Source organism: Proteus sp. CA142267 (genome assembly GCF_003336825.1).
Taxonomy (GTDB): Bacteria; Pseudomonadota; Gammaproteobacteria; order Enterobacterales; family Enterobacteriaceae; genus Proteus; species Proteus terrae.
In genome coordinates, this window is sequence record NZ_QPMG01000005.1 from 57,672 (window position 1) to 115,342 (window position 57,671).

General features: G+C 39.0%; 41 protein-coding genes and 1 riboswitch (2 of these 42 cut by a window edge). Of the genes, 17 read left to right on the forward strand and 24 right to left on the reverse strand.

What is annotated here, in order from left to right; genetic code table 11:
- The 4 genes in view from recD to recC are tightly spaced (at most 15 nt apart) and all read right to left on the reverse strand, a layout consistent with a single transcriptional unit that may run on beyond the window.
- Positions 1-1,029, reverse strand: partial view of an exodeoxyribonuclease V subunit alpha gene (gene recD / locus C0T34_RS10350; protein WP_098941992.1) — the 5' portion only. It extends 882 nt beyond the left edge of the window; 1,029 of the gene's 1,911 nt are visible here — the first part of the coding sequence; its start codon is at positions 1,027-1,029; its stop codon lies off the left edge, out of view.
- A 2-nt stretch (positions 1,030-1,031) separates the two neighbouring features.
- Positions 1,032-4,643 (reverse strand): exodeoxyribonuclease V subunit beta, encoded by a 3,612-nt coding sequence (gene recB, locus C0T34_RS10355; RefSeq protein ID WP_109850127.1) that lies wholly within the window; start codon positions 4,641-4,643, stop codon positions 1,032-1,034.
- The gene (ptrA, locus tag C0T34_RS10360; protein WP_109850128.1) at positions 4,640-7,528 is read right to left on the reverse strand and encodes a pitrilysin; all 2,889 of its coding nucleotides are present in this window, start codon (positions 7,526-7,528) and stop codon (positions 4,640-4,642) included. The genes recB and ptrA overlap by 4 nt, the downstream gene beginning before the upstream one ends.
- Before the next feature lie 15 nt (positions 7,529-7,543).
- Positions 7,544-10,927: an exodeoxyribonuclease V subunit gamma gene (gene recC, locus C0T34_RS10365; protein WP_109850129.1), complete on the reverse strand. Its 3,384-nt coding sequence runs from the start codon at positions 10,925-10,927 to the stop codon at positions 7,544-7,546.
- Here recC and C0T34_RS18135 point away from each other — a divergent pair.
- The gene (locus tag C0T34_RS18135) at positions 10,894-11,061 is read left to right on the forward strand and encodes a hypothetical protein (RefSeq protein ID WP_162556824.1); all 168 of its coding nucleotides are present in this window, start codon (positions 10,894-10,896) and stop codon (positions 11,059-11,061) included. The genes recC and C0T34_RS18135 overlap by 34 nt on opposite strands.
- 210 nt (positions 11,062-11,271) lie before the next feature.
- Here C0T34_RS18135 and C0T34_RS10375 read toward each other — a convergent pair whose 3' ends face one another.
- From C0T34_RS10375 to rppH, 7 genes are all read right to left on the reverse strand, one after another.
- On the reverse strand, positions 11,272-11,733 hold the full coding sequence (locus C0T34_RS10375; protein WP_098941987.1) for a DUF2509 family protein: 462 nt from the start codon (positions 11,731-11,733) through the stop codon (positions 11,272-11,274).
- A complete protein-coding gene (locus C0T34_RS10380) occupies positions 11,730-12,374 on the reverse strand; it encodes a prepilin peptidase-dependent protein (RefSeq protein WP_109850131.1) in 645 nt (214 codons plus the stop codon). The genes C0T34_RS10375 and C0T34_RS10380 overlap by 4 nt, the downstream gene beginning before the upstream one ends.
- Positions 12,368-12,877: a potassium:proton antiporter gene (locus C0T34_RS10385; protein ID WP_226892354.1), complete on the reverse strand. Its 510-nt coding sequence runs from the start codon at positions 12,875-12,877 to the stop codon at positions 12,368-12,370. The genes C0T34_RS10380 and C0T34_RS10385 overlap by 7 nt, the downstream gene beginning before the upstream one ends.
- Before the next feature lie 240 nt (positions 12,878-13,117).
- On the reverse strand, positions 13,118-13,969 hold the full coding sequence (locus C0T34_RS10390) for a thymidylate synthase (RefSeq protein WP_098941985.1): 852 nt from the start codon (positions 13,967-13,969) through the stop codon (positions 13,118-13,120).
- Between the two features lie 45 nt (positions 13,970-14,014).
- Positions 14,015-14,905 (reverse strand): prolipoprotein diacylglyceryl transferase, encoded by an 891-nt coding sequence (gene lgt / locus C0T34_RS10395; RefSeq protein WP_098941984.1) that lies wholly within the window; start codon positions 14,903-14,905, stop codon positions 14,015-14,017.
- A gap of 79 nt (positions 14,906-14,984) precedes the next feature.
- Positions 14,985-17,231: a phosphoenolpyruvate--protein phosphotransferase gene (gene ptsP / locus C0T34_RS10400; RefSeq protein ID WP_098941983.1), complete on the reverse strand. Its 2,247-nt coding sequence runs from the start codon at positions 17,229-17,231 to the stop codon at positions 14,985-14,987.
- A gap of 8 nt (positions 17,232-17,239) precedes the next feature.
- The gene (gene rppH / locus C0T34_RS10405) at positions 17,240-17,770 is read right to left on the reverse strand and encodes an RNA pyrophosphohydrolase (RefSeq protein ID WP_098941982.1); all 531 of its coding nucleotides are present in this window, start codon (positions 17,768-17,770) and stop codon (positions 17,240-17,242) included.
- A gap of 112 nt (positions 17,771-17,882) precedes the next feature.
- Positions 17,883-17,980, forward strand: a riboswitch (TPP riboswitch).
- A 64-nt stretch (positions 17,981-18,044) separates the two neighbouring features.
- Here rppH and thiB point away from each other — a divergent pair.
- The 6 genes from thiB to rluA all read left to right on the forward strand — a co-directional run bounded on the left by thiB (position 18,045) and on the right by rluA (position 27,573).
- Entirely contained in the window at positions 18,045-19,058 is a 1,014-nt protein-coding gene (gene thiB / locus C0T34_RS10410) for a thiamine ABC transporter substrate binding subunit (RefSeq protein ID WP_109850132.1), read from the forward strand.
- Positions 19,058-20,638, forward strand: coding sequence for a thiamine/thiamine pyrophosphate ABC transporter permease ThiP (gene thiP, locus C0T34_RS10415; RefSeq protein WP_098941980.1), 1,581 nt, complete (start codon positions 19,058-19,060; stop codon positions 20,636-20,638). The genes thiB and thiP overlap by 1 nt, the downstream gene beginning before the upstream one ends.
- Positions 20,631-21,332 carry a thiamine ABC transporter ATP-binding protein ThiQ gene (gene thiQ / locus C0T34_RS10420; protein WP_098941979.1) on the forward strand — a complete coding sequence of 234 codons (702 nt, stop codon included), beginning with the start codon at positions 20,631-20,633 and terminating at the stop codon, positions 21,330-21,332. Before thiP ends, thiQ begins: the two co-directional genes overlap by 8 nt.
- An 88-nt stretch (positions 21,333-21,420) precedes the next feature.
- Positions 21,421-23,775 carry a DNA polymerase II gene (locus C0T34_RS10425; RefSeq protein WP_109850133.1) on the forward strand — a complete coding sequence of 785 codons (2,355 nt, stop codon included), beginning with the start codon at positions 21,421-21,423 and terminating at the stop codon, positions 23,773-23,775.
- 185 nt (positions 23,776-23,960) lie between these two features.
- Positions 23,961-26,864, forward strand: coding sequence for an RNA polymerase-associated protein RapA (gene rapA / locus C0T34_RS10430; RefSeq protein WP_098941977.1), 2,904 nt, complete (start codon positions 23,961-23,963; stop codon positions 26,862-26,864).
- Between the two features lie 55 nt (positions 26,865-26,919).
- A complete protein-coding gene (gene rluA, locus C0T34_RS10435) occupies positions 26,920-27,573 on the forward strand; it encodes a bifunctional tRNA pseudouridine(32) synthase/23S rRNA pseudouridine(746) synthase RluA (protein WP_072064290.1) in 654 nt (217 codons plus the stop codon).
- 243 nt (positions 27,574-27,816) lie between these two features.
- On the opposite strand, the gene djlA is transcribed toward rluA, so the two are convergent.
- Positions 27,817-28,617, reverse strand: a complete 801-nt coding sequence (djlA, locus tag C0T34_RS10440; RefSeq protein WP_075671772.1) for a co-chaperone DjlA — start codon at positions 28,615-28,617, stop codon at positions 27,817-27,819.
- A gap of 430 nt (positions 28,618-29,047) precedes the next feature.
- On the opposite strand from djlA, the gene lptD reads away from it, so the two are divergent.
- Genes lptD through apaH form a run of 6 tightly spaced genes read left to right on the forward strand, consistent with a single transcriptional unit; the run spans position 29,048 to position 35,828 of the window.
- Entirely contained in the window at positions 29,048-31,414 is a 2,367-nt protein-coding gene (gene lptD, locus C0T34_RS10445; RefSeq protein ID WP_098941976.1) for an LPS assembly protein LptD, read from the forward strand.
- A gap of 50 nt (positions 31,415-31,464) precedes the next feature.
- A complete protein-coding gene (gene surA, locus C0T34_RS10450) occupies positions 31,465-32,802 on the forward strand; it encodes a peptidylprolyl isomerase SurA (RefSeq protein ID WP_109850134.1) in 1,338 nt (445 codons plus the stop codon).
- Complete coding sequence (gene pdxA / locus C0T34_RS10455; protein ID WP_109850135.1) at positions 32,792-33,790, forward strand: 4-hydroxythreonine-4-phosphate dehydrogenase PdxA; 999 nt, start codon at positions 32,792-32,794, stop codon at positions 33,788-33,790. Before surA ends, pdxA begins: the two co-directional genes overlap by 11 nt.
- Positions 33,783-34,601 (forward strand): 16S rRNA (adenine(1518)-N(6)/adenine(1519)-N(6))-dimethyltransferase RsmA, encoded by an 819-nt coding sequence (rsmA, locus tag C0T34_RS10460; RefSeq protein WP_098941974.1) that lies wholly within the window; start codon positions 33,783-33,785, stop codon positions 34,599-34,601. The genes pdxA and rsmA overlap by 8 nt, the downstream gene beginning before the upstream one ends.
- Positions 34,602-34,626: 25 nt before the next feature.
- Positions 34,627-35,004 (forward strand): Co2+/Mg2+ efflux protein ApaG, encoded by a 378-nt coding sequence (gene apaG, locus C0T34_RS10465; RefSeq protein WP_098941973.1) that lies wholly within the window; start codon positions 34,627-34,629, stop codon positions 35,002-35,004.
- Positions 35,005-35,006: 2 nt separating this feature from the next.
- Positions 35,007-35,828 carry a bis(5'-nucleosyl)-tetraphosphatase (symmetrical) ApaH gene (gene apaH, locus C0T34_RS10470; RefSeq protein ID WP_098941972.1) on the forward strand — a complete coding sequence of 274 codons (822 nt, stop codon included), beginning with the start codon at positions 35,007-35,009 and terminating at the stop codon, positions 35,826-35,828.
- 440 nt (positions 35,829-36,268) lie between these two features.
- On the opposite strand, the gene folA is transcribed toward apaH, so the two are convergent.
- Positions 36,269-36,754, reverse strand: a complete 486-nt coding sequence (gene folA, locus C0T34_RS10475) for a type 3 dihydrofolate reductase (RefSeq protein ID WP_098941971.1) — start codon at positions 36,752-36,754, stop codon at positions 36,269-36,271.
- Positions 36,755-36,929: 175 nt separating this feature from the next.
- On the opposite strand from folA, the gene C0T34_RS10480 reads away from it, so the two are divergent.
- Positions 36,930-37,544 (forward strand): LysE family translocator, encoded by a 615-nt coding sequence (locus C0T34_RS10480; protein ID WP_109850136.1) that lies wholly within the window; start codon positions 36,930-36,932, stop codon positions 37,542-37,544.
- 35 nt (positions 37,545-37,579) lie between these two features.
- On the opposite strand, the gene C0T34_RS10485 is transcribed toward C0T34_RS10480, so the two are convergent.
- The 9 genes from C0T34_RS10485 to nudF all read right to left on the reverse strand — a co-directional run bounded on the left by C0T34_RS10485 (position 37,580) and on the right by nudF (position 52,216).
- The gene (locus C0T34_RS10485; protein ID WP_109850137.1) at positions 37,580-38,656 is read right to left on the reverse strand and encodes a hypothetical protein; all 1,077 of its coding nucleotides are present in this window, start codon (positions 38,654-38,656) and stop codon (positions 37,580-37,582) included.
- A gap of 112 nt (positions 38,657-38,768) precedes the next feature.
- Positions 38,769-41,993: an autotransporter Pta gene (gene pta / locus C0T34_RS10490; RefSeq protein ID WP_109850138.1), complete on the reverse strand. Its 3,225-nt coding sequence runs from the start codon at positions 41,991-41,993 to the stop codon at positions 38,769-38,771.
- 458 nt (positions 41,994-42,451) lie between these two features.
- Positions 42,452-43,873, reverse strand: coding sequence for a cell division protein FtsP (ftsP, locus tag C0T34_RS10495; protein WP_098941967.1), 1,422 nt, complete (start codon positions 43,871-43,873; stop codon positions 42,452-42,454).
- A gap of 238 nt (positions 43,874-44,111) precedes the next feature.
- Positions 44,112-44,861 carry a 1-acylglycerol-3-phosphate O-acyltransferase gene (locus C0T34_RS10500; protein WP_098941966.1) on the reverse strand — a complete coding sequence of 250 codons (750 nt, stop codon included), beginning with the start codon at positions 44,859-44,861 and terminating at the stop codon, positions 44,112-44,114.
- A 64-nt stretch (positions 44,862-44,925) separates the two neighbouring features.
- Positions 44,926-47,883, reverse strand: coding sequence for a DNA topoisomerase IV subunit A (gene parC / locus C0T34_RS10505; protein ID WP_109850139.1), 2,958 nt, complete (start codon positions 47,881-47,883; stop codon positions 44,926-44,928).
- A 32-nt stretch (positions 47,884-47,915) separates the two neighbouring features.
- The gene (gene parE, locus C0T34_RS10510; protein ID WP_109850140.1) at positions 47,916-49,811 is read right to left on the reverse strand and encodes a DNA topoisomerase IV subunit B; all 1,896 of its coding nucleotides are present in this window, start codon (positions 49,809-49,811) and stop codon (positions 47,916-47,918) included.
- Between the two features lie 124 nt (positions 49,812-49,935).
- Positions 49,936-50,511, reverse strand: a complete 576-nt coding sequence (gene yqiA, locus C0T34_RS10515; protein WP_109850141.1) for an esterase YqiA — start codon at positions 50,509-50,511, stop codon at positions 49,936-49,938.
- Between the two features lie 3 nt (positions 50,512-50,514).
- The gene (gene cpdA / locus C0T34_RS10520) at positions 50,515-51,354 is read right to left on the reverse strand and encodes a 3',5'-cyclic-AMP phosphodiesterase (protein WP_109850142.1); all 840 of its coding nucleotides are present in this window, start codon (positions 51,352-51,354) and stop codon (positions 50,515-50,517) included.
- Positions 51,355-51,580: 226 nt separating this feature from the next.
- Positions 51,581-52,216, reverse strand: a complete 636-nt coding sequence (nudF, locus tag C0T34_RS10525) for an ADP-ribose diphosphatase (RefSeq protein WP_075672910.1) — start codon at positions 52,214-52,216, stop codon at positions 51,581-51,583.
- Positions 52,217-52,429: 213 nt separating this feature from the next.
- Between nudF and tolC the strand changes: the two genes are divergently transcribed.
- The 3 genes from tolC (at position 52,430) to C0T34_RS10540 (ending at position 56,052) form a co-directional block, all read left to right on the forward strand.
- On the forward strand, positions 52,430-53,821 hold the full coding sequence (gene tolC / locus C0T34_RS10530) for an outer membrane channel protein TolC (protein ID WP_109850143.1): 1,392 nt from the start codon (positions 52,430-52,432) through the stop codon (positions 53,819-53,821).
- 330 nt (positions 53,822-54,151) lie between these two features.
- Positions 54,152-54,880, forward strand: coding sequence for a DUF1190 family protein (locus C0T34_RS10535; RefSeq protein WP_072070058.1), 729 nt, complete (start codon positions 54,152-54,154; stop codon positions 54,878-54,880).
- 8 nt (positions 54,881-54,888) lie between these two features.
- Positions 54,889-56,052: a glutathionylspermidine synthase family protein gene (locus C0T34_RS10540; RefSeq protein WP_109850144.1), complete on the forward strand. Its 1,164-nt coding sequence runs from the start codon at positions 54,889-54,891 to the stop codon at positions 56,050-56,052.
- 156 nt (positions 56,053-56,208) lie between these two features.
- On the opposite strand, the gene ygiD is transcribed toward C0T34_RS10540, so the two are convergent.
- A complete protein-coding gene (gene ygiD / locus C0T34_RS10545) occupies positions 56,209-56,994 on the reverse strand; it encodes a 4,5-DOPA dioxygenase extradiol (protein ID WP_109850145.1) in 786 nt (261 codons plus the stop codon).
- Between the two features lie 174 nt (positions 56,995-57,168).
- Positions 57,169-57,671, reverse strand: partial view of a 3,4-dihydroxy-2-butanone-4-phosphate synthase gene (ribB, locus tag C0T34_RS10550; protein WP_072070063.1) — the 3' portion only. The gene runs 151 nt beyond the window's last position; only the last 503 of its 654 coding nucleotides appear in the window; its start codon lies beyond the right edge, outside the window — the gene reads right to left on this strand; it ends in the stop codon at positions 57,169-57,171.

Sequence of the window (57,671 nt, forward strand, 5' to 3'; positions counted from 1 at the left end):
TTGGGTTAAGAGATTAATCTGATCAAATCTCTTTTGACTAAAACCATCCTCAGAAAAACGGCAAATATCACCTAATACAGCGCCAGCCTCAACAGAAGCAAGCTGGTCTTTATCACCTAAGAAAATAACGTGACATTTTGGTGGAAGTGCATCAATCAATCGCGCCATCATAGGTAAATCAACCATTGATGCTTCATCAACAACTAAAATATCAAGCTGTAATGGATTATCTTTATGGTAACGCACTTGCTGGCTTTCAGGCTGAGCGCCTAATAAACGATGAATAGTTTGTGCCTGCTTCGGCATCCACTTATCTTCTTCTTCACTTAAATGAAGTTGTGCCAAAGCATTACCTAAAGATTCAGTTAATCTCGCTGCAGCTTTACCTGTAGGAGCCGCTAATTGAATAATCGGCTTTTCATTCGATGTGAGCATCACAAAAGCCGCTAAAATTTTAGCAACTGTTGTGGTTTTCCCTGTTCCTGGGCCTCCAGAAATAATAGAGATAGGGCTTGTGATAGCAACACTCGCAGCCACTTTTTGCCAATTTGTTTCTTGGCTTTCTTTTGTTGTTGGAAAAAGTTGGTTGAGTACCTTGATTAATTCATTTTCATTAATATCAACAACGGTGTGCTCTTGCCTAAAAAACTGAGCAACTTTCTCTTCATAGCTCCACATTCTTTGTAGATAAAGAAGTTCATTATCTAAAATAATGGGGGAAGGAGAATCATCGCTACTTTGATTAACACAATAACAATGTGTCAATTCTTCTACTATTTTTTTAGCAGAAGGCTTACCCATTTTTTGCCAAATTTCTTGTGCAAACTCTTTTTGTCTACCATCAAACAGTTGATCTTTTTGAATAATACTCAATGGTAAACAAACATGACCCGCTCCAGTTTGAGCACTCAAATAAGCAAATACAAACAGTAAAATAGGGTTTTCATCTTCCACCAGCATTTGTGCAAATCGAAGATCTAAAGGCCGTAATAAGTTTTGTGTAATCGCTTGTTCTAATAGTTTGATCATTTTTATTTCTCACTGACTACATCGAGTTTGCTACTTTTACCTGCAAATAGTGAATCTAGCGCCAAAACAAAAGCTTCATCGGGTAAATAGGCATAAACTCCATTTCCGGGATGTGCTTTGTCTATACCACGTAAGAAGAGGTAATAAATCCCACCAAAGTGGTTTTGGTAATCATAATCAGGGATGCGCTGTTGTAAAAAACGATGTAACGCTAAGGTATAGAGTTGATATTGCAAGTCGTAGCGATGATCCATCATTGCATTCATCATCGCTTCTTGTGTGTAATCCTCACTCGATTCACCTAACCAGTTCGATTTATAATCCACAACATAGTATTTACCTTCCCAAGAAAAGACTAAGTCAATAAAGCCTTTAAGCATTCCTTCTACTTGTTGAAATTGCAAAGCCGGACAACATTTTGATAGAGGATCAAACTGGCTAATTAATTGAGTCAATTGGGCTGATGATATCTCTTTCTCAATAGGTAAATAGAATTGTAATTCATCAAGTTGTTGTGATTTGGGGATATCAGCAAGACACAATCCTTGAGGATTAAGAGGTGTATGAAACAGCGTTTCCATCCATAAAACTAAAAGAGGAGCCCACTTTTCATCAAAACCTTGGGCAGTCAATTGTCCTTGCATCCACAGTTCATCAACAGGTTGTGAAAAATCTAATACTTCCAACAAACTGTGTAAGAACGTTCCTGCTACTGCACCACGAGGGAAATGATGAATCGAATTTTCATCAACCTCTCCTTGTTGCTTCTCACCTTTAGCATCTGTATCAAGCCTTGGTGCGATAGATTGTACCAAAGCCTCAATATCACCTAAGTCAAAATGATAACTACGATTTGAATGTTGATAGGTTAACCCTGAATAGCTCGTTATACGCCAGTTATCCTGGATCTGGCGTTTAAATATTGCGGCCTCAAGTTTTGTTTCAGCCATTAATTGAGGCTGATAACGATGTGCAGACATATTATCAAGCGTTGTTACACTGATATTATCATCTAATAAAGCATGAATTGATTGATGCAATAATTCACTATTACCCTCTTCGCCTTGCTGCAATAAATACCCTAAAGCATTTTTATGCAAATCGGTAAGTCCTGACTTACGTTTAGTTCCCTTAACAAGAGGAGCAACACCAACATAACAGCAGAATTTTGATCGTGTTAATGCTACATAAAGTAAGCGTAAATCTTCAGCTAAGCGTTCTTCATCCGCTAAGCGCAAACTTTCAGGTCGACTAAAAATATCTAATTTTGCGTAAAACTTATCTCTATCATGATAAAGCGCCCCTTTCTGCTCTTGATAATTACAAGCAAAAGGTAAGCAAACGATAGGATATTCAAGGCCTTTAGATTTATGGATAGTACAAATTCGCACAAGGTTTCGGTCACTTTCCAAGCGCATTTGTTGGCTTTCAGACTGCGCATCGGGATGAGAAATTTGTTGTGCTAACCAACGAATAAGAGCGTGTTCACTATCAAGTTGTAATGATGTTTCTTGTAATAATTCACCAATATGCATGATATCTGTAAGCCGACGCTCACCATCAATACTTGCGAGTAAATTTTCTGCAATTTGATTATCCATCATGATTTTACGCAACATGGGTAAAACGCCACGCTTTTGCCATAGTACATAATAATCAGCAAATTTCTCTACGTAGCTATTCCAGCGTTCCTCACTGCAGTTCAGATCATCAATTTGCTTTGCGCTGAAACCAAATAATTGGCTGGCTAAAGATGCTCTTAAAACACGTTCTTTCTCTGGTGTTACCACTGCTTGTAATAACCAAAGTAGATCTTTAGCTTCATTGGTTTCAAATACACTTTCACGATTGGATAAAAACACTGATTGTATTGAAAGCAAATTCAGTGCGTCACGAATAAGTACTGCTTCTCTACGGCTACGCACTAACACCATAATATCAGCAGATGTAACCGATTTTTTTGTACCTTGTTCAATCAGCCAAGCCTGTTGTTGATCCCCTGCTGATAACCAATCACGAATTTGTGCAGCACATTGTGCAGCCATGATTTGTTCGTAATTTCCCGTAGAAACACTTTCACCTTCAGCAAGCCAAAAATTAAAAGGAGGGATCGGTTTATCATGGTAAATAAAAGCCATGTCTTGGTTTTTTTCAGCCGAGCTTACTTCAATAAAAGGGATATGCTCAAATAAAAATGGGGCATTGGAACGCATAAAAAGCTTGTTAACAGCATTCACCATACCCGGGGCAGAACGCCAGTTAGTGTTTAATGTGTAATGATGAGAGGTCTGCTTTCTAGCTTGGATATAAGTAAAAATATCTGCACCACGGAAAGCATAAATTGCCTGTTTGGGATCACCGATAAACAACAAACCGCTGTTTTCATGCTCACCATAAATCGCATCAAAAATACGATATTGTTGGGGATCTGTATCTTGGAATTCATCAATCATTGCAACTGGATAGCGTTCACGAATGGCTTGCGCTAAAGCTTCACCACCTTCACGTTTCAATGCTCTATCTAAACGTGTTAATAAATCATCGAACCCCATTTCGCCACGACGCATTTTTTCATTTTCAATACCTTGGCGTATTTCAGGGATCGCATTGACCAAAATAACATCACGTAAAGTCAGGCTCTGCTTCGTTAATCGTTCAATTTCAACAAAAAGAATATGCTCTGGTGCCGGACCTTTAGTGGCCTTCTCATTCAATGTTTCTTGAGAAAAACGAGCTAAACAATCAGGTAATTGATAGCTTTTCGTTTCTAGTGTTGACGCCCACAAAGTGATTTCTTCAATCCATTTAGGTAAGAAACGACTGCTGTAACTACGTTTATCAACACCTGAAGCGGTTATCCATGCTTCAACTTCATGATGATGTTCATTCCAACGAGTTTTAACGTTATTAATTGCTTCGATAACCGCTTGATGACGCTCTTTTACTGATTCATTTTCGCTATCTAATGCCACACCTTCGATTTCAGGCATTTCACCTTGTAAATAAGGCTGTATTTCATAAAGCAGTTGTTCCGGGCCAGACCAAATCTGGCTTACTGCATTAGCAACATCATAAGAAAGTGGATAACAATGGCGACGCCAGAAGTCAGCACATACCCGTTTTTTGAGTTCATATTCATCTTGGATCAAAACTTGTTCAAACAAGACTCCTGATTCAAATGCATTGTTCGCCAACATACGCTGACAAAAGCCATGAATAGTGTAAATAGCCGCTTCATCCATTTGGCGTTCAGCTTCTAGCAACCACTGTGCAGCTAGCTCTTTATTAGGGATCTGTTTGAGTAACTCGAGGTACGTATTATCACTACTTTCAACATCATGACGGATACAGGCAAGTCTTAGTTCATGGATATTTTTACGAATACGTGCTCGTAATTCATCTGTCGCCGCATCCGTAAATGTCACAACTAAAATCTCTTCAACACTGAGAGGGCGGTAGAATGCTGACTCTCCGCCTAATCCAAGAAGCAACCGTAAATACAACAACCCTATTGTATAAGTTTTTCCTGTTCCTGCAGACGCCTCAATGAGGCGTCTTTGGTACAGAGGAAGCGTATACGGGTTTAATGGCTGTGCCTGTATTACTTCACTCACTCTTTAATTTCCTCAACAGGTAAAGTTTTTTGTAATTCACTTACTGTGGTGTAACGTTTCCATTGTTTATTTTCTGCATAATCAGCATCTGTGCCATCTTTACCAATAACTTGAGAGACAAAAATAAATCCGTTAGGTTTTATAATTGCTTTCTCATAAAACTCAATAGCTTGTTTTAATGTAACCTTATTAAGTTCAGCTAAGAATTTTTCACGGCCATCATATTTTAAGTTATTACGATGGAAGTCATTTCGATAAAGAGAAGCTTCTTCATAGAATGTTTGAGGTGGCTGTTTAACTTCGGTAATAATCGCTTGTTTATACTGATTAAAATCAGCTTCGTTCATTTTTTTCAAACGTTCGTAAGCTTGCTGATAAAATGCGTTATAGCGCTCATTCAAGTAGACAGGTGGTTTTGCATTACTTTGTAGTAAAAAGCCGATACCTGATTGCTCGCCCATAGTGCCTTGGTAAGCAAATACAGCGTAACCTAGTTGCTCTTCTGTTCTTAATTGATCATAGAACCAAGGTTTGATAACTGAGGCTAGTACTGAAGAAATGACCTGACCTTCAAGGCGACTATAACCTGTTGGAATATAAAGCTCACCTAACGCGTTATCGGTGCTCTTCGATTTATTTTGGAATTCAACCGCATTTAATTTATTGAATACTAATGTTTCGCCGATCCAATATTCTGTGCCCTGATTACCTAATAATTCGTGTGCAGATTTAGCAATATCACGGCTTTGCTCTGGCGTTAAGTTACCAATAATCAATGCTTGAAGTGCTGCATTTTTAATGACTTCATGGCGATTATCAATAATATCTTGTAGTGTAATTGACTCTAATGCTTTGATTTTATCAGCTTCTTCATAGTACGGGATCGTATTTAATCGGCGAGCCGGCAGCATAGCTGCTTCAAATGCTTTTAAGTTATGAGTCACTTCAAGTTGTTCGCGATACCAAGATTTAGCCTGATCTAGCTCTTCTTGAGTTGATTCAAAGCTCATATAGCTTTTTAGTGTTGCATTAACTAATTCTGGTAAATGTTGTGTATATCCATTTATTGAAAAATCAATACCTTGTCCTGATGAGGATGAGATATTCATTCCGGCAACAGAAGCTTGATAAGATAATTCACTTAATGCTAAACCAGCAAGATAGTCCGTTAAGGTTTGTGTCACTTGCTGCTTAACGGTAATGTCTGATTTCTTATTCACTAAACTCAATGTCACACTAGCTTTAGGCTCATCAGAAAAATAGTGTGATGGCATATAAAATAAGCGAGCGCTTTTATCTTGCCACAACAATTGTGGTTTGATGATTTTGCTGTCCGCATCAATCAGTGAAAGGTTATCAGGGATGTAAGGGTTAAGTGCTGGCAGTGATAATGAAATGTCATCCGATAATGTTTGCCATGTTTTTAATTGCTTATCTGTGATTTTATCCACCTGATAAGGGGCATTAACAAAATAGGCTTGTTTGTTAGAAGGTTCATTAGGACTTATCACCCAAATACGAGCCTTCTCTGGTATAAGAGAGTCAAGACGAGAAAGGATCGCTGAAGGTTCATAATTATCAGCAATATAGTCTGCATCTAAGATATTTTTGATTGGATAGCGCAGCATCATATCCGAAATACCTTCTATGTAATTCATATCTCTTACAATAGAGCCATAACGGAATGAGAGGTTTAATACATTTGCAATTTCATCAAAGTAACGTCGACTGATACCTTCTGTTTGAATTAAACGAATATACGAAAAGATAGCGGAAATCACTTTGTCTTTTTGCGCTAATCCTTTATCTGTCAACGCGACATAAATCGTAAATGAGCCTTGGTTACGATCGATATAAGGCTCTGAAGAGGCACTAATACTTTCAGCCAAGCCTTGATCTTGTAACCACGTTGCCAATGTTCCCGCGCTACGATTACCGATTAAATAGCCAATATATTCATCAGATTTACTACGAAAATCGGCGACATTATTATCAATACCAAATTCAATCTGTAAGGTTTTTTGCGGTAAAGCAGGTACAAGATGGATCATTAACCCTTTTTCTTTATCCGTCATTGCAGGTACTGTCGTGACAGGTACGTCAGCCTTTTTATTCGGGATCCGAGCAAAAGTCTCTGAGGCTAATTTAGATAATTCATCAAGTGATTTATTACTATAAATAACACCATTCATTAAATTGCCAGAATAGTGTGTTTGATAGAATTTAATCAATTCATCTTGAAGCTTACTATTTGGTTTATCACTTAATGTCTCTAGATTCCCACCCATAAAACGAGAACTTGGATGTGCTGGGTTTAAAGTTTCTGCTCTTACTTGCCAAAAACGCATGCCATCGCGTGCGCGCGCCATTGTTAATTCAGCATTAACTGCATTACGTTCACGATCTGCATTTTTAGGATCAAGTAAAGGTTCAGCTAAAGCATCAGCAAGGCGATCAACCGCTTCATTAATGGCACTATTTTCTACTTCTAAATAGAATGCAGTGCGGTAAGTCGTTGTACTCGCATTATGAGAGCCGCCATTCTTTTGTAAGAATTCAGACATACTGCCTGATTGAGGATATTTCACCGATCCCATTAGCACCATATGCTCTAAATAATGTGCAAGACCTTGCTGACTATCTGGATCTTCTAATGCTCCGACAGGTAATGCAACAGCCGTTAATGATTTAACTGCTTTTTCATCAGAAACCAGTAATACAGTCATTTCATTAGGTAGTTTAATCGCTTGATATTGGCGTGGATCGCTCTCACTTTTTTCAATGCTATCAGGCAATACTTGCCAGAGAGGATCAGCAGCAAAGCTGTTGATACTCACTAGCATCAATAGCAACATGATCCATAGTTGCGAGAAGTATTTTCTCATCTGATATGAGCTCCCTTATTTTTTCAGAAATGGAATTATTGGTTTAAATATGGTTAATGCCGTCTGTTTGACCGTTTGTAAAAAAAGTTCGTCTAATTGAGAAAAAGCACGCTGAACATACATATCACTCATTTCACCATCTCGATTATAGCTACCCGTTAAATGTTGCATCAGCACTAATTCTGCTTTTTCAAGTGTTTCTTCATCATCAAGTAAAAACTCTTGTGATTTTTTATCATAGCAAGCTTGCAACCAAGCCCAGCCACTTTTCGCAAATAACGCTAATGGGCTGTTTAACCCTTGTTTATAGTCACTGATTAACTTGTCTAATGTTGCATAGGCAAACTCAGGATCAACCGGTAATAAACACCATTGAGTCTCTTTTCTACCGTAAAACCGACTCTCGCCAGTTCCCTCTTTCAAGCAATAAACTAGGTGCTCAATCCAAAGTTGCAATAAGTCATTAGCTGTTAAGCTGGCAGGTCGCCAACGTAATAAACCATCAGCTTGTACCTCATTTAAACGACCAATCAATGGTATTGCACTAAAGCTTTGCTCTAATGTGACAGAATGTGTAGCTAATCGTTCACTTCTTATCTTTTCAGCTAAAGGAAGTAATTCTTCTATTTGTTGCTCCCAATAGATTTGACCAAATGCACTCGCAGGAAGTTGCCCTGCTGCTTTGATACGCTCAAACAGTGCTTCTGTTGAGGTTTGATCAATCAATGCTTTTAATAACCATTGATTCAATAGATAACGTTGAAGCACATTGATCACAAATGGCTCTTCTTCGGGTAATTCTGTTTCTTCAATAACGAAATTTGTTTTTAATCTTTGTTGGAAAAAAGCACGAATAGGATGACGATAAAAACGTGCCAGTGCATCAACAGAGACTTTATCTATTGTGCCATCATCATTAAGCGGTTCGATAAAACTTTGATGAACCTCCCCTTGCCCACTAGCAGCAGGCAGCCATTCAGAGGCATAAGAACGAAAGGAAGCGTCTATACGGAAATTTTCTTGAGCAAAAGGAACACGGCTATGTTGTGTTAATAAACGCTGGTTTACACGAGTCGCACTGTCATCAACATTGAGTTCACCATCCTCTGGTAAACGGAAATTTTGCCCAATATAATCTTGTAATTCTTTGATTAAGACTGATGGATTACATTCTCGATCGTCACGTATCGATTTTCCGATATAACTGATATAAAGGTATTTTTCAGCTGAACTAAGCGCTTCAAGGAATAAATAGCGGTCATCATCACGGCGTTTTCTATCACCACGACGGCGTTTTTCCGCCATTAAATCAAACCCTAACGGCTGAATATTACGAGGATAAATACCATCATTCATACCTAATAAACATACAGTTTTAAAGGGAATAGAACGCATAGGCATTAATGTACAGAAATTAATACTACCTGCTAAAAAGCGTTGACTGATTTTTTCATCATCAAACCGTACTGTTAATTCATCACGAATAAGCACTAGCGGAATTTCATTTTGATATTGCGCTTTCAATCCGTTTTCAATCACTTTTTGCCATTGTTGGATAATAAGCGCTAACACTAATTCCGTTTCTTCATCAGACTCAAAAAAGGCATCAACTAATTGTTGCCCAACTTCTAGCCATGCTTCTAATGAACGAGTTTCATTCAAACGTGTACGCCAATCACTTAATGTATAAAGAAAATCAGCGAGATGACCTGCAAGTTCAGCGACTAATCCACTGGATTCATCGTAAGGAAGAACGCCTTTCCAAGGACCGTTTTCACTTTCCATCGCATAGCCTAGCAACATGCGCAGTAAGCCAAACTCCCACGTATTTTTACCCGTAATGGGTAATAAGAATGAAGCCACATTCTCATCATCTAATCCCCAGCGTATACCTGACTCATCCACCCATCGGCGTAGCAGTTTTAATTCACTTTCAAAAATAGAAAAATGCCCAGCTAACGCAGGCACTTCAAGTAAGGCTAACACTTGCTCTGCTGTAAAACGACTTTGAGGAAGTTCTAATAGCGTAATAAAGGCTTGTAATACAGGGTGTGCTTGACGTGCTTTTCTATCTGAAATAGCAAAAGGAAGATAACGTTCTGAAGGCGCATTACCAAACACTGCTTGAATATAAGGTGTATAGCTATCGATATCCGCAACCATCACAATAATATCACGCGGTAGTAATTCAGGATCTTGCTCTAACAAATGCAGTAATTGATCTTGTAACACTTCCACTTCGCGCTGTGGACTATGGCTGGCATGAAAAGTCAGTGAATGATCATCTGGCGAAATCACACGTTTATCTTCACTACACTCATAAGTTACAAGTGTTGTACCCAATTGCGAAAAATCTTCTAAATCAAGGATATCCGCTTGCAATTGATGAAGTAAATTATCTCTTGGGATCTCAACAAACGCATCCAACACATCGGTATATTCTAGTTCTGAGAGGAAATAAAGATTATCTTTACCTAATTTTCCCCATGACGCTAATAGCGGATTACCAATACTTTGTTCGCCTTCTTCATTAAATAACGAAGAAGCATTTTTTTCATCTTTAAACCAAGGCGATTCATGTAATTGTTTATAATGGCGTGGTTTTCTACTATTAAGGCGAGCGAGAAATTTAGGATCTTGGATATCTCCCCAATAGTAACGACAAGGATTGGTAAAAAGTAAATAGATCTCGGTATGACGCCCAATAGCCTGTAACGCCTGCAAATAAACTTGAGGTAATGCTGAAATTCCACAAATAAAAATACGAGGAGGAAAACAGTGCTGAAGCTCCCCTTCATCTGCGTTATTTAATGTAGAGATAAATTGTTGATAAAGATTAGAACGGTGCCATTGAGGCTGATTAAGATCTTTTGTGTATTGCTGTAATGCTACCCACAATATTTTTTGCCAGCGTTGATTTTCGCTCAATCCTTCTATTAACTCATCATTTTCCCACGACATTAGCCAATCTGAACGATAAACTAAATATTGGTCAAATAAGTCAGCCACACGCCCAGCTAACTGATGAAGTTTACGTTTATCTTCATCATCATCAAGGTAATGCAGTAAGGGTTTAAATTCTTCATGAGGTAAAAATTCAGGAAGTAAGGCCATTAATTTCCATGTCATGGCATCTTTAGAAAAAGCACTTTCTTTAGGTATACCTGATAATACCCGAGTAAACATTTCCCAAATAAAGGTTGCTGGTAATGGATAACGGATATTAGCAGCAATACCCAAGCTTTCGGCAAGCTGGATTTGTAACCACTGAGACATTCCGGGGCTTTGTACAAGGATCACTTCTTGTTCAAAAGGAGAGGAAAGTGGTCTGGTCTGCATAAAGTGCACCATAAGTGACTTTAGTAATGACAACTGATTTGAGTGGTATATATGAAACATCAGATCCTCATTTTATTAATAGCATGACCAGTAATATAGCTTTAGTGTGGGTAATGCATGATTGGCAACATAACCTTCTATTTGCTGACAATCTTCAGACTGCAAAAGTGAGCGTGTCATTATTTTTCGGTTAGAAGCAAAATAGTCAGGTGATATTTCAGACATTTGTTCAAATAAAACAAAAAGCTCCTGCCCTGTCTGCTGAATTTGAATTAACCGCTGAAAGTCAGCTTTTAATGATTGACTATACCCTATAATAGCGACAAAACTAATATTAAAAAACAGTAGTATAAACATTGTATTAAGTAAAATAGAGCCATTTTCTGATTTATTTCGAATGCTAGCTATAACTCACACTCCTTATGCACTAATGGGCAATAATCTAGCCATCCTTTTGGATGTGCAACAATAGATTTATTTTTGTCCTTCGACAAATCAACCCATTGATAATGATATATTTTATAACCCTTTAAGCTTTCTGCTTGTCCTTGTAATAAGCCCTTTTCCAAAGAGAGCAAAAATAAACAGCTTTTTATTTTAGGATTTGCATGAAAATGACGGCATTGCCATTTATTTAACTGTGACGACGAAATTCCCCAATCCAGCTTTATTCCCCACACCAATGCGGATTCAGCAAATAAAAAAGCTTGTCGTGCTTGTAGTTCTTGCATCACTATTTGTTGAGACTGTCTGTAATAATAAGCAAAACTTCCAAGTGCTGATAAGCTCATAACAATAAATCCCATTACGACAAGCAAACTTGCAAATCCTTGCTCACTTTTATTGTGAATTGAATCAAGACTCATAACGTGGTCACATTCCTTAACCGAATGTCATTCTTATAATGTGATTTCACAGCAGGAGATTGTTTTAAATGAAATTTTAAAGAGACTGAAAGATAAAAAAGTCGTTTATCTTTAATGAGATGTTGCCTTGAATAAGGGCGTAAAATAAACTCCGTCACTTCAATCTCATGACTTTCAAAGAATCGTTGCCATCCTGAAGAAGTACAATCTTGTACTCCTCTTAATTGCTCCAATTGCCCATTTTTAAGCCGATAACCAAAATAATCACTCTCTCTTGAAGAAGGTGCATCCCATCGACCATTGCTGTTTACGTCATAAGCGAAAATAATGCAGGAGTTTTTTTCTTGATAAGAATACTGACCTATTTTTAATGGTGAAGTGTGAAACTTCCTTGACTGCAATGCATAGGTACAATCACCGTAGCAATACCCAGTGCGCCTTAGTTGTGTTTCTAGTACCAATAACCGTTCTCTTAAAAAAATATCTAACTGGTATTGTTGATAACAATGGATCAAAGTGTTCATTATTTGGGGGTAAGCTCGACTAATACAAAGAAATAGAACCCCACTAATTGCTATGGCAAAAAGACATTCCATCAGCATCATGCCAGATGAAAATGAAAATATTGATCGCTTTAACATGGCGAAAATACCTTAATTGTCTGGCTACATGCTCTTATTCTGCCTAAAGATGAAATAACAACTTTCACTTCACCTTCTGAACTTTGAAGCACAAAACTCATTGGTCTTAAGGTTTGACGGATACCCCCAAACGTAAAATTTGAGACTGTTGATTGTTTAAGTTGAATACCTGGCGCTAATTGAAAAATCATTTGTTTTTCAGGCAAATGTCGCAAAGGAAAAGGAATAGCAACAACTTGATTACTGGGCGATAAATGAAGTGATATTTTAATCTTTATATTAAACAGTAGCGCTTGTTGTCGCTGATAAGAAAGAAAGGCTATAGTTTCTCGCACACTATGTATCAATTGACGTTGATGGGTAAATTGCTGATAGGTCGTAATTGATAAATAACTTAAAATCGAGGTAATCATCATGACAATAAGCATTTCAAGCAGGCTTATCCCAAATTCATTCTCTTGTTCAAGTTTTCTATTTAGGCTTATTTCCATGTCACTGTTCATTTTGTTCTCCTTTAGAGCCTGCGATGAGGATGCAGCTAAACCTTTGTAAGATAAACAAAAGAGAGTCTTTTTTTCGAACAATGACGCAGTAACAATATTTTCAGAACAAATACAAAAAAATAGTCATCAATGATAATTGATGACTAGCATTAATTTATTGAATTTAAAGTTAATAATAGAAATAAAAAGCCCCTGTTTATCACTAAACAGAGGCTTTAAATACAAAATACAAAAGAAAAATTAAACCGTAAATGGATATTTTATCGCTTCATGGCATTGATAGCCTTCAACGATAAAATCATCCGTTGTTACCCATGTTTCGATATCTTCCAACGTTTTGATTTTTGGATTGATATGTAATGTTGGTAACGGCAATGGCTCTCTTTTTAGTTGTACATCTCGCATCAGTGGTAATTGATTTTCATAGATATGTGCATTGATTATCTTATGAAATGCTTTACCCGGCTTATGCCCTGTAATTTGAGCCACCAGCGCTAATAATACAAAGCACTGTATTTGGTTGAAATTTAAACCTAATGGCACATCGCAGCTACGTTGATAAGAGGTTAAATAAAGCGTATCACCCACTAATGAAAATGTGTGTGTATGCATACAAGGACGCAAACAACCTAGCTCAGTTTCACCTGGATTATAGAACGTTACGATTTCGCCACGATCATCTACCCCCTTAGAGAGGTCATCTACCACTTTACGTAGTTGGTCAAAATGGGAACCATCTGGACGTTGCCATTGGCGTCCTTGAACACCATAAACACGGCCCATATCGTCTTCACCTTTGCGATGAGGGTTATTTAGCCATGCCCCATTTTCATTAGCGTTTGCATTCCATGTATTGCAACCAATTTCACGAAATTGTGCTGCGTTGTCGTAACCGCGTAAATACCCTAACAACTCTGCAATTGCAGCTTTATAGAAGCTTTTACGTGTCGTTATCAGTGGAAATTGGTTATTTGCAACATCATATTCCAGATCAGCATTAATCACCGTTAAACAACGGGTTCCTGTCCGTTTATTATCAATCCATTGCCCTTCATCGATAATGCGTTGACACAATGCCAGATACTGCTTCATGTTGTCTCTCTTGTAATTAGCTAATAGTAAAAAATTTATCTCACACTATTTGTGAGCAGGTGTTGGATTTTGTGGTGTCTTTTTATCTTGACGATAAGCCCATACCATAAAAATAATACCCAATAAAATCATTGGAATTGAAAGTATTTGTCCCATACTCACACCACCAAATAATCCTAGTTGTGCGTCTGGTTGGCGGAAGAATTCAACAATAATACGGAATGCACCATAACCAATAAGGAACAAGCCTGACACACTACCTACTGGGCGACTTTTGCGTACAAAGATATTCAGAATAATAAATAACACCACACCTTCTAATAGCATTTCATAAAGCTGTGATGGGTGACGAGGTAAAACCCCATATTCTTGAATGATTGGCAGTAGTGTTGCTGGATCTTGGGCAACAAGTTGAAGATCTGCAGAACGTGAGGTTGGGAATAAGAAAGCCCAAGGCGTATCAAATGTAACGCGTCCCCATAATTCACCATTAATAAAGTTACCAATGCGGCCTAACCCTAAACCAAATGGAATTAATGGTGCAACAAAGTCTGCCACTTGGAAGAATTTACGTTTAGTACGTTTAGCAAACCAAATCATGGCACAAATTACCCCAATTAAACCACCATGGAACGACATACCGCCATCCCATACTTTAAAGAGGTAAAGAGGATCATTTAAAAAGACAGGTAGGTTATAGAATAAAACATAACCTAAACGACCACCGATAAACACTCCCACAAAACCGACATAAAGTAATGTTTCAACTTCATTTTTAGCCCAACCACTATTCGGTTTTGCAGCTCGACGGTTTGCAAGCCATAAGGCAAAAACAAACCCAACTAAATACATCATACCGTACCAATGTAATGACACTGGCCCAATAGAGAACATAACGGGATCAATCTCTGGAAATTTAAGGTAGCTTATACTCATTATTCCCTACTTCACTTAATCAATAATTTCTATGCTGGTCATTTATTACCAACATAGAAAAGGCTTATACGAAGGCCTACTAGATACCTCCGCGAATTAATCCACCTAATCCTTGCCGTTCCATAAATTCAGAAGACAATTTTTTGATTTCTGTTGCCGTTTCAGCTTGCAACACCCGTTGCATAAAAAGCTCTAACATCACAGGATCAAGATGGCGCAATAAGTATTTTACCCTAGGTAAACTACGACCACTCATGCTTAACTGCCTAAAACCGAGCCCTATTAACAGCAATGCCCCGATTGGCGTACCCGCCATTTCACCACAAACACTCACTGGCAACTGATAATATTGGCATTGTGTTGCAATCAAATTCAGTGAACGCAATAACGCAGGATGCAAATTATCATAGAGTAATGCTACATGGGTATTATTACGATCGACTGCAAGTAAGTATTGAGTCAAATCGTTTGTTCCAACGGAGATAAAATCAACCCGATTAGCTAATTGTGACAGCATAAACACCAATGAAGGCACTTCAAGCATAATACCTAACGGAGGTGGAACACATTCACATTTTAGTTCTCGACTCACTTCATCACATGCTCGTAGTAGCAATGTTCTTGCTTCGTCAATTTCATCAATACTTGTCACCATCGGCAACAATATTTTCAAATTTTTAAATTCGAGGTTTGCTTTTAGCATTGCACGTAGCTGAATAAGGAAAATTTCAGGTTGATCGAGCAATATTCTTATTCCTCTCCAACCTAAGCAGGGATTTTCCTCATTAATTGGCATATAAGGAAGTTGCTTATCAGCCCCAATATCTAAAGCACGCAAGACAACGGGTTTATCAGGAAAAAAAGAGAGGATCTCACGGTAGCGATTTTTCTGTTCATCTTCTGAAGGAAAACCACTTTGTAGCATAAAAGGGATTTCTGTTCGATATAAACCAACGCCATCAATTCCCACACTAATGCGTTGTTCATACTTTATATTTAATCCCGCATTCAGTTGAACGCTAACTGTCTCACCATTTTTTAAAACCGCTTGCTGTTCAAGCTGCTCTTCTGCAATTTGGCTTAATACGCTCTCTTCATCAATAATTTGTTTATATTCCTGAGTAATAAAAGGCTCGGGCTCGATAAAAATCTCACCACGATAACCATCAAGAATAAGCATTCGATTATGTAAAAGCTCAGGCTGAATATCCGCACCCATAATTGCGGGTATACCCATTGCTCTAACAAGAATGGCAGAATGCGAGTGAGTTGCACCATCTCGAACAATTACACCAGCAAGCTGTTGCTCTGGTAGCTCTGCCAATAAACTTGCACTTAATTCATCAGCCACCAAAATAAAACGTTCTGGCCAAATATTGGTTGAGCTAAGATCATCATCTAAATGGAATAATAACCGGCGCCCTAATGCTTTAAGATCAGAAGCTCGCTCTCTCATATAACCATCTTTCAGGCTAGAGAACTGGGCTGCAACTTTCTCAACCACCACTTTAACCGCCCATTCCGCAACATACCCTTGTGTAATGATTGCGGTCATTTTATGTTTGAGCTGAGGATCGTTAAGTAAATGCGAATAGAGATCAAAAATGGCGGCACTCTCTTTTTGTGCATTCGCCATAAAGCGCTTACTAAAGCGGCGACATTCTGCGGTAGCATCTTCTAAAGCCACCGTAAGTCGATTTAATTCTGCTTTTATATCAAGAGCACTGGCTTTAAAAACATTTTCAAGGACAGGTTGAGAGACTTCTTGCCAGCCATAAGCCATGACCACGCCAGTAGAAACTGAAAGTGCTTTAATACGACTTTGACGATATTGTCCAAAAAGTCCTTTAGTTTGTACTTGCGATAATGTGGCACCAAGCTGTGTCGCCAGCGTCACCATAAAAGATTCTTCGCTCTCATTAAATAAGCGACGCTCTTTTTGCTGAACGACTAATACACCAAGGAGTTGGCGACGATAAACGATAGGAACACCAAGAAAAGCGCGGAGATCGTCTTCTTTAACTTGAGGAAGGTATTTAAAGCTAGGATGTTCACGAATATCAGCGAGGTTAATAAGCTCTGAAAGACGCCCCACTTCACCAACAACACCTTCATCAAATGAAAGGCTAACGGCTCGCCCTCTAGGTTTTTTTAACCCTTTGGTCGCCATAAGATAAAAACAACTACGTTGTTTATCGGCAAGATAAATAGAACACACATCCGTGTGCATTGCCTGACACGTTTCCTTGACTAAGAGTTCAAGCGCTTCTGGAAGCCCAGCTGCCATAGCCACTTTTTCTACAATTTCTCGCAAACGTGTCAGCATAGTGTTATCTAATACCTTTTACGCCGATATCCATACGATGGACGCGGTAAAGACACTTGTTCTTGCAATGACATGACTACTGGTGCGAACTCTTTCATGACACGCCGATAAACATCGCGTTTAAAAGAGACGACTTGTCGAACAGGATACCAATAACTCACCCAACGCCAGCCATCAAATTCTGGCGTTTTGCTTTGTTGAACATTAATGTCTTTATCATTACTTGTTAACTGCAAAAGGAACCAACGCTGTTTTTGTCCAATACAAACAGGTTTTGTGTCCCAACGCACCAAACGCTTAGGTAACTTGTAACGTAACCAGTTACGTGTGGAGGCAAGAATTTTGACATCCTTGCGACTTAACCCAACTTCTTCGAACAACTCTCGGTACATTGCCTGCTCTGGCGATTCTCCAGGGTTAATCCCTCCTTGAGGAAATTGCCATGAATGTTGCCCATAGCGACGAGCCCAAAGCACTTGCCCTTGCCGATTACAAATTACAATCCCTACATTCGGGCGGTAGCCATCATCATCGATCACTAGACTACCTCAATAACCAAATTTGAAAGATAACTCATTGTTTCATACTACTCACAGACGGTAAACCTCTATCAACAGACTTTGCATGGCGCGCGTATTTATCTACAATGGGAAAGTCTCAACGGGGTGCCTTTCTATTTCTAGGCTGAGAAAAACTCGTGGAACCTGATCCAGCTAATACTGGCGTAGGGATTTGAGTCAGGATGTTGCAATACTTATTGGTTTGCCATCCTCACTCCTCAGATCCTACCTGACTTTTACTGAGGAACTAAACGTGTTAACTAAATCACTTCGCTTTACTTTCCTGCTCGGCGCACTAGGTATTATGAGCACTTTTTCGACTCAAGCTTTAGCACAAAAACCCACACTCACTGTTTACACTTATGATTCATTTACCGCAGATTGGGGGCCAGGACCTGCAATAAAAAAAGCGTTTGAACAACAATGTGATTGTGAGTTAAAACTGGTTGCCCTGTCTGATGGTGTGTCTCTACTTAATCGCTTACGTATGGAAGGTGATAAAAGTAAGGCGGATATTATTTTAGGATTAGATAACAATTTGATCCACGCAGCAAAAGAAACTGGGCTTTTCGCACCAAGTAATATCGATACATCTAAACTCACCTTACCTGAAAAATGGACTGACGATACTTTTGTGCCTTATGACTACGGTTACTTTGCTTTTATTTATGATAAAAACCGTATCCAAAATCCGCCCAAAAGCATGGCCGAACTGCTAAACAGCAAAGAAAAATGGAAGATACTCTATCAAGATCCTCGCACCAGTACTCCTGGTTTAGGTTTAATGCTATGGATGCAGTCACTTTATCCTGAAAACACCGCGACTGAATGGAAAAAATTGTCAGAAAAAACATTGACCGTCACTAAAGGTTGGAGTGAGTCTTATGGCTTATTCTTAAAAGGTGAAGGTGATTTTGTGCTGAGTTACACATCATCTCCAGGTTATCACATCCTAGCAGACAAAAAAGATAACTATGCGGCAGCGATTTTTGATGAAGGACACTACTTGCAAGTCGAAGTTGCCGCAAAACTTAAATCGAGCAAACAATCTGAACTAGCACAGCAATTTATGCAGTTTATGTTAACCCCTGCATTCCAAGAAACTATACCGACTACCAATTGGATGTATCCTGTTATAGATATGCCATTGCCAGAGGTCTATTCTTTAATGCCTAAACCTGAAAAATCATTGCAATTTGATGCAGAAATTGTCGCAAAAGAGCGCCAAACATGGACGCGTAATTGGCAATCTGCGGTTAGTCGCTAATGGGAAGATGGCTTATCCCGGGGCTGTGTGCCTCGGGTTTATTGCTTATCGTGGCGTTATTGTCATTTGGCGCATTGTGGTTTAATGCACCAAGTGGTGAGCTGTCCTCGATTTTTGCTGATGAATATTTATGGCATGTCGTTCGTTTTACTTTCTGGCAAGCCTTTTTATCCGCCCTATTTTCAATATTACCTGCTATTTGGCTCGCCAAAGCACTCTATCGACGCCAATTTAAAGGGCGAACACTGTTTTTACGCCTATGTGCCATGAGCCTTGTGTTACCAGTTTTAGTCGCCCTTTTTGGCATTTTAACGGTTTATGGCAGAGTAGGATGGATTGCTCAAATTTGTGAATGGCTAGGGATCGACTACCAATTTACGCCTTATGGTTTGCAAGGCATTTTATTAGCTCACATCTTTTTCAATATGCCATTAGCAACCAGAATGCTATTACAAGCACTTGAAAGCATCTCATCAGAGCAACGCCAATTAGCCTCACAATTAGGCATGAATGGCTGGCAACGTTTTCGCTTTCTGGAATTCCCTTATTTATGGCGACAAATGCTCCCCACAGCATCACTGATTTTTATGCTCTGCTTTGCAAGCTTTGCTACTGTGTTGGCTTTAGGTGGAGGCCCCGCAGCAACAACGGTTGAACTCGCTATTTATCAAGCATTAAGTTATGACTACGATTTACATCGTGCTGCGCTTTTAGCCCTGATCCAGCTTTTTTGTTGTTTAGGCTTAGTGCTTATCAGCCAAAAGCTAAAAGGCACTCTTTTTGTGGGAAACAATCAAAAGCAGCCTTGGCGTGATCCCTATGATCCACTCTTTAGCAAAATAACTGATGGTTTAATTATCACTCTTGCGATCCTTTTTTTAGTGCCGCCCATTTTGGCCGTGATCACTGATGGTCTTAATAGCCAATTTCTACGTGTTATACAACAGCCTATACTTTGGCAAGCTTTTACAACTTCACTAATTATTGCCGTTGGTGCGGGTGTTGTCTGTGTTGTATTAACGATGATGTTGCTATGGAGTAGCCGAGAACTTCGCTTACGCCATTTTAAAAAAGCCGGACAAGCCATGGAAATGAGTGGTTTGATTATTCTAGCGATGCCAGGCATTGTGTTGGCAACAGGCTTTTTTCTGTTATTAAACAATACGATCGGATTACCTGAATCACCTTATATTTTAGTGATTTTGACCAACGCATTGATTGCCATTCCTTATGCTTTAAAAGTGTTGGAAAATCCGATGAATGATATCGCTTCACGTTATGGCCTTTTATGTCAGTCGCTGAATTTGCAAGGAATAAACCGACTTCGTTGGATAGAACTACGTGCATTAAAAAAACCAATCTCACAAGCGCTTGCCTTTGCTTGTGTTATTTCTATTGGTGATTTTGGTATTGTTGCCCTATTTGGTAATGAAACATTTAGAACATTGCCTTTCTATCTTTATCAGCAAATTGGCGCTTATCACACACAAGATGGTGCAGTAACAGCCATGATCTTATTACTACTTTGCTTCTCTCTTTTTAGCCTAATAGAACGATTAGCTGGAAAATCTCATGATTAAATTAGAGCACCTTGCTTACACCTATGAACACCAACATCTCTTGTTTAATCTAACGGTTAATGCAGGAGAACGCATTGCTGTATTAGGCCCAAGTGGTGCAGGTAAAAGTACATTACTCAGTTTAATTGCTGGTTTTTTGCCATCAGAAAAGGGAAACCTGTTTCTTAACGGGCAAGATCATACAAAAACAGTACCAGCAAAACGCCCTATTTCTATGTTATTTCAAGATAATAATTTATTCCCTCATTTGACTGTAAGGCAAAATATTGGCTTGGGATTAAATCCGGGATTAAAGCTGACTGAAGATCAAAAAGCGTTATTAGAGAGTCGAGCAGAGCAAGTAGCGCTTAGTGAATATCTTGAACGTGTACCTTCTCAATTATCAGGCGGTCAGCGTCAACGGGTTGCTATTGCACGTTGCCTCGTTCGCGAACAACCTATTTTGTTACTTGATGAGCCTTTTTCTGCACTCGATCCTGCTTTACGCATTGAGATGTTAGCACTACTCGAGCAACTTTGCCGTGAAAAAGCGTTAACCTTATTGATGGTTTCTCATAGCTTAGAAGATGCAGCAAAAATCGCCCCAAGAGCGATTGTGATAGATAACGGTATGATTGTGTATGATGGAAATACACAATCACTAATAAATGGTGAAGTGGATCAATCACTTATTTTAGGTATTCCGTTTAATTAATCTCAGCCAAAATTAACTGTATAAATAACCACTATATTGACTATAATAAACACATCTTTAATGAATTATTGGTGTTTATTAGGTGCTCATGATTGGTCATACGGAACAAGGCTTTATTCTTACTCGTCACTGGAGCGACACATCGAAAGGTATTGTCGTCTCTTATTGGCTGGCTACGGATAATGGTCCGCGTAAAATTACTGTTCCTATGCAACGCGCAATTGGCTTTGTTGCCCGCCAACATGAAACTGTTTTGCGTTCTCTCATTAATAAAAATCCTGATATTGAAATTCGCCCTCTCGATTTAAAAGATTTCGAAAGGCAGCCCGTCTTTGGCGTTTATTGCAAACAATACCGCCAACTTATCCAACTTGAGCAACAACTTAAAGAGCACCATATTCGCCTTTATGAAGCGGATATCCGCCCTCATGAACGTTATATGATGGAGCGATTTATCACCGCACCAGTTTGGTTTCGTTATCAGCAAAATAATATTACGACATTAAAACCAGCACCAGATTATCGCCCTGCACTTCGAGCTATCTCTTTAGATATCGAAACTAGTGAATTTGGTGAGCTTTACTCTATTGGGCTTGCAGGCTGTGGTGATAATGTAGTGTTTATGCTTACTGATGAGTTACCTATAGAAAGCGAAAGTCAACAACCGGAAGGTTATCGCTTATGTTATGTCAGTAGCCGATTGCGTTTAATTGAAAAGTTAAATGAGTGGATGCAACATTACGATCCTGATGCAATTATCGGTTGGAATTTGATCCAATTCGATCTGCGTATTTTGTACACACATGCCCAACGTTATGGCATCAGTTTATTATTAGGTCGCCAACACAGTCCATTAGAATGGCGAGAGCATGGATTTAAAAAAGGTCATTTTTTTGCTTCGGCTCAAGGTCGTTTAATTATCGATGGTATCGATGCATTAAAAATGGCGACATGGAATTTTCCCTCTTTTAGCCTCGAATCTGTTGCTCAAACACTGTTAGGTGAAGGTAAAGCCATCGATACACCTTACGCCAGAATGGACGAAATTAATCGACGCTTTAAAGAAGATAAGCCCGCACTAGCTTATTATAATTGGCAAGACTGTGTCTTAGTAAACCGTATCTTTGATGTGACATCTCTTATGGCATTCTTATTGGAGAGAGCTTGTGTTACGGGGCTTTCCGTTGATAGAAGCGGAGGATCTGTGGCTGCGTTTACACATCTCTATCTCCCTTCAATGCACCGCATTGGATATGTTGCGCCTAACCAAGGTGAAAAACCCGAAGAGCATAGCCCCGGTGGTTTTGTCATGGATTCGGCTCCCGGCTTATATGATTCTGTTGTTGTGCTTGATTACAAAAGCCTTTATCCCTCTATTATTCGTACTTTTTTAATCGATCCCGTAGGAATGATTGAAGGAATGCACCAACCTGATGAAAAGTTTTCTATTTCTGGATTTCGTCAGGCACGATTTTCGCGAAAACTACACTGCTTACCCGCTATTGTGTCGCAAATTTGGCATGAAAGAGATAACGCGAAATTACATAAAAATGCCCCACTCTCTCAAGCACTCAAAATTATTATGAACGCTTTTTATGGTGTTTTAGGCTCTGTGGGGTGTCGCTTTTTTGATCCTCGTTTAGCGTCTTCCATTACGCTACGAGGCCATGAAATTATGAAGAAAACACGAGAATTAATTGAAGCCAAAGGTTATCAAGTTATTTATGGTGATACGGATTCAACCTTTGTTTGGCTGAAATCACCTCACACAGAACAACAAGCACAACAGATTGGGTATCAGCTAGTACAAGATGTCAATCAGTGGTGGAAAACACATCTTTTTGAAAACTACCAACTCGATTGCAAATTAGAACTAGAATACGAAACCCATTATCGTCGCTTTTTAATGCCCACTATTCGAGGTATGGAGACAGGTAGCAAGAAACGCTACGCCGGACTCAGCAATGATAAAATGGTGTTTAAAGGATTAGAAACCGTCAGAACAGATTGGACGCCTCTCGCTCAGAAATTTCAACAAGAGCTTTATACGCGCATTTTTCATCAGCAACCTTATCAGCAGTTTATTCGTGATTATGTCGCAGATACACTTGCGGGAAAATATGATGAGAGATTAGTGTATCGTAAACGGTTACGTCGAAAATTATCAGAATATCAGCACCATGTCCCCCCTCATGTCAAAGCAGCACGTAAAGCGGATGAATACAATTTATCCAAAAATAGACCTCAACAATATCAGCAAGGCGGTTGGATTAGTTATATAATTACCCTCTTGGGGCCTGAACCATTAGAGTACATTACCGCTGCACCTGATTACGAGCACTATATCAACAAGCAGTTAATGCCTATTGCAGATGCAATCCTACCTTTTATACAAGATGATTTTTCAACCTTGTTAAATGGGCAAATGACACTCTCATTTTAAGTTGTGTCATTTTGCAGGTGACGGTTTGCTTTGCATCTATTAACATAACGCCCCTTTGGTGATAATTAGCTTTTCTTTGTTCAAAGAATAAGCCCTTTTTATCCCGCAGATTTTAATGACAACACCGCAATACTGCATTCATTAATAATTCCTAAATTATATATTTGAGAGCTGAGTTTATATATATGCCTTTTACTCTTGGTCAACGTTGGATTAGCGATACTGAAAGCGAGCTTGGACTGGGTACTGTTGTGGCAGTTGATGCCCGTATGGTCACTTTACTTTTTCCTGCCTGTGGCGAAAACCGCCTTTACTCCCGTCATGATGCACCAATAACGCGGGTGATGTTTAATGCAGGAGATACCGTCACCAGTCACGAAGGCTGGAAGCTCGCCATCGATAACGTTGTAGAAGATAACGGCCTACTTATCTACCATGGTGTACGTCTAGACACTGAAGAGCCAGCACAATTACGTGAAGTGTTCTTAGATAACAAACTCACTTTTAATAAGCCGCAAGATCGCCTCTTTGCAGGTCAAATCGACCGAATGGATCGCTTTGCATTACGCTATCGCGCACGTAAGTTTATGAGCGAGCAGTTTAAGCAAGCACAAAGTGGTTTACGTGGGATCCGCGCAAGTCTTATCCCTCACCAGCTTTATATCGCCAATGAAGTGGGTAAACGTCATAACCCTCGCGTATTATTAGCTGATGAAGTTGGTTTAGGTAAAACAATTGAAGCAGGTATGATTATCCACCAGCAATTAATGGATGGTCGTGCTGAGCGTGTGTTGATTATTGTGCCTGAAAGCTTACAACATCAGTGGTTAGTTGAAATGTTACGCCGTTTCAATCTACGTTTCTCACTGTTTGATGATAGCCGTTATAGCGAATCTTTATTAGATAGCGATAATCCATTTGAAACAGAACAGATGATCATCTGTTCTTTAGATTTTGTGCGTAAAAACAAGCAACGTTTTGAACACTTAGTCGAAGCAACATGGGATATGTTAGTTGTCGATGAAGCTCATCACCTTGTTTGGAGTGAAGATACACCAAGCCGTGAATATCAAGTAATTGAAGAGTTAGCGGAATCTATTCCTTCTGTATTGCTATTAACTGCAACCCCAGAGCAGTTAGGTCAAGAAAGCCACTTCGCACGTTTACGTCTGCTTGATCCAAGTCGTTTCCATGACTACAACGAATTTATTAATGAGCAACAAAAATATCGCCCTGTTGCCGATGCTGTCACTATTTTGCTATCAGAAGATGATTTAAATACCGAACAACAAAATATCATCAGCGAAATGATCAGCGAGCAAGATGTTGAGCCATTACTGAAAGCGGCAAATACACAAGGTGAAGAACGTACTAAATCTCGCCAAGAACTTATCCATATGTTAATGGACAGACATGGAACGGGTCGTTTGTTATTCCGTAACACACGTTCTGGTGTTAAAGGTTTCCCTAATCGCTTACTTCATGCGATCAAAATGCCACTGCCAACGCAATATCAAACTGCAATTAAAGTGGCTGAGATTATGGCAGCCAAAAAGAGTCTCGAAGTTCGTGCAAAAGAGATGCTCTATCCTGAACGTATTTACCAAGAATTTGAAGGTGAAAACGCAACATGGTGGAACTTCGACCCGCGTGTTGAATGGCTACTGGGTTTCTTAACCGCAAATCGTAATGAAAAAGTACTAGTAATTTGTGCTCAAGCAGCAACTGCGCTACAGTTAGAGCAAGTTTTACGTGAGCGTGAAGGTATTCGTGCAGCAGTATTCCACGAAGGTATGTCATTACTTGAACGCGATCGCGCTGCAGCTTATTTTGCTTCTGAAGAAGAAGGCGCACAAGTTCTGCTGTGTTCAGAAATCGGCTCTGAAGGACGTAACTTCCAGTTTGCTAATCAACTGGTTATGTTTGATCTGCCATTTAACCCTGATTTGCTCGAACAACGTATTGGTCGTCTCGATCGTATTGGTCAAAACCGCGATATTGATATTAGTATTCCTTATCTTGAAGGTACGGCTCAATCTGTATTATTACGCTGGTATCATGAAGGCTTAGATGCCTTTGAGCATACTTGTCCGACTGGCCGTACTATTTATGACAGTAAATATGATGCTCTCGTTAATTACCTTGCACAGCCTAATGAGTTAGCTGATTTTGATGACTTTATTGTCGCTTGTCGTAAACAGCATGATGAAATGAAGCTCAAACTTGAACAAGGCCGCGACCGCCTATTAGAAATGCACTCTAACGGTGGTGAAGTCGGTGTTGAGTTAGCAGGTGAAATTGCAGCACAAGATAACGATCCTGAATTAGTGAACTTTGCACTGAACTTGTTTGATATCGTTGGTATTAATCAAGAAGATCGTAGTGATAGCTTAATTATTTTAACGCCATCTGATCATATGTTAGTACCTGATTTCCCTGGATTACCGCAAGATGGTTGCACTATCACATTTGATAGAGAGCAAGCGCTATCTCGTGAAGATACCCAATTTATCAGTTGGGAACACCCTATTATCCGTAATGGCTTAGATTTGATTTTATCTGGTGATACAGGAAGTTGTGCCGTTTCTTTATTGAAAAATAAAGCATTGCCAGTGGGAACGCTGTTAGTTGAACTAATTTATGTCGTAGAAGCGCAAGCGCCTAAGCATCTTCATTTAAGTCGTTTCTTACCTGCAACACCGGTGCGCTTATTACTTGATCTGAAAGGTAATAATCTTGCATCTCAAGTTGAGTTTGAAAGCTTTAACCGCCAATTAAATGCTGTTAATCGTCATACTTCGAGCAAATTAGTCAATGCAGTACAAAGTGAAGTTCACCATGTACTGAAAACGTCTGAACCTTTAATGGAAGTCGAAGCGAAAGGACTGATCCAAAAAGCGAAAGAAGAAGCAGATCGCGTGCTAACTCATGAATTATCGCGCTTAGAAGCTTTACGTGCAGTAAACCCAAATATTCGTGATGATGAAGTCGAAGCAATTGAAAATGAACGTGCTCATATTCTTAATCATTTAGATGAAGCAACATGGCGTTTAGACTCAATTCGCTTAATTGTCGTTACCCACCAATAATCACTGTTAAAGCGGGGAGTATTTTACTCCCCGTTGTTTTGATGAGATATCCACTATGATGGAAGTGTATAACCCGCCGACTGATCCTTGGTTACATGTTTTATATCAAGATGAGCATATTATTGCCGTCAATAAACCCAGCGGATTACTATCAGTACCGGGCAAAGCGCCAGAGCATAACGACAGTATTATGTCGCGTATTAAAGCAGAATTTCCGAATGCTGAGTGTGTGCATCGCCTTGATATGGCAACTAGTGGCGTTATCGTTGTTGCACTTAATAAAGAAGCAGAGCGCGAACTAAAGCGCCAATTTCGTGAACGTGAGCCGAAAAAAACCTATATTGCTCGCGTTTGGGGACATATCGAAAAAGAAGAAGGGTTAGTTGATTTACCTTTGATTTGTGATTGGCCTAATCGACCAAAACAGAAAGTCTGTCATGAAACAGGGAAAGCAGCGCAAACTTTTTATGAAGTGTTGGAATATGAAGAAAATGCGACAAGAGTGAAATTATCGCCGATTACAGGGCGTTCACATCAATTGCGGGTACATATGTTAGCGTTGGGGCATCCTATTTTAGGGGATCGCTTTTATGCACACCCGCAGGCAAGAGCGATGGCACCTCGCCTGCAGTTACATGCTCAGGAATTATTTATTACGCATCCTGCTTTCCGATCCCCGATACATTTTGAATGCCTTGCCGATTTTTAGTGTCTTATGACACTAAAACAGTCACTGAACTCAATGAAGCAAGGAGCAGGCAAAGCGCTAATCCCATAACCCCAACAAGAACACGGACGTTTGACATGGATATAGTTCCTTTTTTAAGAGAAGAGAGAATGAAATAATTAAATTTCACTTATATTTTACCGTGATAAATAATAAACTCAACTCAACCTAAGTTATCTCTATCACGGAATAATTCTCTCTTTTCTCATCTTCTTTTACAAGATGTTAACGAAATCCTTTTTCTTTTTTAATCAAATCGTAAGCAACTTGTATAGACTGTGCTTTTTGTTTTGCAATTTCCATCATTTCTGGCGGTAAACCTTTCGCGACAAGTTTATCCGGATGGTGTTCTCCCATTAATTTTCGATAAGCTCTCTTTATGGTTTTAACATCATCATTCTCATCTACACCAAGCACCTTACACGCATCAGAGAGCGTTGGGCCTTGAGGTTGAGGCTGATAGCCCTGTCCACTTTGATAATGAAAATTCTGACCAGCCTGCATCATTGCTAATATATGTTCAAAATGTGCACGAGAAAAACCTAGCTCATCGATAATGATAAACAGCATTTTTCTTTCATTTGGATGCAGTTGACCATCCGCAAAAGCAGCTTGTAATTGGATTTCCAGAAACATCTGAAGTAAGTCGCGACGCCCCACACAAATTTGTCGAACGCGTTGCAATGTGGCTCTTAGTGGGAAATCGGGTGATTTACCTTCTCTAAAAGCTTGCTGCGCAGCTTGACGACCAACACCATGCAGATTCATGCGATCCATTAATTCGCTGGCAAGAGAGATGTCGGTTTGAGTCACTCGCCCTTTTGATTTTGTCAGGTGACCTAAAACTTGAAAGGTTGCAGCAAAGAAAAAAGCTTGTCTATCACGCGTATAGCGCCCACCATTTCCTAATTTACTTCGTTGCATGTCATAGAGGTGCCCAAGAAAAACACCAATAACAATGCCCCAAAAGCCTATTCCTGCAAAACTACCAATGGTAAGGCCTAATAATTTTCCCCAATAGCGCATAGACTCCTCAAATCTTCAATGCTCTGACTGCAATTTTGCATTATCATACTATTCATTTGCTTGCACACCTAACACCAAGCAACCTCTAAATAGACTTTTTCTTAAAATGAAGAGATTTACTGTTTCTCTTTGGACAGAGGTAATGCTGTTTTCGTTTAAATTGTGTTAAAGTAAAATGAGTGACCAAACGAATAACTTTAGCGTTGTTATACAGCACGAAATACCGCATCAGCGCGGTGTTTTTTTGTTTCTAATAAGGCTATAACCCTATTTCAACACAGAAACATCGAAAAAATGAGGCTTACGCCTATTTTTCGGTTACCGTTAGAACAATGTTCAGAACGTTGGGCTGGTGTCGCATAACTCCCTGCGTTAGTTTCTCGCTGTTTATCAGCACGAAGCCACTGATGACGGAAGCACATAAATACTTATGAAAAAAAGTTATCCCACACTGCTGGCCACCCTAGTTTGGGCCACAATATACGGTCAGCCTGCTTATGCTGATCTTGCCTCCCAATGTTTACTGGGAGTTCCTGTTTATAACAAACCATTAGTACAGGGCGATCCTAACAGCTTGCCTGTCACTATCACTGCAAATGATATGCAAGGTGAGTATCCTCGCATGGTCAAATATAAAGGTGATGTTGATATTAAACAGGGAAACCAAACCTTAAGTGCCGACAGTGTTGAACTGACACAGACTGAGGGAGAAACACCATTAAGAATGGTCACAGCAACGGGAAATGTGTCTTATGATGATCCTCAAATCATCTTAAAAGGCCCTCGTGCTTGGTCTAACCTTAATAATAAAGATACGGACATCGAGCAAGGTGATTACCAAATGGTTGGCCGTCAAGGCCGTGGTTACGCTGATAAAATGCAAATGCGTGGCGAAAACCGCTATACCATTATGGACAAGGGCATGTTCACGTCTTGTCTACCAGGAGATGATAGCTGGAGCGTTGTCGGCTCAGAGGTTATTTTAGATCGCGAAGAACAAGTCGCTGAAATCTGGAATGCACGTTTTCGTGTAGCCAATGTACCTATCTTTTATAGCCCTTATCTTCAATTACCGATTGGTGATAAACGTCGTTCTGGTTTCTTAATTCCTAACGGAAGCTATTCTCGTAGTTCAGGATTTGATTTCCAACTCCCTTACTATTGGAATATCGCTCCTAATTATGATGCGACCATCACCACCAACTATATTAGTCGTCGTGGTTTAAAATTAGATAATGAATTCCGTTATTTAACCACACCAGGACGCGGTACCATCGCTGTAGATTGGATTAATCACGATAGCCAATACAATAAAGACAAAGAAGAAAACAAAGCGGGTTATCTTCCTCGTGATACCGCCACACGTTGGTTATTCTACTGGGGACACAGTGGAGTCATGAATAATGTGTGGCGATTTAATATCGACTACACAAAAGTAAGTGATAACAAATACTTCACTGACTTTACCTCTCAATATGGTAACACCACAGATGGTTATGCAACTCAGAAATTTAGTACGGGCTATGCACAACAGAACTGGAATGCCACATTAACCACTAAACAGTTCCAAGTCTTCTCTGATAATAAAGATGCAAGAGCTTATCGTGCAGAGCCACAGCTTGATCTCAATTATTACAAGAATGATGTAGGTCCATTTGATTTCCGTACTTACGCTCAATTTGCTCGCTTTACCAGTGTGGGGGAGAATACACCAGAAGCAAATCGTTTCCATATTGAGCCAACGATTTCACTCCCAGCATCTACGGGATGGGCAAGCTTTAATAATGAGCTAAAAATCATGGCAACTCATTATGATCAAGACATTCCAGAAGGGTATAAAGCCAACCCCAATAATCAAAAATTAGATGACAGTGTTAATCGTGTACTGCCGCAGTTTAAGTCTGATATGAAAGTGGTTTTTGAGCGTCAATACCAAACAAACGATATTACGCAAACCCTTGAGCCTAGAGTGCAGTATCTTTATGTTCCTTATAAAGATCAGTCTAATATCAATAACTTTGACTCCGCATTATTACAATCAAACTATGGCGGACTTTTCCGCGATAGAATGTATGGTGGTTTAGACCGCATTGCATCTGCAAACCAATTAACAACCGGTATCACTTCACGTTTTTATGATAGCGAATTAGTTGAACGTTTTAACGTTTCTGTGGGTCAAATCTACTTCTTTGAACGTCCGAAAACAGGTTCATCAAACGAAATCATCAATAGCAAAGATGAAACAGGCTCAATGGTATGGGCAGGTGACGCTTATTGGAGGATCACTGATACCGTAGGTATGCGTGGTGGTTTACAATATGACCGTCGTTTAGGTAGCGTCTCAATGGGTGATGCTGTTATGGAATATCGCGCAGATAGCGATCATCTTCTACAGTTAAGCTATCGTTATGTTGATCGTGACTATATCCAAGCAACGCGCGTTCGCCCTTACGATGGTGGTATTAATAAACTTCCTGAATACCAAAAAGGTATTTCACAAGTTGGTGTCGTAGGAAGTTGGCCATTAGCAGAGCGTTGGGGACTTGTAGGTGCTTATTACTTCGATACCAAAGAATCAGAGCCTGTTAGCCAAATGGTTGGTCTACAATACAACACCTGTTGCTGGGCTGTGAATGTGGGTTATGAACGAAAAATTGTTGGCTGGAAAGTTGACCACAGCGATATTGATAATAAATGGTCTGTCAATGTGGAACTCAGAGGCCTAAGTAACAATCATAGTTTGGGTAGCCAGAAAATGCTTGAACGCGGTATCTTACCTTATCAAAGAGCATTCTGATTTAATCAGACTACGGAATTGGCTGAATAAATATGTCACCCCGCAATAAGATGCGGAAAATACATAATGGGAAACTTATGAAAAATTGGAAAACGCTGTTTATCGGCTTAATGATCACGGTCGGTGCAGCTACCAGCTCAACAACATTTGCTGCACAAGAATTAAACCGTGTATCGGCTATCGTCAATAACGGTGTCGTTCTAGAAAGTGACGTCAATAGAATGCTACAGACTGTCAAAATGAACGCAAAAAATGCGGGTCAAGAGATGCCAGATGAGCAAGTTCTTCGCCAACAAATTCTAGAGCGTTTGGTCATGGATAACATCATTTTGCAAATGGCACAGCAAATGCAAATTGATATTCCTGATGCCGCAGTAGAATCTACAATTCAGGGCATTGCTGCTGAAAATAAAATTTCACTTGAACAACTGAAAAAACGCCTTGCAGCTGATGGTATTTCTTACAATGATTATCGCCAAGATATTCGTAAAGAGATGATGTTGGCAGAAGTTCGTAACAATGAAGTGCGTCGCCGTATTACTATTTTACCTCAAGAAGTTGATTCTCTTGCTAAGCAAATTGAAGGCCAAGCAAGCCAAAGTATTGATCTAAATCTGAGCCATATCTTAATTCCATTATCAGAAAATCCTGCGCCAGCAGAAATGGAAAAAGCAAAACAAGTCATTACTCGCATTATGAACCAGCTTAAAAATGGTGCAGATTTCGGTAAATTGGCTGCAACTTATTCTGCTGATCCACAAGCTTTAAATGGCGGTAACATGGGTTGGGCATCTATTGATGAATTACCCACTCTGTTTGCTAAAGAATTAGTAAATGCACAAAAAGGCCAAATCGTAGGGCCTCTTCACTCTGGCGTTGGCTTACACATTATCAAAGTAAACGATGTTCGCGGTGGAACTAATACCCTTTCTGTTACAGAAGTTAAAAGCCGTCATATTCTGCTAAAAAGCTCACCAATCATGAATGATGAGCAAGCCTATGCCAAGTTACAGCAGATCTCTGCCGATATTCGTAGTGGTAAAATAACCTTTGCTGATGCAGCAAAAGAGTACTCTGAAGATCCAAGTTCAGCATTACGTGGCGGTGAGTTAGGATGGTCAATGCCTGATGTTTACGATCCGGCATTCCGTGATGCGTTAATGCGCTTAAATAAAAACGAATTAAGCCAACCTGTTCGCTCAAACTTTGGCTGGCATTTAATTGAATTAGAAGACACGCGTAGTGTTGATAAAACAGATGCCGCGAATAAAGAACAAGCATACCGTTTACTCTTCAACCGTAAATTTAATGAAGAAGTACAAAACTGGATGCAAGAGCTACGAGTTGGGGCTTATGTGAAAATAATGAACGAGAATAATGCAAACTAAGCAAATAAAACCACTTGTTATCACCCCCGGCGAACCAGCCGGGGTTGGTCCTGACCTTATTATCTCATTAGCACAAATGAGTTGGGATTTACCTTGGGTTGTTTGTGCTGATCCTCAATTACTTAAAACAAGAGCAGAATTGTTAAACCTGCCTCTTTCATTAGTTGAATACGATCCCGCCAAACCACCTCAAGCACACACACCAAGTCAAATTTGTGTACTCCCAATCGCACTCCACACTAATGTCATTCCAAGTACATTAGATACGCGCAATGGGTTGTACGTTGTAGAAACATTAGCTCGTGCTTGTGATGGCTGCCTAAATGGCGAATTTTCAGCACTTGTGACTGGGCCGGTTCATAAAGGTATTATCAATGATGCAGGTGTGCATTTTACAGGGCACACCGAGTTTTTTGCTGATCGTAGCCATTGTGAACGTGTTGTTATGATGCTGGCGACAGATACATTAAGAGTTGCATTGGCAACCACACATTTACCACTACGAGATGTGGCGGATGCAATTACAGGTGAGCTTCTACATGAAATTATCACCATTTTAAACCACGATTTAAAAACCAAATTTGGTATAGCGGAACCTCAAATTTACGTTTGTGGCCTTAATCCTCATGCAGGAGAAAGTGGTCATATGGGACGTGAAGAAATTGATATTATTGAGCCTGCATTAACACAATTACGTCAGCAAGGAGTTCACCTTCATGGGCCTTACCCTGCTGATACCTTATTCCAACCTAAATATTTAACACATGCTGATGCAGTGCTTGCGATGTATCACGATCAAGGATTACCTGTGCTAAAATATGAAGGTTTCGGTCGCGCCGTGAATATAACTCTTGGCCTTCCTTTTATCCGTACTTCTGTTGATCATGGCACCGCCCTTGAGCTTGCAGGTACGAAAAGCGCAGATGCTGGCAGTTTTTGCACCGCATTAAATTTAGCCATTAATATGATACAAAATTGTAATGAATAATAGAGTCCATCAGGGGCACTTTGCCCGCAAACGCTTCGGGCAGAACTTTTTAACAGACAGCTATATTATTGAAAGTATTGTTGAATCCATTTACCCTCAACCCGGTGAAGCCATTGTTGAAATTGGGCCTGGTTTAGGTGCAATTACAGAGCCAGTAGGCGCAAGAATGGATAAAATGACGGTTGTAGAAATTGACCGTGATTTAGCTGCTCGTTTAGAAGTTCATCCTACATTAAAAGATAAGCTGACCATTATTCAGCAAGATGCTATGACGATCGATTTTGCACAATTAGCAAAAGAGCGTCAGCAGCCTCTGCGTGTTTTTGGTAACTTGCCTTATAACATTTCTACACCACTTATGTTCCACTTATTCAGTTTTGCTGACGCAATTTCTGATATGACATTTATGTTACAAAAAGAAGTGGTTAATCGCCTTGTTGCTAGTCATGGTAGCAAAACTTATGGTCGCTTAAGTGTGATGGCGCAATATTATTGCCAAATCATCCCTGTACTTGAAGTTCCACCTACTTCATTTAAACCAGCACCTAAAGTTGATTCAGCGGTTGTTCGCTTGATCCCTTACAAAGAAAAACCATACCCAGTAACGGATATTGCAATGCTTAGCCGTATTACCGCTCAAGCATTCAATCAACGCCGTAAAACACTACGTAATAGCTTAGGTGGATTACTCACAGCAGAAGATATGATAGCACTTAATATCGATCCAACTGCAAGAGCAGAAAATATTTCTGTTGAGCAATACTGCAAAGTGGCAAACTGGTTATCGCAAAAGCAAGACTCACAAGCATAAGATAAAGCCAGAGACAGGAGGCACTATGTTCACCTCATCAAAAGTGGCGATACAGGTACAAAGCGTTTACATTGAAAGCCAATCTTCCCCTGAAGATGAACGATATGTTTTTGCTTATACCATATCAATTCATAATTTGAATAAATGTGCAATTCGCCTCCTGCGCCGCTATTGGTTGATTACCAATGCACAAGGTAATACCACTGAAGTTCGAGGTGAAGGTGTTGTCGGCGAACAGCCGCTTATTGAGCCTGGCACACAGTACCGCTATACCAGTGGTGCCGTTCTTGAAACACCAATAGGAACAATGGAAGGCCATTATGAAATGATTGACACTGATGGACGATTATTTCAAATAGAGATCCCCGTTTTCCGCCTTGCACTTCCAACATTGATAAACTAACTATGGCAACTTATTTAATTGGTGATATTCATGGCTGTTACCATGAACTGCGCCACCTTCTTGATAAAGTCGGTTTCGATCCAACACAAGACACATTATGGTTAACGGGTGATCTTGTTGCACGAGGCCCTGACTCACTCGAAGTACTACGCTTTGTAAAAAGCTTAGGTACATCACTTAAACTCGTCTTGGGTAATCATGATCTTCATCTTCTAGGTGTATTTGCAAAAATTAGCCGCAATAAACCAAGAGATAAGCTGAATGACTTACTCAATGCACCAGATGCAGATGAATTAATTAATTGGTTAAGACGCCAACCTGTACTGCAAGTTGATGAAGACAAGAAGATTATTATGGCTCACGCAGGGATCACGCCACAATGGGATTTAGAAACAGCCAAAATGTGTGCTCGTGAAGTTGAAGCTATTTTAAGTAGTGATAGCTACCCTTTGTTTATTAACTCAATGTATGGCGATTTACCGAACAACTGGTCACCAGAGCTTTCAGGTCTAGCGCGATTACGCTTTAGCACTAATGCACTCACACGTATGCGTTACTGCTTTCCTAATGGTCAGCTTGATATGATATGCAAAGATAAACCACAAGAAGCTCCCGCACCATTAAAGCCTTGGTTCGATTTACCAAGTCAATTACCTGAAGGTTATAGCATTATATTTGGGCATTGGGCCTCTCTTGAAGGGAAAGGCACTCCTGATAATGTTTATGCGTTAGATACGGGATGTTGTTGGGGTGGAAATCTCACTTGCTTACGTTGGGAAGACAAACAGTACTTCACTCAATCTAGCCTTTCTGCTCCCAAATAACTCACTCATTATCCCCTTCCTATTTCAAGCGCAAAAATGGCTACATTGCCTTTTGCGCTATGTTGATTTTACTCTCACATATTACCTAAATTACTCTTTTTTCTTCTAAAGAGAACATTTTATACACAAAAACGAACGCATAAAAAAAATAATAAATTTAATCATTAATAATCAATATGTTATTTTTTTTCACAGTGAAATAAGTATAAAAAAACACGATATTGAGAATAAAAAATCTCTATATTGATTAATATCTCATATATTATTCTTATAAAATGAGTTTATTAAAATATAAATAATGGTTGGTTTAAAATAATGCTCTTTTTATAAAAAGAAATATTTAAGTAGAATAATAAATCTTAATTCTTATTATTTTTATATTAATAAAATAGGAATAATAAAAAGGGAGATATTTAATCTCCCTTTTTATTTAATTCTTGTTATTTTCTTCTTTTTAATATTTCGAAGCAGTAGTTATGTGAGTTATTTTCATCTGCTTCATGGTATTCCATAAAGGTAGAATCCCACTCATCAGGCTCATAATCCGGGAATGTTGTATCACCGATAACTTCAGCATCGATGTGAGTGAGATAGAGTGTATTTGCCATAGGCAGAAATTGCTCATACACTTTACCACCACCTATCACCATGATTTCTTCATTGTTTTCAGCTACTTGCAAAGCTTCTTCTACAGATTTAACCCAAACAACATCGCTATCTGTTCCTGGCTGGCTACTTAAAACAATATTAAGACGATTCGGTAAAGGACGTCCAATAGACTCATAAGTCACTCGGCCCATAATAACGGGTTTATTTAGCGTATTCTTTTTAAACCATGCTAGGTCACCCGGTAATGTCCAAGGCATTGCCTTTTCCATACCAATAATGCGATCCATCGCTAATGCTGCGATTAAACTAATATTCATTTACACACCTACGGGTAAAGATGGGAAAAAAACTGCTCACACTATACGTAAAGCTAAAACCTGAGTCGATACAAATTATGCTTCCTTGATAATAAATAATTGCTTTATACTCGAAGTGTTAACTTAATCATATAAGATTCAATCATTATAATATTGTTATATACAAGGCGCTATTATGCTTGAAACTTCTTTAGTTGTTTTTACAATTGCTTTACTCGGTATGATCTCACCAGGCCCTGACTTTTTTCTCGTTGTAAAAAATGCGGCACATTATCAACGATCTGCGGCAATGATGACTGCGATGGGAATTGTGGCAGCATTACTTGTGCATATGTCATATTGTGTTGCAGGTATTGCCGTTCTTATCACAACAACGCCTTGGCTCTTTTCCATTTTGAAATATGCCGGAGCCGCGTATTTACTATGGATCGGTTTTCAGAGTTTGCTTTCAAAATCTAATCATTCGATTGATGAAAACTCAGATAAGCATTCGCAAATCAGCTTTAAGAAAGCCTTTATGCAAGGCTTTCTCTGTAATTTACTCAATCCTAAAGCCACTTTGTTTTTTCTTGCCGTTTTCACTCAAGTATTAAGTGTCGATTCAAGCATCGGAGAAAAGCTGTGGTATGCCTTTATTATTTGGGGCTTGGCCGTAGTTTACTGGCCTTTATTGGTTTTATTAATTCAAAGTGCGCCTGTTAGAAAAGTGCTTAATAAAGTCCAAAAAGGGATTGATAAAGTATTAGGTGTCGTACTGATTGGTTTAGGTATTAAAGTCGCGTTGAGTTAACTACACTCTTGAGATAAAGCACCTATCAAGGTGCTTTATCTTGCTTGCATAGCAGAAAATATATCTAATATTTGTTCCATTCTAATAATATATTGTTCTTTCGGCATACCTATAATCATTTCATCATCATCTAATGAATTTACTATTTCTTCAATTTTTTGTGTAATCAAAATTCTGTTTCTATTTATATTACATATTATATTACATACAATTTCACTATTTTCTTTTTTATTATATAAAGTATTAATCCATGCTTCTTGTGTTTTAAAATAATTATCAGCATTACTATATTTTTGAAATGCATCATCAATTATTTGTTCAATTAATTCATTTTCTATTCCTAAGTTTCCTTTCAATTCGGAAACAAACTTTTCAATATTTATTATCTTAACTACTTTATTCATCACTTCTTTATTAAATAGAGATTTACTTGTTTCAGAAGAATATTTATTATATTTTATTGATTTAAGAATATCATCTACTAATCTAACAATGCATCCATTCCCTTTTTCTCTTAAACAAGAATTAAGAATAAACAAAAAAATATTGTTATTTATATTATTATTAACATCTAAAGTAATAATATTAAATAAATTGATAATTTCCTCGACATGGAATTTTTCGCCTACGAAATCCCGAAAATTAATCTTGTCTAAATTTTTATAACCGTTAAGCAATTTATCAATTAAAATCAAATCAGCTTTAGTTTTCACGTTTTTTTTTACAAATGAACTTATTAGCTCACTCTTGTTGTTATCTTTATCTAGCTCAAACAATAAATTCATCGTACTAATTTCATCCAAAGTAATATCATTAATATTTTTAACCTTGCATAAATAGGCATTAGCATTTAGTTGATTATAAAAACAATCACTTATTTTCCCCCTATAACTTTCAATACTTTTCTTTATATTAAAAATTGACTTTATCTTATTAAAAATGAGAGTAAAAAAACCTTCCGTTTTTTTACTTATAATCATTGAGTAATTGGTATTTTCTATATGTTTTATGCTGTTTTTTATTTTTTTAAAAAGAGAAGTTTGATCTTTAATATCAACATCAGCATTATTTACATTTTTATAGAGTGTTACTTTTATTTCATTTCCCATCATTACCTCGCTTTTCATAACTTTTTTATATTCTTATATTAAAAAATTTTTTTAAATACAAAAAAAAGCCCTTATTACTAAGGGCTTTCAATATCAAAAAAATAACAAATAAGATTTAGAAATTAACTTTTAGTGTTGCATTGATACCACTTGAGCTTACATCACTATTATATTGGCCTTGGTAAGAAATACCGAAAGTTGTTGATTTGCTTAATTGCGCATCAACACCTAAGCCAACACCAAATAGATTATCCAGTTTGCCACCACGTAATGTTGCATCACCTGAATTTGATAAGAAGAGGCGTGATTCAGGACGGTTATCACCAAATAAATGACTTGCAGAAATATCGCCTTTTAAAGCCATATTAACGTTGCCAGCCATAAATGGATATCCACCACGTAAACCAATAGTACCTACTTGAATATCTTGTGAGTCAGTCTTAGTGGTAAATTTCATATTACCGACATTTTCATTGATATCATCAGTTGATACACGCAACCAGCTAAATCCTGCATATGGCTCAATAGAGTACTGATTAGTATTAAATTGAGTATAAGCACCTTCTAAGAAAATTTGAGTAATTTTTGCATCATAACTTGTAGAGTTATAACCTGCATTTTGTCCTACCCAAAGTGTTCTTTTTGCATCTCTATCTTGGTTAGTATGTGTGAAACCATAGTTTAATGAAGCCACATCATACAGATTAGACACACCATAAGCACCAATATGGATATCGTTACTGTCTATTTTACCGTGTTCATTACCTTTATATTTAGTTGAACCCGCACCAAAGAATAAACCTGCTTTGGTATTTTCGGTCACATCAATTTCTGCACCTAATAAGCCGACATAGAAATCAACATCCATATTACTATGGCCATAATCAGCACTGCCCCATTGGCCAATACCTGTTATCCAAATACGTGCATTGCTATTATCCAATTTAGCATAACGGCCTTGACCAATACCCATTGCTTGATCTTTCACAGTACGTGTTAAACCTAACACATTCACGACACTTGCATTGTTAGCATTAAGGTACATATCGCTGCCCAATGAATTATAAGTCTTGCTCAGATCTCTTTCATTCATTGGTAATACTGCATTGAATAAATCGCCACGACCTGTGCTATCCAATGTATTCGCAATAGAGCGACCATTTTCATTATTAGCAAATGTGGCTAAAGACGTATTTTCTTTCTTACTTAATGTACCTGTAATTGTGTTGTCTTTTACAGAAACATTTTTATCGAATAATGCATAATCACTATTTGGATTGTTATTGGCTAACATTTTAGTTTTAGTGCGGTTATCAACTAAATTGTCCGCATTAACGGTTCCTGTCGCGACACTATTATTAAGATAGATATCTTTTAATTGACCTTCGTTATCGGCACCAACATCTAAACTAGCCCCTTTATTTAAGGCCATATCACCAACATTAACATCGTGTCCAACGGTAACTAAATACGTTCCTTTATCGTTGATATTGATATTGGCTTTATGACTCTCATTTGAGACTAATTGGCCTTGTTGTGTAAAGGTATCGTTATAACGATCAATGACACTTAATTTACCACCGTTGACATTAACTGCTTCAGTGCCAAACGATTCGGTAAAGCCATATAACGTTCCTTGCTCGACTGCTGTACCGCCACGATAAGTATTATCGCCAGTCATAACCAATGTGCCTTCGCCTTTCTTAATTAAAGCACCATCATATAAACCGGCGTCAATTTTAGCTTGAATAGCATCAGCACGTTTTTGGTAATACTCTTTACGCCATTTCTCAGCATCTTCTTTGCTAACAATATGAGAAGTTGGATCTGGGTTACCATCGTTAATAACAAAATCCGTTCCTAGATTATAATCACCACCTGCTGCAATGCCCTTCTCTTGATAGTCTTTCAGCCATGCTAAATCTTCTTGTTCACGTAGATCTAACGCAGTTTGTGAAATATCATTTGTCCAGACATCAAGCGGTGCCATACTTAAGTTATATTCAAATTTACCTAAGAATTGACCCGGACCATACATCCCTTTATCTAAATCTGGTGTACCCCAACCATAACGCACATCCGGCGTACCTTCAGCCGCAGTCCAGCTATCATATAAAGAGCCATCTGGATTACGGTGATTGGCAGTTGTAAACATCACATCACGCACTTGCATCGCATTCATTGATTGATAGCGTGACATCAATACGCCCATCGCACCCGTGACGTGAGGTGCTGCCATTGATGTACCACTAAATGAAGCCCAATCCGCACTACCATCTTCATTAACAATAGAAGAATAAACGCCCCAACCTGGAGCAACAACAGTCCACCACTTCGCATTACCCGCTTCATTAAAGACTTTAACTAGCTCATAACCTGATTTATCTGCATTTTGTTTCAGACCAGCAACTGCAATCCAATGTTTTTCTGCTTCAGGATTAAAGTAAGGATAAAGAGGACGATAATAAGGCTGAGCAAAATCACGATTACCCGTTGTAAAGACTTGAACAACATTAGTGCCTTTTACTGCGTCATAAGCCGCATCAACAAAGGATGGTTTATCACCATAGACTTTTTTAAAGTAGAAATATTCATATTCAGTTTGCGCAGTGGTATCTACTGGCATATGAACAGTTGTATTACCGCCATCAGGTCCTAGTGTTTTATCTGCGTTAATAATACGAGGGTTTGTACCCCAGCTATTATTAATCACTTGCGCACCTGCATCGACCATGGCTTTCCAGCCAGTGTAGAAATAGGTGTAATCTTGATAAGGGCCGTAGTTATTGCTGTCTGTTGCGCCTGTATTTCCTAAATAAACATCAGCTCCCCACGCTACCCCATGCATACCATTACCATCACGGTTTGCACCTACAGTACCTGTAACGTGTGTTCCGTGTGTGTCATTCACACCTTTGATCCAGCCCCCATCAACATCAAAGGCTTGACCTTTTTCATAATGCCCGCCCAATTCTTGAGGGTATCGCATGCCAGTCGTGCCATATTGGCCTTTGGCTTTTACTGCATGAAAACGTGCATCATTCAATTCTGGATGTGATAATAATGCACCAGAGTCCATTACACCGATTTTGGCACCTTGCCCATGAAAACCAAGTGCATAAGCACTAGAGGCATTCATAGCAGCTAGCCCCCAGTCTTTTTGATACTCTTGGCTTTCCCAACTTTTTGCATCGCCTAATTGCCCAGCTTCTGAATATGCTACGGAATATCCAGAAAAAAGAAGTGCTGATGCAACAATGGAAAGCTGAAATATATTATTATTTATTTTATTTTTTTTATTCATTTTGTGATGGTGACTTAAAGCTATTTCTTTGTTCATTCTGTACCTTCAGTTATATTAAAATTTAATAACATTAATTAAGGATCAAAAATAAAAGACGCGAAGATTCTCTAGTTTCTAGAGAAATAATTACTTGAAGGACATCTCAAAAATATGATTTCATGCCACAAAAATAGATAGATTGACTACTAAATCACAAATTAACAGATAGATTAAACAAAAATAGATCGCTTGTTATTATATTACAAACAAACAAAATTAACCTATTTCAATATTAACCTCATTGACAATAATATTTAAATAAACTTAATAAAGATAACCCCAATAAACAAACAAAAACATCAACTTTATTAACAATTTATTTTTTAGAATATTTCTCTCTATTTAACTTTAGTCTAAAAAATATAATCCACATTATTTTAAATATAAAAAAACAGTATCTTTATTTTAAAAATACTGTTTTTCTTTTAATTTGATTTAGTGTTACTACTTATTTTTTATTCAAAAGGCGTGACTTCCATTTGTCCTACCATACCTTTATCTGCATTTTCTAATAACTGGCTATAATACAGGAAGGGGAAATGCGAATAAGAAGGCTGTTTTAATTCCACCAGCAATTCACTTTGGTTTTCGATCCAAACAGTATCTTTCCAACCAAAATCTGCAGGTGCAGGCTTCTGACCATTATGGTTAATCACTTTAAAACGGGCACCTTCAATATGGAATGGTTGTGGTGTCGGTACGGTTACAAGCCAACGTTCCCACCCATTTTGCTTGCCTACTAAATCAATTCTTGAAAGCTCCCAACGAGCATTATTTATTCCTGGAGGACTGTTATGCAGTTGGATGGTTCTAGGCTGAATAGAAGTAGTGATTTGTGTGTCATCTACTGCCAATTGTGCAGGTGCTTTATCTGTCACTAACGACATCAATCCGGTTGGTTTAATGGTTAATACATTGGCGTTACGTAGTAAATCTGAAGGTTCAAAAATACCACGGAGCCTATCCATAAAGCCGGCACTTTGCCCTGCGGTAATTGTAACTTCACCTCCTTCAGACATATCAACCAATATTTCACGTCGCTCACCCGGAGCCATTGGAATTGATTTCAGCTCTACCGGAGATGTTAATAGCCCTTGATCAGAAGCGATAAGGTAAAGAGAGCGACCATCATTTGCGGTTAGTTCATAACGGCGAGCATTGGATGCATTAACTAAACGTAAGCGGATCCATCCTCTTGAGACTTCAATATAAGGATCTTCACGCCCATTGACTAACAATGTATCGCCATAAAAACCATCACTAGCGGCTTCTTTGTCGTATTGTGGCGTACCAAAATTATCGATACGTTTATCTTGAATAATGATCGGAAAATCATTTACACCATAATGTTTTGGCAAAGGGAGGGATTTGCTCTCTTCATCTTCCACAATCCACATTCCCACCAATCCATTATAAACATGAGGTGCCATTTTAAAGGGCGTATTGGCATGATACCAACATGTTGCTGCTTTCTGACGAATAGGCAATACCGGCGACCAATAAGCGCCGGGTGACATTAATCTTGCCGCACCACCGACTTGAGTCCCCGGAACTAATAAACCGCTCACCGTCATTGATACTGCTTCATTAAGACGGTTGCTATAAATGAGTTTTATATCATCGCCACTTTTGACTTTGATTGTCGGTCCCGGTGTTGAGCCATTGATCCCCCAAACTTCCGCTTTTTGAGTGCCATTAAATGCCCAATGCACATTTTGCAAAGTCAGAAAAAGAGGCTGACCACGGCGAGATTCCAACAATGGCGGTATAGGTAATTGTTTATCATTGACTGATCCAGCACGAACAGAAGAAGATATTGAGCCCAGACATACCGCTAAGCCTGAAGCCTGAATAAACTGGCGACGACTAAATGACATACTTTCTCCGCAACAAAATACAAATATTCCTATCGCATAATCAAAAATGTAGAGACAGGAAAAAAGCTGCTGTGATTTAAAGACAAAAGGACTTAAATGAAATTACGGGAGCATAATAGCGCGGATGTGACATAAATCCTAAAAATAGTTGATAATCTAGTATGTTTTCATTAATTAAAAATGATATAAGCCTGAAAATCAGGCTTATATTGTTATGATCAAAGAAACCAAATAAGTATTAATTTAATTTACCGGGAAAATCACGCTGATTCATTTCTTCAACTTCTTTATCTAGCTCTTCGATTTTAGCTTTCATAATTTGACGACAATCTTCTGCTAATTCTCGAACTTGATCTTTGGTGTATTTTGATACATCAATTGGAGGCAACATTTCAACAATAACGTAGCCATTATTCCAGCGGTTTAGCTTAATTTTATTCTGAGTTGTAGAAACACAAACCGGAATAATAGGTACGCCTGCTTGGATGGCGGCATGGAATGCACCTGTTTTAAACGGTAAAAGGCCACGACCACGGCTACGAGTACCTTCAGGGAACATCCACACAGAAATCTTCTTCGATTTAATTTGATCAGCAACTTGTGAAATAGTGCCATGTGCTTTAGAGCGATTTGCTCTATCGATCAAAATATTACCGGTTATCCAATACAACTGACCAAAAAAAGGAATAAAAATTAAGCTTTTTTTACCCACTGTTACGGTATTAGGTTGTACTGCATTTGACATCGTCACCATATCAAAATTATTTTGATGGTTTCCGATATAAATACTTGGACCATAGCTTTCCGCTTCTTTTGGAAAACGCTCAACGAGCTTGATACCAAAAACAGTAGATAACTTGCCGAATAAACGCCCATAAGTCATTACATGTTTAGGATTTCTTGGTGAAAACATGCAATAAATCATTCCAAACGTCACCACAATAATGGTGTAAAGGATGACAATGATGCCTCGAATAATGGCTAACATAAGTTTTAGCGTCCTAAATAGAAGTGGGTCAACAGACCCACTAAATATCAATTAAGTATTAGATTTAATTGGTTTCAATATCAATATGATCGATAACTTGAGCACCACGAGGTAAAGAGGTTCCTCGGCGTCCACGTTTTGCTTTAAAGCTAACTAGCTCATTCATCGACATTGTTATTTTACGTTTACCGAAATGCAGTGTCACAGAGGCATTTTCGGGTAATACTCGTAACCAAGCGACATTATCCTCACCACTTGCTGCTTGTGAAGCAGGAATAGAAACCATCTGATTTCCCTTTCCTTTTACCATCGTTGGTAATTCTGCCGCTTCAAAAATCAGCATTCTGCCACCTTTCGTAATGATCATAATGAGATCCGTGAGCTCATTATTCAAGCGTTGTGGCGGTAATGGTAATGCATTTTCAGGTAAAGTCAGTAGTGATTTCCCTGCTTTATTTTTAGAAGTTAAATCATCAACCTGACAAATAAAGCCGTAACCTGCATCAGATGCCATTAAGATCTTATCAGTACTTTCACCCATAACAACATGACGTAATTGCGCACCTTTCTGAACTTTTAATCGTTCAGTTAGTGCATCGCCCTTGCTACGACCAGAAGGTAATGCATCAACATCAACGGTATAGCTTTGACCTGTTGTATCAATCAAGTGTACCGGTTGGTTACTCATGCCTTCAACGGCATCAAAATAATCATCACCGGATTTAAAGCCAGCCGATTTAGCATCAATATTATGTCCTTTTTGGCAACGAATAAGCCCTTTTTCAGACATAATGACGGTAACAGCTTCAGGATGTAGATGTTTTAACGGAATAGGTTCATCACCCGCATTACCGCTAAAATAGTTGATCTCTTCTGCTTTAAGAACTTCTTGCTGACCATCAACAGTAAAGATTAATGCTTCATCTTTAGGTGCGAACAGCATTTGTTCAATCACATCACCTTGCTCTTTCCCTAAAGCAACAAGACGTGTACCACGTCCTTTTTTATTCATTTCATTTAGCTGTTCTGCTGAAATGGCTAAAATACGTGTTTTATCAGTGATGATAATAAACCAGTGTTGCTCATTTTTCTTCTGAGGATCAACTAAGAACGGTGCTAATAATTCAGTTTCTTCGGAAACAGTCAGCAACCCTTTACCTGTCTTATTCTTTGTTTCCATCTCATCGTAAGAGAGAACAGAGCCATAACCTTCTTTTGTCGCCAGTAAGTACTCTTGTCCAGCACTTCCCGCTAACATATATTTCACGCTGGCATCAGGTGGGAAAGTCAACTTGCCAGTTAATGGCTCACCTTGGCTACGCCCTGAAGGCATATCATTTGGACTTAAGGTGTAACTACGTCCCGTAGAGTCAAGGAATAGAACAGGCTGATTACTCATACCACGTACTGCGCTGTGATAACTATCCCCTGCACGATAACTCATGCCACTCGGATCAATATCATGTCCTTTCGCATTGCGTACCCAACCCATTTCAGACAGCACAATGGTGACAGGCTCTGATGGCAACATATCTTGTTCATTAACTACTTTCGCCTCTTCTTGAGGACGGATCGGCGAACGACGATCATCACCAAATTCTTTTGCGTCAGCTTCAATCTCTTTTTTCAGTAAAGTATTTAAACGACGTGGTGAACTTAACAACTTCTCAATGCTATCACGTTCTTTTTCAAGCTCATCACTTTCGCCTTTTAGTTTCATCTCTTCAAGTTTAGCTAAATGACGTAAACGTAACTCTAAAATAGCTTCAGCTTGAATATCGGATAACTCAAAGCAACGCATTAACTCTGCTTTTGGCTCATCTTCATGACGAATAATTTCAATCACTTCATCAATATTGAGATAAGCAATTAATAAACCTTTGAGAATTTCTAAGCGACGTAAAACTTTTTCTAAACGGTGATTTAAGCGGTTTGTGACTGTTTGGCGACGATAAACTAACCATTCGTTTAAAATAGTCAGTAATCCTTTTACTGCTGGGCGGTTATCTAACCCAATCATATTTAGGTTAACACGATAACTTTTTTCTAAGTCAGTATTCACAAACAAGTAGTACATCACTTGTTCTAAATCGACGCGATTACTACGAGGAACAATAACAAGTCTAGTTGGATTTTCATGATCAGATTCATCACGTAAATCTTCAACTAAAGGTAGTTTTTTGGCTCGCATTAATGCAGCAATTTGCTCGAGTACTTTGGCGCCAGAAACTTGATGAGGTAATGCAGTGATCACCGCACATCCTTCTTCTTTCTGCCACACAGCCCTCATTCTGACAGAGCCACGCCCTGTTTTATAAATCTTTTTGATATCGTCTTGAGCGGTAATAATTTCAGCTTCAGTCGGATAATCAGGGCCTTGAACATATTGCATCACATCAGATAATCCCGCATCAGGATTATCTAAAAGCATCACTAAAGCTTGTCCTATTTCACGCGCATTGTGCGGTGGAATATCCGTTGCCATCCCAACAGCAATACCTGTTGTACCATTAAGCACGATATTAGGTAAGCGTGCAGGTAACATTTTCGGCTCTTGCATCGTGCCGTCAAAGTTAGGGATCCAATCTACCGTACCATGTCCTAATTCACTCAATAATGTTTGTGAATATTTAGAAAGGCGTGATTCGGTGTAACGCATCGCTGCGAAAGATTTCGGATCATCTGGTGCCCCCCAGTTACCTTGTCCATCAATTAACGGATAACGGTAAGAGAATGGCTGAGCCATAAGCACCATAGCTTCATAACATGCACCATCACCATGCGGGTGATATTTACCTAGCACGTCACCAACTGTACGGGCTGACTTTTTAAATTTTGCGTTATTACTTAAACCAAGCTCTGACATCGCATAAACGATGCGACGTTGCACGGGTTTTAGCCCATCTCCAATAAAAGGCAATGCTCGATCCATAATGACGTACATGGAATAGTTGAGATAGGCATTCTCTGTAAATAAGTGGAGCGGTTGGCGCTCTACACCATCATGAGTCAATTCACTCATTCAATTTTTTCCTCAGACTCTTGTGGTATCCATTACACTTCGATGTCAACTTCATCGCCTTTCTCTTGTAACCAATTTCGGCGATCTTCAGAGCGTTTCTTCGCTAACAACATATCCATCATGCCTAGGGTTTCTTGATAATTTTCATCATCAATCACCAATTGCACTAAACGACGCGTATTAGGATCAAGCGTTGTTTCACGCAATTGAAGAGGATTCATTTCACCCAATCCTTTAAAGCGCTGTACGTTAGGCTTTCCTTTTTTACGGCTTAGACGTTGTAAAATGGCATTTTTTTCTGATTCATCAAGGGCATAATGAACTTCTTTACCCAAATCGATACGGTAAAGTGGTGGCATCGCCATATAAACGTGCCCTTCCTTAACAAGAGCAGGGAAATGGCGCACAAATAAAGCACACAGTAAGGTTGCGATATGTAAACCATCGGAGTCAGCATCCGCAAGGATACAAATTTTACCGTAACGTAATTGGCTTAAATCATCGCTGTCAGGATCCATACCAATCGCGACCGAAATATCATGGACTTCTTGTGACGCTAACACTTCATCTGAAGAGACTTCCCATGTATTTAAGATTTTACCGCGTAGAGGCATAATCGCTTGATATTCACGATCTCGAGCTTGTTTAGCAGAGCCTCCCGCAGAGTCCCCTTCAACTAAAAATAGTTCGGTGTAACGTAAATCTTGAGAAGTACAATCAGCTAATTTACCCGGTAATGCAGGCCCTGAAGTGAGTTTCTTTCGCACTACTTTTTTGGCAGCACGCATACGACGCTGAGCGCTGCTAATTGCCATTTCAGCCAGTAATTCACCGACTTGAACATTCTGATTTAGCCATAAGCTAAAAGCATTTTTTACAGCATTTGCAACAAACGCACTGGTTTGTCTTGAGGAGAGTCGCTCTTTGGTTTGCCCTGCAAATTGAGGATCTTGCATTTTTACTGATAATACATAAGCACAACGCTCCCATGTATCATCGGCAGTTAACTTAAGGCCTCTTGGTAGTAAGTTACGGAATTCACAAAATTCACGCATTGCATCTAACACACCTTGGCGTAAACCATTTACGTGAGTACCACCTTGAACCGTCGGAATTAAGTTAACATAGCTTTCAGTGAGTAGATCGCCACCTTCAGGCAACCATAACATAGACCATTCAACGGCTTCATTATCACCTTCAAATTTACCAGTAAAAGGCTCTTCAGGAAGGCGAACAAATTCTGCAACAGCTTCACTTAAATAATCGGTTAAACCATCAGCGTAGCACCAGTTTTCTTGGGTGTTATTTACTTTATCTACAAAAGAAACATTAACGCCCGGGCATAGTACCGCTTTGGCTTTTAATACATGAGATAAGCTTTTAGAAGAAAAACGAGGAACATCAAAATAAGAACCATCAGGCCAAAAATGTACACTCGTTCCTGTATCTCGTTTCGCACAGGTGCCAATTTCGTGTAACTCTTCAACTTTATCGCCATTTTCAAAGGCAATTTGGTAAATTTTACCATCACGACGAACAGTTACTTCAATACGCTTTGAGAGGGCGTTAACAACCGAGATCCCAACACCATGCAACCCGCCAGAAAATTGATAGTTTTTATTAGAGAATTTTCCTCCGGCGTGGAGGTGAGCAAGGATTAGCTCGATAGCAGAAACATTAAGTTCAGGGTGAATATCGACAGGCATTCCTCGCCCATTATCGATAACTTCGATAGATTGGTCTTCATATAAAATGACATCGACCTTTGATGCGTGTCCCGCAAGCGCCTCGTCCACGCTATTATCTATCACTTCCTGTGCCAAATGGTTCGGTCTTGTTGTATCTGTATACATCCCGGGACGGCGACGTACAGGCTCTAGACCATTAAGAACCTCAATATCCTTTGCGTTATAACTTGATTGAGTCATTGTTTTAATCTGCGGTTCGCTGTTAGAAAAATACTGTTTATAATAACAGGTGTTGGCGGCAATATGATATTAATTTTCGGCTAGATACATCAACCTACGTTTTACAGGTTAATCGACCGAAAGGCTAAATTATCTTTAAAAATTGAATAATTTTCGGAAAAAAACGTTCAAAACCCACAAAAGCATGGTTTCCATCCGATTCTATGGTTTGCCTACACGCGCCAAGATATGAGACAGCTTGACGATAATCAAGTATTTCATCTCCAGTTTGTTGAAGCAACCAAATAAGTTTCGGTGATGTGATTGTGGGAATACGCAAAGCAAGTAGCTCATCCATATGATGAGGTTCTAGTTTATATTTTTGATGTGTATAAGGATTTTCGTTCTCCCCCAAGAAGTCTTGCAAAAGATCGAACGGTCGTATTGCAGGATTAACAACAACAGCGGGTAAATTAAAACATTGAGATAACCAAATAGATAAATAGCCACCTAATGATGAGCCAATTAATCCAAGTTTGTCATCTGCACTCTTTTTAACTAACGTTTCAATTAGCTGAGCGGCTTCTTGAGGATAAGGTGGTAATTGAGGAATTAATAACTCAATTTCAGGATGAGTGGCTTCAAGCCATTGGCGAAAAGCCTGTGCCTTTGCTGATTTCGGTGAGCTATTAAAGCCATGCAAGTAAAGAATACGAGGCATAACTTAATAGCCATCCGCATCAAGATCAGGACAAAATTCAGTACCTGCTAAACGGTAAACCTGTGTGCCAATTTTGCCCTTCTCATCAGATGAAAGTGACATTTCCAAATAGCGCCAACCTGGAGAAACTGTATCTAATGTAAAATTTGTACAATGAGGGCGAAACTGAATACACGTAGAAGGCGTCGCCAACAAGCGAATACCATTCCACATTTCATCCATTTCTTGGTGAATATGGCCACAAAGCATCATTTTTACTTGAGAGTGATCTTTTAAACGCTCAGCCAACTCTTGAGAATTTCTTAAACTATGTTGATCTAGCCATGTACACCCTGAAGGCATAGGATGATGATGCAATAAGATAATCGTATCTCTGTGCTTTTGACTTTCAAGACAGCGTGTTAGCCAATCTAACTGACAATCTGATAACTCACCATGAGGAACGCCTTGAATTTGGCTATCTAATAATAGCATCTGCCAATTATCACCAATCAACACTTGTTTAGCTGACAAAATTCCTGCCTGATTTAAAGCATCAATCATCGCAGGCTGATAGTCATGATTGCCCGGCAACCAAACACAAGGAGGTGTCAGCGTCGCTATACCATCAGCAAAATGCTGATAAGCTTCAAAGGTTTGATCTTGAACTAAATCACCTGTCGCAACAATCAAGTCAACATCAAGACCCTGCTCTCTAATCGCATTTAATACCGCATGGTAGCTACGATAGGTATTAATGCCCAGCAGAGTGTCTTCCACATTAGCAAAGAGGTGGGTGTCTGTGATTTGTAATATTCTTACGGTGTTTTTGTGTTTCACCGATAATTCAAGCTGGCTTTCCAAAAGGTTTCCTTGTTTCACTCTCATTAGCCGTTATGTTAACGTATTTTCGTAGTAAAGATCTGCCAACCAATACACATTTCAAAAGATTAGTGAGAAATATTCTCGCTTTCAATCACGTTTTTTTCACTTCATTTTACAATTTAATTCATTTGATATCGTACACTTAGAGATAGTTACTCTACTTGATAATATTACTAAAAACATCCTTTAAAGATTGATTAGTGTATTAAATTACTGACCAACGCTCTCTTAGTGCAATATGATGAAGTTGTAACCATTGCAGAGCAATAACAGATGCCGCATTATCAATAACACCTTCTTCAACCCAACGATAGGCTTGTTCTCGACTCACTACATGAACACGAATATCTTCGTTTTCACACGCTAATCCATGAATACCTTTTGCCGTTGTTGCATCAACTTCGCCAACATAGACATGCATTCTTTCACTCGTACCACCGGGGCTTGAAAGATAACTCACAATGGGTTCGCATCGTCCAACAACAACACCTGCTTCTTCTTGAGCTTCACGTCTAACAACATCTTCAGGGCTTTCCCCTTCTTCGACCATGCCCGCAACCACTTCAAGCAACCAAGGTGTCTCGCTGGTTTCATACGCAGGAATACGAATTTGCTCAATTAACACCACTTCATCACGTTTGGGATCATAAGCGAGCAAAACACCCGCATTGCCTCGTTCAAAAACCTCACGTTTAACTTCTTCACTCCATCCACCTTCAAAAAGGCGATGTTTAAAGCGATATTCGGTCATGCGAAAAAAGCCTTTATATAAATCTCTCTGATTGAGCAATTTCACATCTTCACGACCGTATAAAAATGGTGTATTTTCCCTTTTCTTCATACAATGTTCCTTAAGTTACATTTAAGAGTCTTTTTATTGCTTACGTTTAATACAGATTTAAAGAAATTTGCCAACAATTCATGTAAAGTTAATCTAAAATAAAAGGATATGGCACAAATGGCTACCCCTACTTAGGGAAACAATCTGCTAGAATTATCCCCAATCAAGATTAACAGAGGCAACTCAGCGAAACTGTTGCAACAAGGAATTAAAATGAAAAAACTGCTCTCTCTTTTGGTCACGATGAGTTTGGCAGGATTCAGCACTGCAAGTCAGGCTGAGGATCTGCTTCAAGTTTATCAAAAAGCAAAGGACAGTAACCCTGAGTTACGCAAATCATTAGCTGAACGAAATCAAGCTTTTGAAAAAATCAATGAAGCTCGTGGCTCATTATTACCACAATTAGGATTAGGTGCATCTGCAGACTATAAAAGTGGCTACCGTGATGCAAGAGATACCGAATCTAATTCTATTGGTGCAAGTTTAACGCTGACTCAAAGTGTGTTTAACATGGCCTTATGGCGCCAATTAAACATTCAAGAAAAGACAGCGGGTATGAGCGATGTGACTTACCAAACAAGTCAGCAAAAACTGATTTTAGACACCGCGACCGCTTACTTTGATGTCTTGCGTGCTATCGATTCACTATCATTTATTGAAGCGCAAAAAGAACAAGTTTACCGCCAGTTAGATCAAACAACTCAACGTTTTAACGTGGGTTTAGTGGCAATTACTGACGTACAAAATGCGCGTGCAAATTACGATAGCGTACTGGCACAAGAAGTGGCAGGTCGTAACCAATTAGATAATGCATTAGAAAAACTACGCCAAGTAAGTGGTATCTATTACATTAATCTAGCATCTCTAAACATCAACCGTTTTTCAACAACATCACCAGACTCTATTGAGAAACTGCTAAAAGATGCTGAAGAGCGTAACTTAAGTTTATTAAGTGCTCGTTTAGGCCAAGACTTAGCGCGTGAAAATATTCGTTTAGCGCAATCAGGTCACTTACCAACTGTAGATTTAAATGCATCAACTGGCGTATCAAATAGCCATAGTCACGACCATAGAGCAGACGCATTAGCGGGCCACAGTAACAGCTATAGTGGTCAAAATAGTATTGGTCTGTCTGTTAGTATCCCTCTATATACAGGTGGCAGAACAAGCTCACAAGTTGAACAAGCACAATATGGTTTTACTAGTGCAAGCGAACAATTAGAATCGGTTTATCGTTCTATCGTTCAAATAGCTCGTTCTTCTTATAACAATATTTCTGCATCAATCAGTAGCATTAAAGCGTATCAACAAGTCGTTGTTTCTGCGCAAAGTTCATTAGATGCAACTGAAGCGGGTTACCAAGTGGGCACTCGTACTATTGTTGATGTATTGAATGCCACAACAACGCTTTATGATGCAAAACAGAAATTGTCCAACGCGCGTTATGAATATTTAATTAACCAATTAAATATTGAATATGCTCGTGGCACATTAAATGAAAATGACTTAATTCAGCTAAATAATACTCTGGGTGCAGAAATTTCCACTTCACCAGACAGCATTATTCGCCCGTTAACAAGCCCTGCTCTTAACGTTGCGCCTTAATCGTGAATTAAGAAGTTAGTAACTTATAAAAAAACCGCTTTCAGCGATAAACTGATAAGCGGTTTTTTTTATGCTTTCTCTTCACATAAGATATTGTGTTATGGATTAAATTAAGATCTCAACAATATCTATATTCTTGTATTAACAAATACCTTAATTACAATTAGGTTAAAAAGAGAGGATTTACCTAATTTCATTACCCTTAACCTTATAAAGATCACAAATTTCTGGTTATCCCTGATGATTAGGCGTTTCTTATTTATTTTCTAGACTATTTAACCTATCCTAGCTTTTATTTTGAACGTTTTACCTTTTATGGATCTTATCAATATGCCAATGAAACGTACCAAATCGATTAATCGTGATGCTTTCCGTAAAGCATTTCGCCCTTATCGTCTGGCGCCTGTTGCAATCGCCATCACTGCTGTATTCGCGCTTTCAGGATGTGAAGAGAGCGATGAGACAGTTTCACTGTATATGAACGCACAAGAATGTGCTCAAGCGAATCCTTCACAAGCAGCACAATGTGAAGACTCTTATCGTACTGCATTGCAAGAAGCGCAGCGTACCGCACCTAAATACGCAACATTAGAAGACTGTGTAGCTGAATTCGGTGATGCACAATGTACTCAAACAGCATCTATTGATGGACAGCCTGTTAGTACTGAAAATGCCAATAATTTAAGCCCAGACAGCTCACAAATGGCTCAAGCTAACTCCGGTGGTAGCTTCTTTATGCCATTAATGGCGGGTTATATGATGGGTCGTCTAATGGGTGGTGGTGCGCCAGCACAACCTCTGTTTAGTTCGCGTAACCCAACAAGCCCTGCAAATGGTAAATTCGTGGATGCAACAGGCCGTAACTACGGTCCTGCGGTTGGCGGTCGTCAAATGAACGTACCAAAAACAGCCATGACACCAAAACCATCAACAACCTCAACGGTAACTCGTGGTGGCTTTGGTAACACTGTATCAAGACAAGCAGCTGCTCAACGTACCAGTGCAACAAATAATAACCGTAGCTCAACCGGTTCGTCTTCTTATCGTTCAGGTGGTTAATTAAAACCATGAAACGCGAAAATATCATTGAACGCTCGGATTGGCGTGAAAAAGCAACGGAATTTGGCTTCAACTTTCATACAATGTATGGCGAGCCTTATTGGTCTGAAGATGCTTATTATCAATTCTCAATGGAAGAGGTTGAATCGTTAGAAGAAACAACGGAAGAGTTGCATCAGATGTGCTTACAAGTCGCTGATAAAGTGACTAATAGTGAAGAATTACTGACTCGCTTTCAGATCCCGCGTCACTGCTGGGATTTTGTGCGTGATTCTTGGAAATCGTCTCAACCTTCCCTCTATTCACGTCTTGATTTAGCGTATGACGGTAAAAGCCCAGCAAAACTGTTAGAAAATAACGCAGATACTCCGACATCACTGTATGAGTCTGCTTTTTTCCAATGGATCTGGCTTGAAGATCAAGTTAATGCAGGTCGTTTACCGCAAAATGCCGATCAATTTAATAGCATTCAAGAGAAGTTAATTGATCGATTCGCAGAGCTTCGTGATCAATACGGAATGCGTTATCTGCATATGTCTTGTTGCCAAGATACTGAAGAAGATCGCGGTACAGTTCAATATTTACAAGATTGTGCTGAAGAAGCTCAAGTCACGACTGACTTTGTCTTTATTGAAGATCTGGGTTTAGGTGAACGTGGTGAATTAACTGATCTGCAAGATCAGATAATCAGTAATATGTTTAAGCTTTACCCTTGGGAATTTATGTTCCGCGAAGACTTCTCAACTAAGCTGGCTGATGCAGGTATTCGTTGGTTAGAGCCTTCTTGGAAGAGCATTATTTCGAATAAAGCATTGCTACCAATGCTTTGGGAGATGTTCCCTAATCACCCAAATCTGCTACCCGCTTATTTTTATGATGGTAAAGCGCCTGATTCATTATCGCGTTATGTTATCAAGCCACTGTTTTCACGCGAAGGTGCAAATATTCGCATTGTTGAAAACGGCAAGGATATTGCTGTCGCAGATGGCCCTTACGGTGAAGAAGGCTTTATTGTTCAAGATTTCCATCCACTGCCAAAATTTGGCGATAGCTATACATTAATTGGTAGCTGGCTGGTTAACGATCAATCCGCAGGTATTTGTATTAGAGAAGATAGAGAGCTTATTACTCAAGATCTCTCCCGCTTCTATCCACATATTATTTTAGATTGATAGAAATCTTAAAATTATATTGAGCACCTTATTGCTTATTAGCGGTAAGGTGTTTTTTATTCAAAATAGCTTTCGTTATCAGTAAAAAAGGCCAAATTCCATAAAATGAATTTAGCCTTTCACTTTTATCAATCAATTAGTTTTTATTGGATAGTTTTATCCAATTTGAAACGTCATCATGCTTAGCGATTTATTCACAATATCATTATTCAGCACTGTTACCTTTTCACCCTCTTGTTTTAAGCCTAATAAATACAACGCAGGTAAAAAATGGTCGGGTGTAGGATGTGCCAACCGCCCTTCTTCTGTTGATAAAATCGTAAATAACGTTTCTGGTACATTATCATTTCGTAAGCTGTTTTCGACTGTCTCATTAAAGGCTAATGCCCAAGAATAAGGCGTCGCATTGCTATTTTGCCAATCCATCATTCTTAAATTGTGAACGATATTACCGCTACCAATGATTAAGACGCCTTCTTTACGTAATTCAACCAACTTTTGTCCCAATTCATAATGCCACTGCGCTGATTGGCGAGCATCAATGCTTAATTGAACAACAGGAATATTTGCGTTGGGATACATTTTTTCAAGTATTCCCCAACTTCCATGATCTAATCCCCATTGATCCATATCGAGTTTTAATTTAATCGGATCGATAAGATCTTCAATTAGTGCGGCCAAGCCTATCGAGCCTCGCGCTGGGTATTCTATTGCGTATAACTCTGGTGGAAATCCATAAAAATCATGAATTGTCTTTGGTTGCAACATTGCTGTTACATAAGTTCCATCGGTATACCAATGGGCTGAAATCACTAAAATCGCTTTAGGTTGAGGAAGCGTTTCCCCTAATTTTGACCAGAGACGAGTATATGTATTATCTTCTAATACATTCATTGGGCTACCGTGTCCAATAAACAGCGCTGGCATCATTTTTGTGTCCATAATCACCTCTTATGGCTTGTGATCTTATGGCGTTAGCATAGCGCCTTCTTACTTGAAATATAGTCAAAGAAGTATGAAATAGTTATTCAAAAAATATGAAAAAAGCCACCTAAGTTTCCTTAAGTGGCTTGAATAAGTGTGTGTGTTTTCAGTGTCGGTTATAACATGTTAATTTCAGCCAGCTTTTTTCTCCTCACGAAGACGATAAGCCACTAAATCTTCAATAGTTAGCACAGGCATATTGTGCTTTTTAGCAAAAGTGATCACTTCTGGTGCTCTTGCCATTGTGCCATCGTCATTTGTTAATTCGCATAACACTGCAACTGGTTTAAAACCGGCTAAAGTTGCTAAATCAATCGACGCTTCTGTGTGCCCGCCACGCGTTAACACACCCCCAGGTTGACCACGTAATGGAAATACGTGACCTGGGCGATTTAAATCACTTGGTTTTGCATTATCAGCAGCCGCTGCACGTACTGTGGTTAAACGATCAGATGCTGAAACACCGGTTGTTACACCTTGTGCTGCTTCAATCGTTACTGTAAATGCCGTATGGAAATGACTGGTGTTATTTTCCACCATCATAGGCAAATCAAGTTGTTGACGGCGTTCTTCTGTAATGCATAAGCAAACAATGCCACTACCATGACGAATAGACATCGCCATTTGTTCTGTGG

What these genes read in the sequence shown, in the direction of transcription:
- ptrA (WP_109850128.1), bottom strand. Translation starts at nt 7,528, where the DNA reads ATGAGAAAATACTTCTCGCAACTATGGATCATGTTGCTATTGATGCTA.
- C0T34_RS18135 (WP_162556824.1), top strand. Translation starts at nt 10,894, where the DNA reads ATGACAACTGATTTGAGTGGTATATATGAAACATCAGATCCTCATTTT.
- recC (WP_109850129.1), bottom strand. Translation starts at nt 10,927, where the DNA reads ATGTTTCATATATACCACTCAAATCAGTTGTCATTACTAAAGTCACTT.
- C0T34_RS10375 (WP_098941987.1), bottom strand. Translation starts at nt 11,733, where the DNA reads ATGAGTCTTGATTCAATTCACAATAAAAGTGAGCAAGGATTTGCAAGT.
- C0T34_RS10380 (WP_109850131.1), bottom strand. Translation starts at nt 12,374, where the DNA reads ATGTTAAAGCGATCAATATTTTCATTTTCATCTGGCATGATGCTGATG.
- C0T34_RS10385 (WP_226892354.1), bottom strand. Translation starts at nt 12,877, where the DNA reads ATGAACAGTGACATGGAAATAAGCCTAAATAGAAAACTTGAACAAGAG.
- C0T34_RS10390 (WP_098941985.1), bottom strand. Translation starts at nt 13,969, where the DNA reads ATGAAGCAGTATCTGGCATTGTGTCAACGCATTATCGATGAAGGGCAA.
- lgt (WP_098941984.1), bottom strand. Translation starts at nt 14,905, where the DNA reads ATGAGTATAAGCTACCTTAAATTTCCAGAGATTGATCCCGTTATGTTC.
- ptsP (WP_098941983.1), bottom strand. Translation starts at nt 17,231, where the DNA reads ATGCTGACACGTTTGCGAGAAATTGTAGAAAAAGTGGCTATGGCAGCT.
- thiP (WP_098941980.1), top strand. Translation starts at nt 19,058, where the DNA reads ATGGGAAGATGGCTTATCCCGGGGCTGTGTGCCTCGGGTTTATTGCTT.
- thiQ (WP_098941979.1), top strand. Translation starts at nt 20,631, where the DNA reads ATGATTAAATTAGAGCACCTTGCTTACACCTATGAACACCAACATCTC.
- C0T34_RS10425 (WP_109850133.1), top strand. Translation starts at nt 21,421, where the DNA reads ATGATTGGTCATACGGAACAAGGCTTTATTCTTACTCGTCACTGGAGC.
- rapA (WP_098941977.1), top strand. Translation starts at nt 23,961, where the DNA reads ATGCCTTTTACTCTTGGTCAACGTTGGATTAGCGATACTGAAAGCGAG.
- rluA (WP_072064290.1), top strand. Translation starts at nt 26,920, where the DNA reads ATGATGGAAGTGTATAACCCGCCGACTGATCCTTGGTTACATGTTTTA.
- djlA (WP_075671772.1), bottom strand. Translation starts at nt 28,617, where the DNA reads ATGCGCTATTGGGGAAAATTATTAGGCCTTACCATTGGTAGTTTTGCA.
- lptD (WP_098941976.1), top strand. Translation starts at nt 29,048, where the DNA reads ATGAAAAAAAGTTATCCCACACTGCTGGCCACCCTAGTTTGGGCCACA.
- surA (WP_109850134.1), top strand. Translation starts at nt 31,465, where the DNA reads ATGCGGAAAATACATAATGGGAAACTTATGAAAAATTGGAAAACGCTG.
- pdxA (WP_109850135.1), top strand. Translation starts at nt 32,792, where the DNA reads ATGCAAACTAAGCAAATAAAACCACTTGTTATCACCCCCGGCGAACCA.
- rsmA (WP_098941974.1), top strand. Translation starts at nt 33,783, where the DNA reads ATGAATAATAGAGTCCATCAGGGGCACTTTGCCCGCAAACGCTTCGGG.
- apaG (WP_098941973.1), top strand. Translation starts at nt 34,627, where the DNA reads ATGTTCACCTCATCAAAAGTGGCGATACAGGTACAAAGCGTTTACATT.
- apaH (WP_098941972.1), top strand. Translation starts at nt 35,007, where the DNA reads ATGGCAACTTATTTAATTGGTGATATTCATGGCTGTTACCATGAACTG.
- folA (WP_098941971.1), bottom strand. Translation starts at nt 36,754, where the DNA reads ATGAATATTAGTTTAATCGCAGCATTAGCGATGGATCGCATTATTGGT.
- C0T34_RS10480 (WP_109850136.1), top strand. Translation starts at nt 36,930, where the DNA reads ATGCTTGAAACTTCTTTAGTTGTTTTTACAATTGCTTTACTCGGTATG.
- C0T34_RS10485 (WP_109850137.1), bottom strand. Translation starts at nt 38,656, where the DNA reads ATGATGGGAAATGAAATAAAAGTAACACTCTATAAAAATGTAAATAAT.
- pta (WP_109850138.1), bottom strand. Translation starts at nt 41,993, where the DNA reads ATGAACAAAGAAATAGCTTTAAGTCACCATCACAAAATGAATAAAAAA.
- ftsP (WP_098941967.1), bottom strand. Translation starts at nt 43,873, where the DNA reads ATGTCATTTAGTCGTCGCCAGTTTATTCAGGCTTCAGGCTTAGCGGTA.
- C0T34_RS10500 (WP_098941966.1), bottom strand. Translation starts at nt 44,861, where the DNA reads ATGTTAGCCATTATTCGAGGCATCATTGTCATCCTTTACACCATTATT.
- parC (WP_109850139.1), bottom strand. Translation starts at nt 47,883, where the DNA reads ATGAGTGAATTGACTCATGATGGTGTAGAGCGCCAACCGCTCCACTTA.
- parE (WP_109850140.1), bottom strand. Translation starts at nt 49,811, where the DNA reads ATGACTCAATCAAGTTATAACGCAAAGGATATTGAGGTTCTTAATGGT.
- yqiA (WP_109850141.1), bottom strand. Translation starts at nt 50,511, where the DNA reads ATGCCTCGTATTCTTTACTTGCATGGCTTTAATAGCTCACCGAAATCA.
- nudF (WP_075672910.1), bottom strand. Translation starts at nt 52,216, where the DNA reads ATGAAGAAAAGGGAAAATACACCATTTTTATACGGTCGTGAAGATGTG.
- tolC (WP_109850143.1), top strand. Translation starts at nt 52,430, where the DNA reads ATGAAAAAACTGCTCTCTCTTTTGGTCACGATGAGTTTGGCAGGATTC.
- C0T34_RS10535 (WP_072070058.1), top strand. Translation starts at nt 54,152, where the DNA reads ATGCCAATGAAACGTACCAAATCGATTAATCGTGATGCTTTCCGTAAA.
- C0T34_RS10540 (WP_109850144.1), top strand. Translation starts at nt 54,889, where the DNA reads ATGAAACGCGAAAATATCATTGAACGCTCGGATTGGCGTGAAAAAGCA.
- ygiD (WP_109850145.1), bottom strand. Translation starts at nt 56,994, where the DNA reads ATGGACACAAAAATGATGCCAGCGCTGTTTATTGGACACGGTAGCCCA.